Here is a 55,543-nt window from a genome sequence, read left to right as displayed (position 1 = left end):
AGGATGCCGTGCACCAGCGCGTCGCGCGCTTCCACCACCTCGGTTTGCTCGAACAGCTGGCTGCCGTCCTTCTCGCCCACGTTCAGGTAGGCGGCACGCAAGGTGTCCTGCGGCAGCAGGGCCGCGTAGAAGGCCAGTTGGGTGTCCTCCAGCGGCTGCTTGATGCGCTTCTGGGTGGCCAGGGCGTTTTCGGTCTTGTAGTCGATGACCAGGGCCGTGGTGCTGCCATCGGCATGCACCTGGTCGACCCGGTCTATGGTGCCGATCAGGGTCAGCGGGCCCAGCGGCAGCTGGAGCGCGCTCTCCGCCTGCTCGAAGCGCCCGCCCGCGGCCTCGTGCGGCGCCAGCCAGGCCAGGTAGCCGTCGCGTACCCGCGGCCAGGCCGAGGCAAACGGCAGGAACTCGCCGGGCTCCAGATGCATATCGCGCGTGACCTGCTCAGCCGCTACGTTAATCATAGCTACCCGCGCAGATATATTCTGCGCTGGAGCCATATTTAATGCCTCATGGAAGGTTTTCAGCACCGCATGCAGCCAGGTGCCGAAATCGCGCTTGTCGACCTCGCCCGTCAACTCCTGCGACTCCTGCAAGCCCAGCTGGCGCAGGCCGAAAAAGCGGTATGGGCAGCGGCGCAAATCCTCGTAGGCACTGGCCGACAGACGCTGCACCGGCAACGCCGCACCCACCGGCAAGGGCCGCAGACTGGGCTGGGGCGCCAGGCTGCGCGGCACCCGCGGGTCGTCAGCCGGCGCCAGTGCGGACTCCGCCCACAGCGCCTGCACCAAGGGGCTGGCCAGCAGGGTCTCGCCGGAGGCATCGCTTTGCCGCCACAGCACATCGGTGTGCGGGGTTTGCAGCGCATTGGCCCAGGCGGCGCGGCTGGCGGCCTCCAGCACGGCGCGCGAAGGCAGCCCCAAGGCTTCGCGCTGGCTGGCGGTCCAGGCGCCGGGCGGCTCGGGCGACACGGCCAGACGCACCTCGTCGCAGCCGGGCAGCACCAGGGCCGGGAACGGCCGGGCCAGCAACTGGCTCAGCGGCAACACCACCACCTGCTCGTCCTGCGGGTGGTCGGGCACATAGCTGGCGGCCTCCAGGGCATCGCCAACCCAGCCGCTGAACTCGGCCAGGCGCAGGCGGCGCGCAGCTTGCGGCAAGTGGGCGAATTCGGCCTCGGCGCCCTCCTCCAGCCGCAGCGCGGCCAGCAGTTTGGCGCCGGCCGCATCCGCCACCAATACCGGCCATTGGCCGCTGGCTTGCAGCAGCGCACGCACCGCGGCCAGCCACTGCACCAAAGGCCGGGAGGCTTGCAGCGTGGCGCGCAACTGGTTCGCCAGGCGCACCGCATCAGATACCGCGGGCTGCCTGGGCGTAGCCTCGGGGCTCCAGGCCGACCAGCTCTGCACCGCGGCTTTGCGCAGCGCTTTCTCCAGGGCTTGGACCGTGCGCGGACGGAAGGCCGGGGCGTTCTTCAGCCAGTCCAGCACCGCGTCGCTGCTGGCGTCCCAGCGGGCGGCGCGCAGGGTCACCACCATCTGGGCAGCGGCCCGGGTGGTGGACAGCTTCCAGCCGGTTTCATCGCGGATGCGCACGTTCTGCGCGGCCAGCATGGCGCGGATGCGCCGGGTCAGCAGGCGGTCGGTGGCCACCAGGGCGACGGGCGTGCGCCCGGCCTCGATGTGGCGCAGCACGCAGGCGGCGGCGCGCAGGGCTTCGTCTTCGGAATCGCTGGCCGCGTGCAGCGCGGGCATGGCCGGCGCCGGTGGCTCAGGCCGGGTCAGCCGTGCCACCTTGTCGCCCCAGCTGCGGCACAGCGCCTCCACCAGTGGCTCGGTCTGGAAGCCATCGAGCACGATGATGCAGTCCAGCGCCGCGGGCACGGACGGGCTCCACAGCACATCGGTGGCATAGGCCGAGGCCGCAGCCCATTCCAGCGCGATCCGGGCCACCACGCATTCGAGTGCCAGCACCGGCGCCTCCATGCCCAGGGCCACGGCATTGCGGGCCTGCACGGCCCAGTCGGCGCGCTGAGCGGGCGGCACGGCGGCGGCCAGCGGCGCCAGCTGGTGGGCGGCTTCGACCAGCCGGGCCGACAAGGCCTCGCGTTGCGCGCCCAGGCCTGCGCTCTCCAGCAGCACCGGGGCCTGCAGCATGTCCATGGCGGTATCGAAACGCAGGTCGTGTGCGCCCACGGCCACACCGCCCAGGCCATGCGACCAGTTCAGGGTGGATTCGAAACGCGGGGCAAAGCCGTCGGGCGCGGCCTGGGCCCAGAACCGCTGCGCCAGCGGCATCAGCTGGGCATAGGGCAGCAAAACCACGGTGCGCGCCGGGTGGGCCTGGCGCTGCGCCATGGCCGCCCGCATTTGGGCCAGCAGGCCGGTGCCGGGCGCATGCCATAACGGGTCAAAAGAAGATGGCATAAGTGGAGCGGTGGCGCAGGGAGGGAAATGGTTTTTCGCTATGCCTGTGATAGCACGGTACACGGCGACGAGGACTCTTGCTTTCTGTCACAATGCCGCAACTTTAGTCGTATCGGCACTTGTTTAAGGAACCCCCATGGCCAACGAACTCATCAAACACATCTCGGACGCAAGCTTCGACGCGGACGTCTTGAAGTCCAACACTCCGGTACTGGTCGATTACTGGGCCGAATGGTGCGGTCCTTGCAAAATGATTGCCCCGATTCTCGACGAAGTGGCTACCGGTTATGCAGGTAAGCTGCAGATCACCAAGATGAATGTCGATGAGAACCGCGACATCCCCGCCAAGTTCGGCATCCGTGGCATTCCCACCCTGATGATTTTCAAGGGCGGCGAGCTCGCAGCCACCAAGGTTGGCGCCATGAGCAAGGCCCAACTGACCGCTTTTATCGACCAGCAGCTGGCCTGATAGCGCATTCCCTGAAGCCACCCCTGCGGTGGCTTCGTTTTTTCCTGTCATAATTCACCCATTCACCCGACTGCTACCCCGCAAGACGGTTCGAGTTCCCGGTTTGTGAGGCCCTTCTAGCCTCCTCATAACCTCCCCCCCTTTTCCTCAAAGAACTCCTCACAGGAGTCCATCCATGCACTTAAACGAACTCAAGGCACTGCACGTGTCTGAAGTCCTCAAGCAAGCCGAAGAACTTGAAATTGAGAACACTGGCCGTATGCGCAAGCAGGAGCTGATGTTTGCCATCATCAAAAAGCGCGCCCGCACTGGCGAGCAGATCATTGCCGATGGCGTGCTGGAAATCCTGCCGGACGGCTTCGGCTTTCTGCGCAGCCCCGACACCAGCTACACCGCGTCGACCGACGACATCTACATCAGCCCGAGCCAGGTGCGCCGCTTCAATCTGCACACCGGCGACATGATCGAAGGCGAAGTGCGCACGCCCAAGGACGGCGAACGCTACTTCGCGCTGAACAAGCTCGACAAGGTCAACGGCGGCGGCCCCGAAGAGAACAAGCACAAGGTCATGTTCGAAAACTTGACCCCGCTGTTCCCCAAGGAACAGATGAAGCTGGAACGCGACATCAAGGGCGAAGAAAACATCACCGGCCGCATCATCGACATCGTTGCACCCATCGGCAAAGGCCAGCGTGCCCTGCTGGTCGCCCCGCCCAAGAGCGGCAAGACGGTGATGATGCAGCACATGGCGCACGCCATTGCCGCCAACTACCCGAACAGCCACATGATGGTGCTGCTGGTCGACGAGCGGCCGGAAGAAGTGACCGAAATGCAGCGCTCGGTGAAGGGCGAAGTCATCGCCTCCACCTTCGACGAGCCCGCCGCGCGCCACGTACACGTGGCCGAAATGGTGATCGAACGCGCCAAGCGCCTGGTCGAGCTGAAAAAAGACGTGGTGATCCTGCTGGACTCGATCACCCGCCTGGCCCGCGCCTACAACAACGTTGTGCCCAGCTCAGGCAAGGTGCTGACCGGCGGCGTAGATTCCAACGCACTGCAGCGCCCCAAGCGCTTCCTGGGCGCGGCCCGCAATGTCGAAGAAGGTGGCTCGCTGACCATCATTGCCACCGCCCTGGTCGACACCGGCAGCCGCATGGACGAAGTGATCTTTGAAGAATTCAAGGGCACTGGCAACTGCGAAATCCACCTGGACCGCCGTTTGTACGAAAAGCGCGTGTTCCCGTCGATCCAGCTGAACCGCAGTGGCACCCGCCGCGAAGAACTGCTGCTGTCGCCCGAGATCCTGCAAAAGAGCCGCATCCTGCGCCAGTTCATGTACAACATGGACGAGATCGAATCCATGGAACTGATGTTAAAGAACATGAAATCCACGAAGAACAACACCGAGTTCTTCGACATGATGCGTCGTGGCGGATAAAAACTTTCAGTCCCCGGCTTTTCACTGCGCTACGCTACGTTGAATGCGCCACCCCCAAGGGGCGGCTCTACAAAGTGAAAAGCCAAAGGCTTAAATTTTCGGGATATAATCGAAGGCTAATCGCGAAAAGTACCGGGCTTTTGAATTGGGTAAGCACTTTACCCAAGGCACCGGGCGGCTAACGCAATTGAACAAGGAAGAGCTATGAAAGAAGGCATTCACCCCAACTACCGCGAAGTGTGTTTCCTGGACTTGTCCAACAACTTCAAGTTTGTGACCCGTTCTTGCGTTAACGCCAAGGAAATGATCAAGATGGAAGACGGCCGCGAACTGCCGCTGTACAAGCTGGATACCTCCAGCGAATCCCATCCTTTCTACACCGGTACGCAAAAATCCGTGGACAACATGGGTGGCCGCGTGGAACGTTTCCGCAACCGTTTCGGCAAGACCACCGCTGCAGCTACGCCAGCCGCAGAATAAGTTTTCCCGCATCCGCACAGGGGCAGCCCGGTTTATCCGCGCTGCCCTTTTGTTTTATCCGCCGTCTGATGTCTGGGCCCAGCAAGAGGCCGGCAAGGCTTTACCGGCGCGCTGCATAAGTCCTATATCCTCTCGCTGTGAACCACCCCACCCCTGCCATCGTGGCGCAAAGCGCCGTTCGCCGTCTGCCACGGATTGCACTGTGGCTGTTGTGCCTGGCCTATGTGCTGCCGGGCTTCGTCGGCCGCGAGCCCTGGCGCAACCACGACATGACGGCCTTTGGCTACATGGCCGAGCTGGCGCGCGGTGCCAGCGACTGGCTGCAGCCCCAGTTGCTGGGCCGCCCGCCGGAGATTGAAGCCCTGCTGCCCTATTGGCTGGGCGCCTGGGCGATGCAGCTGGCCCCCAGCGGATGGGCGCCCGACTTCGCCGCCCGCCTGCCGTTCATCCTGCTGCTGGCCGCCACCCTGGGTGCCACCTGGTATGCGGTGTACTACCTGGCCCGCAGCCCACGTGCCCAGCCCGTGGCATTCGCCTTTGGTGGCGAGGCCCGGCCCGCAGACTACGCCCGGGCTATGGCCGATGGCGGCCTGCTGGCCATGATCGCCTGCCTGGGCATGGCCCAGCTGTCGCACGAAACCACGCCCGCGCTGGCCCAGCTGGCGTTCACCGCGCTGAGCTTTTTTGCACTGTCGGCCATGCCGTACCGCACCTGGGTGCCGGCGCTCGGTGTCGCTGTGGGCCTGGCAGGCCTGGCGCTCTCGGGCGCGCCCAGCATGGCGGTGCTGCTGGGCCTGGGCGGCGCCGTCGTGTGCTTCCTGGACCGCAGCGAATCCCACGGCGAAACCGAACCCGGCGAACAACGCAATGCGCCACGCAGCCTGCGCTGGTCCGTGGCCGTGCTGGCGATCACCACCGGGGTGGCGCTGCTGGCCTGGTACCTCGACCAATGGCGCTGGCGCATCGAGGCGCCCGAAGCCAGCTGGTCCAATCTGCGCAGCATGGCCAGGCTCTTGCTCTGGTTCACCTGGCCGGCATGGCCGTTGGCACTATGGACGCTGTGGCGTTGGCGCCGCCAGCTGACCAGCGGCAATTTTGGCCGCCATCTGGCCCTGCCGCTGTGGTTTGTGGCGGTGGCCCTGGGGGCGACCCTGACCACCGATGCGGCCGATCGCTCCCTGCTGCTGGCCTTGCCTGCGCTGGCCACCTTGGCGGCGTTTGCCTTGCCCACTTTCAGCCGCACCGTGACGGCGTTGGTGGACTGGTTCACCTTGCTTTTCTTCACCATCTTTGCGCTGATGATCTGGGTGGTGTGGATCGCCGCGCAGACCGGTGTACCGCGGCAACCGGCGGCCAATCTGGCCAAGCTATTGCCCGGCTTCATGCCCAGCTTCACCTGGCTGCCGTTTCTGATTGCCAGCATGGCCACCCTGGTCTGGGTCTGGCTGGTCAAATGGCGGGTTGGGCGGCACCGATCCGCCATCTGGAAGAGCCTGGTACTGCCTGCCGGTGGCACGGCCCTGTGCTGGCTGCTGCTGACCACCCTGGGCCTGCCCGCCATGGACTACGGCCGCAGCTATGTGCCGCTGGTACGCAACATCAACCGGGTGATACACGCGCAAAGCCCGGCACAGGCAACACCAGCCTGCGTGGAATTTGACAACCTGACGCGTGGCCAGGTTGCGGCATTCCAGTTCCACGGCAAGCTGAAGCTCAAACCCGCTGGCAAGACACCCCAGTGCGGCTGGCTGCTGGTCGACACCGCCACCTCGCGCCCGCCCAGCCAAAAGCTTGACATGAAGCCCTGGGTGCTGCGCCTGAACGTGCGACGCCGCGCCGACAATGGCGAAGCCGTGCGCCTGTACCAGCGCGCAAATCCATAAGTTTTAAGGCTCTGGCGCTTATTTCACCTGCGCCAGCAGCTATAAATTAAATAGCAATCAACTATTTGGCGTAAGCCGGCTGGGCTTCCAAACGCAGGCGGTTGGCGGGGAACACGATGGCAAAACGCGAGCCCTGACCCACGGTGCTGTCAATCTGCAGCTCGGCGCCGTGGCGTTGCACTACATGCTTGACGATGGCCAGCCCCAGGCCGGTGCCCCCGGTTTCGCGGGAGCGGCTGGGATCAACCCGGTAGAAGCGCTCCGTCAAGCGTGAAATATGTTCGGCGGCAATGCCGGGGCCGGTATCCTTGACCGAAAACTCGGCCCGCCCATCCGGCAAAGGCTGCCACCGCACCTCGATGCGACCGCCCGCCGGCGTGTAGCGCACCGCATTGCTGACCAGGTTCGACATGGCGCTCAGCAACTCGCTGGAGGCGCCCGCCACCATGCCCTCGGGCATGGGCCCGAAGCGCAGCACATGGGACTTGGCTTGGCCGGCAGTCACCATGCCCGACAAGGCCTCGGCCTCGCGTGCGCACTGCGCCATCAGGTCGTGCAGCACGATCCACGCACTGCTGCTGGGCATGGGGCTGCCCTCGATGCTGGACAGGGTCAGCAAATCGCTTACCAGGGTTTGCATGCGCTCGGCCTGCTGCGCCATAAAGCCCAGGTAGCGCTCACGCTGGCCCTCGTCCAGCGGCAGGCTCTGCATGGTTTCGACAAAGCCCGACATCACCGTCAAGGGCGTGCGGATCTCATGCGACACATTGGCCACGAAGTCGCGGCGCATGGCTTCCGCCTGCTCTACCGCGGTCACGTCACGCGACAGCAGCAGCTTGCGGCCTTCACCGTAGGGATGCAGGTGCACCGACAGCCGCAGTGGACGGCTTGCAGTACCGCCCCGCCCCAGCATCACCGTGCCGCGCGCGGTATCCGGGTCGGCATAGTAGGCGGCGAACGCCGGGTCGCGCACCAGGTTGCCAATCTGCTGCTGCAGATCGCGCTGGGCGTCAAAACCAAAATGCTCGGCTGCAATATCGTTGCACCACTCGATGCGCCCCTGCGCGTCCAGCAGCACCACGCCGTTGGGCGAGGCCTGGATGGCCGCCAAAAACTCCTGCAGCCGGGTTTCTGCGTCCTGCATCTTCTGCTGCGTCTGGCGCAGCCAACGGCGGGTGCGGTCGGTGATTTCACCCCACCAACCCTGCATATGCGGGGCCTGGCTGGCCTCGCCGGTGCGCAGCCAGTGCATCACGCGCAAACCGCGCACGGCGTCGAGCAGCATCCAGGCCGCCCCCGCCAGTACCACACCGGCCAGTGCGCCGGGGTAGCCCAGCCACTCCCAGCCGAGCACGCCCGCGCCCAGCTGTAGGCCCAAAAAGCTTAAAAATCGAAACCACATAGGGGAAGAAAAGAGGATGCGGATGGCGGCAGATGCGCCATCCTGGGAATCAAGCGGCAGAAACCGCGGGCTGTGCCGGCGGCACGGCGGCCACAGGCTGCGCGGTGATGCGATAGCCCGCACCGCGCACGGTCTCCACCATTGCGCCGCCCGCACCCAGGGCTTCGCGCAAGCGCTTCACATGCACATCGACTGTGCGTTCCTCGATAAACACGTGGTCGCCCCAGACCCGGTCCAGCAGCTGGGAACGGGTATGGACCCGCTCTGCATGCTTCATCAGGTAGTGCAACAGCTTGAATTCGGTCGGACCGATCTTCACCGCCTGCTCCTGGAACGTGACCCGGTAGGTCGCGGCGTCCAGCACCAACGCGCCGATACTGACCACACCGTCGTCCTGCTCGGGCGCCCGGCGGCGCAATACCGCGCGGATGCGGGCCAGCATTTCCTTGGTGGAGAAAGGCTTGGAGATGTAGTCGTCGGCACCTGCATCCAGGCCGGCCACGCGGTCGCTTTCGTCACTGCGGGCGGTCAGCAAGATGATGGGAACCGCCTTGGTGCGCGGATGGGCGCGCCATTTCTTGGCCAACGACAGGCCGCTCTCGCCGGGCAGCATCCAGTCCAGCAAGATCACATCGGGCAGCACCGCATCCAGCTCGCACTGGGCAGTCACGCTGTCCATCGCCCAGGTAGGCTGGAAGCCGCTGTGGCGCAGATTCACCGCGATCAGCTCGGCAATCGCGGGCTCGTCTTCGACGATCAAGACCCGGGGCATGGTTTTCATTGCAGTGCCGACTCCACTTGTGCTGCCGTGGCATGGCGCACATCTTCACCTCGGACGATGTAGATGATGAATTCGGCAATGTTCTTGGAATGGTCGCCAATCCGCTCGATCGCCTTGGCAATGAACAGCAGGTCCAGGCTGGCGGAAATGGTGCGGGGGTCTTCCATCATGTAGGTGATGAGCTTGCGCACAAAGCCGTCGAACTCTTTGTCGAGCAAGTCGTCTTCCTTCAGGATGTTGACGGCCGCCGCAACGTCGAGCCGGGCAAATGCGTCCAGCGCCTTGCGCAGCAGGCCCGAAGCCATGTCGGCCGATACCCGCAGGTCCAGCGTCGGCAGGGAGCGTGGCGCGCCGCTGTGGGCGATCGACTTGGCCATGCGGGCGATCTTATTGGCTTCGTCGCCCACGCGCTCCAGATTGGCCGTGGTCTTGGAGATGGCGATCAGCAAACGCAAGTCACGGGCGGTCGGCTGGCGGCGGGCAATGATGCTGGAGAGTTCGCGGTCGATTTCGATCTCCATCGCGTTCACGCGCGACTCGGCTTCGGCAACCTGGTCAGCCACTTCCACGCTGAACTGCGACAAGGAGTAGATGGCCTGGCGAATCTGCGATTCGACCAGACCACCCAGTTCCATCACGCGGCTGGAAACGCCATTGAGTTCGCTGTCGAACTGGCTGGAAAGATGTTTATCAGGCATGGTGTGTTCTCCGGGCAGTTAACCGAAACGACCGGTGATGTAATCCTCGGTCTCTTTGCGCTTGGGCTTGAAGAAAATGTCTTCGGTGGCGCCAAACTCCATCAGGTCGCCCAGATACATATAGGCGGTGTAGTCGCTGCAGCGGGCGGCCTGCTGCATGTTGTGGGTCACGATCACCACGGTGTAGTCGTTCTTCAGCTCGGTAATCAGCTCTTCCACCTTGGACGTGGAAATCGGGTCCAGCGCCGAACAGGGTTCGTCGAGCAACAGCACTTCGGGCTTGATCGCAATGCCGCGGGCAATGCACAAGCGCTGCTGCTGGCCGCCCGACAGGCTGGAGCCGCTCTGGTTCAGCTTGTCCTTCACCTCGCTCCACAGTGCGGCCTTACGCAGTGCCCACTCTACGCGCTCTTCCATGTCGGTGGTGTTCAGGTCTTCAAACAGCTTCACGCCGAAGGTGATGTTGTCGTAGATGGACATGGGGAACGGCGTGGGCTTCTGGAACACCATGCCGACCTTGGCACGCAGCAGGGCCACGTCTTTCTTGCTGGTCAGCAGGTTCTCGCCGTCCAGCAGGATCTCGCCTTCGGCGCGTTGCTCGGGGTAGAGCTCGAACATGCGGTTGAAGATGCGCAGCAGCGTGGACTTGCCGCAGCCCGACGGACCGATGAAGGCAGTGACTTTCTTGTCGGGAATTTCCATGTTGATGCCCTTGAGCGCATGGAACTTGCCGTAGTAGAAGTTCAGGTTCTTAACCGAAATTTTGGAAGTGTTAGCAGTTGCAGTTTGCATGGTTAACCTTTGTTGGAGCCAGCCCAGGCGCGGGCCAGAATATTCAAGCCCAGGACGGCCATGGTGATCAGGAAAACCCCTGCCCATGCCAGCTTTTGCCAGTTTTCATAGGGGCTCATCGCAAATTTGAAGATGGTGACCGGTAGGCTGGCCATGGGCTGGTTCAGGCTGGAGGTCCAGAACTGATTGCTCAGCGCGGTAAACAGCAAGGGAGCGGTTTCACCGGCGATACGGGCTACCGCCAGCATCACACCGGTGACCACGCCAGCCCGTGCGGCCTTGAGCGTGATGCTCAAAATCACCTTCCACTTGGGCGTACCCAGTGCGTAGGCGGCTTCGCGCAAACCAGGGGGAATCAGCTGCAGCATGTTCTCGGTGGTGCGAATCACCACCGGGATCACGATCAAGGCCAAGGCCACGATGCCCGCCCAACCCGAGAACGACTTGAAGCGCGACACCACCACCGCATAGACGAACAATCCGATCACGATGCTGGGTGCCGACAGCAGGATGTCGTTCACGAACCGGGTGGCAGAAGCCAGCCAACCCTTGGAGTCGTACTCGGCCAGGTAAATACCGGCCATGATGCCCACTGGCGCACCCACGACCGTCGCCAATGTCACCATCAGGAACGAACCGTAGATGGCGTTGGCCAGCCCGCCTTCGTCGTTCGGCGGCGGGGTCATCTGGGTCAGGGTGGCAATGCTCAGGCCATCGATCCCCAGGCGCACGGTTTCAAACAGAATCCAGAACAGCCAGAACAGGCCGAAGGCCATGGCCCCCAGGGCCAGTACCAGCGCAATCTGGTTAACGCGCTTACGCTTGGCGTACTTGGCGCTGCGGGTCTGCTCCAACGCCGAGGCCTTCAACAGCATTTCACTCGTGGTCATGTCTTGGCTCCTTCATTTTTCCGCAGCTGCGCCAGCAGGAGCTTGGACAGGGAAAGAATGACGAAAGTAATAAAAAACAGCACCAGGCCCAGGTACATCAAAGCGCCCTGGTGCAGGCCTTCGCCGGCTTCGGCGAACTCGTTGGCCAGCGCCGAGGTAATGCTGTTGGCCGCCTGGAACAGGCTCAGGGAATCCAGCTGGTTGAAATTGCCGATCACGAACGTAACCGCCATGGTTTCGCCGATGGCGCGCCCCAGGCCCAGCATGATGCCGCCAATGACACCCGACTTGGTATAAGGCAAAACCACTTTGGACACGACTTCCCAGGTGGTCGCACCCAGGCCGTAAGCCGATTCCTTCAGCAAGGTGGGCGTAACTTCAAACACATCGCGCATCACCGCGGCGATGAACGGGATGATCATGATCGCCAAAATGATGCCGGCCGACAAAATACCTATACCGACCGGAGCGCCCGAGAACAAGGCGCCTACATAAGGCACATCGCCGAACAAGGCCTGCAGCGGCTGCTGCACATAGGTGGACAACACCGGGCTGAAGACCAGGAGGCCCCACATGCCGTAGACGATGGATGGCACGGCGGCCAGCAGCTCGACCGCGGTACCCAACGGCCGCTTGAGCCAGGCGGGCGACAGCTCGGTAAGAAACAGCGCAATCCCGAAGCTCACCGGCACCGCGATCAGCAAGGCGATGAACGAGGTCATCAAGGTGCCGTAGATCATCACCAGCCCACCGAACTCCTCTTTCACCGGGTCCCAGGTCGTGCTGGTCAGGAAGCCCAGTCCGTACTTGTCAATCGCCGGCCACGCGCTCACTGTCAGCGAGCCCAGGATCGCCACCAGCATCACCAGGGTGAAGATGGCGGAGCCTTTGGCCAGCCAGGCAAAAACGCGGTCGAAGACAGGGCCCGAACGGGCCGCTTTGGGGCGGGGAGGAGTGGTCATCGCGTGTCCGGAAGTCTTGGCAGACGGGTTCAACGGTAGCTCGTTCGCCGGAAGTGTAGATGACACGTTTTGCTCCTTGGTCCGTAACAGGGCTTACTTGATGGCGACAGGCTTGCCAGCACCATCGGTGACCTGGCCCCAGGCTTTCTCGATCGAGGCCACCACAGGTGCAGGCAGAGGCACGTAATCCAGGTCGTCCGCAATCTTGGCGCCGTTCTTGTAAGCCCAGTTGAAGAACTTGAACACTTCGGTCGCATTGGCGGGCTTGTCCTGCTTGGTGTGCATCAGGATGAAGGTCGCGGTAGAGATAGGCCAGGCTTCCTTGCCGGGCTGGTCGGTGATCAGCTGGTAGAAGGACTTGTTCCAGTCGGCACCAGCTGCTGCTGCTGCAAAGGCGGTATCGCTGGGCTGCACAAATACGCCATCGCGGTTCTTCAGCAGCGCATAAGTCATCTTGTTTTGCTTGACGTAGGCGTATTCGACGTAGCCGATCGAATTGGGCAGGCGGTTCACGAATGCCGCCACGCCTTCGTTACCCTTGCCGCCGGCGCCGACAGGCCAGTTGACGGCTGTGCCCTCACCCACTTTTTCCTTCCACTCGGGATGGACGCGGCTCAGATAGTTGGTGAAGTTGAAGGTGGTACCCGAGCCGTCGGCGCGGCGCACGGGGGAGATGGCGGCGTCTGGCAATGGCAGGCCGGGGTTCAGTGCGACCAGGGCCGCGTCGTTCCATTTGGTGATCTTGCCCAGGAAAATGTCGCCCAGTACCTGGCCGGTCAGCTTCAGTTGGCCGGGTGCAACGCCCTTGATATTGACCACGGGCACGGTGCCGCCGATCACAGCGGGGAATTGCATCTGGCCCTTGGATTTCAGCACTTCGTCGGTTTGTGGCATGTCGGAAGCGCCGAAATCCACGGTTTTGGAATCGATCTGCTTGATACCGGCGCCGGAGCCTACGGACTGGTAATTGATCTTGACGCCAGTCGCCTTGTTGTACTCAGCCGCCCACTTGGAGTACACGGGAGCGGGGAAAGTCGCACCAGCACCGGTGATTTCCTGCGCGCCAGCCCAACCGGCAAAAGACAGGGCAGCCGAACCTGCAAGGCTGACCATGGCGATCTTGAAACGTGTTTGCATAACTAAACCCTTTTAAATGAGTAGGAACCAAGCTGACGTTGCACCGAACTGGTACACCGTTGCGATGGCGCTAATTTAAGAAGATTGTGTGACAGCCATGTGACAAAAATAAGCGTAAACCCGGTTCGGCATGGGTGCTATGCTGCGCCCACAAAAATTGCGGCAACACCATGCAAAACGGAACACTTCTCGCCGCCCTGGACCTGGGCTCCAACAGCTTTCGCCTGGAAATTGGTCGCCTGGACCACGGGCAAATCCACCGCACCGAATACCTGAAAGAAACCGTCCGCCAAGGCAACGGCCTGGACGAAAACCGCAACCTCAGCCCGGAAGCCATGCAGCGCGGCTGGGACTGCCTGGCCCGATTCGGCGAGCGGCTGGCCGGTTTCGAACGCCACCAGGTACGTGCAGTCGCCACCCAAACCCTGCGCGAAGCCCGCAACCGCGACGCCTTCCTGGCCAAGGCGCATGAAATTCTGGGCTTCCCCATCGATGTCATCCCCGGCCGCGAAGAGGCCCGGCTGATCTACCAGGGCGTAGCCCGCCTGCTGCCGCAGTCCCAAGAGCGGCGCCTGGTGGTCGATATCGGCGGACGCTCCACCGAAATGATTCTGGGACAAGGCTACGACGCCACCGTCATGGAATCCTTCCGGGTGGGCAGTGTGGCCTGGTCGATGAAGTACTTTCCCCAAGGGCAGTTCACCCGCGATGCGTTCCGCATCGCCGAGATTGCGGCCAAGGCCGTGCTGGACGAAGCCCTGAACGCCTACCGCCGCGACACCTGGGACGTGGCCTACGGCTCCTCCGGCACGGTGGGCGCCGTCGCCGACATCCTGCACGCAGCCGGCTGGCAGCAAAACCTGATCAACCGCGAAGGCCTGGACTGGATCAGCGAACGTCTTTTGAAGGCCCAAACCGTCGACAAACTGCGCTTCGAAGGCATGAAGGATGACCGCAAGCTGGTTATCGGTGGCGGCATAAGCGTACTGCGCGCGGTGTTCGACCTGCTGGGCATCGAGGAAATGCATGCAGCCGACGGTGCGCTGCGCCACGGCGTGCTGTACGACCTGGTGGCCCGCGGCCAGGAAGACACCGACCTGCGCGCGGTCTCGGTGCAACGCATGGCTTCGCGCTTCGATGTGGATACGCTGCAGGCCCAGCGCGTGGCCCACCATGCTTGCGCCCTGTTCAGCCAGCTGCAGTTGCAAAGCGGCATGTCCGTCGCCGAGTCGGCTCGCCTGCAGCGCAAGCTCAATTGGGCCGGTTACCTGCATGAAATCGGCTGCCAGATTTCGCACAGCTACTACCACAAGCACGGCGCCTACATCCTTGACCACGCCGATGCGCCCGGTTTCGCGCTGTCGGAGCTGCACCGCCTGAGCCAGTTGGTACTGGGCCACCGCGGCAAGCTGCGCAAGCTGGAACTCGACTTCGCCGATGGGGTGTTTGTGCAGCAGCTGCTGTGCCTGCGGCTGGCCACCATTTTGAGCCACGCCCGCCGCGATCCCGACACCACGGGACTGCAACTCACCCAGGACCCGGCACAGCCCAGCCAGTTCTTGCTCAGCACCCGTGCAGGCTGGTCGCAAAGCTATCCGCAGTCCGCCCATCTGCTGCGAGAAGAGGTTGTGGCCTGGCAAAAAACCCCCTGGTCCTTGCTGCTTTCCGAGACCTGAACACGGGGCGTAGCCAATTACTTGAAAAAACCTGCACTTTTGTCAAGGAACGCTGAATAATCTACCGATATAGTTTGTAAAGAGCATAGTTGTGCTACCCGTTGAGACAACCAGCAAGGCCACGCATGACAGAACAATCCAGGCCCAACCTCGGTGATGGCTACAAGCAATATTTTGAGATAGCCCCTGCGCTGGACCAGGCGCGCATCAACGACGTATTTTTCATACGCCATGACGTGTATGCGCGCGAGCTGGGTTTTGAGCCTGTACGTGAAGACCAGCGAGAGACCGACAAATACGATTACCGCTCGCTGCACTGCCTGGTCCGCAGTGCCGATGGCACCCGGCTTGCAGGTTGTGCCCGGCTGGTATTGACCGACCCCCAAGAGCCCGAGGCGCCCCTGCCCTTCGAGGTCACCTGCAGGAACACCCTGGACCGCAGCATCATCGACCCGGCCAAACAGCCGCGCGCGCGCATTGCCGAGGTATCCCGGCTGGCCGTGATGTCCGAATTTCGCCGCCGCAAAGGCGAACAGCAGAGTGAAGCCACTATCTCGGACCAGGATTTCGGCGACCGCAACCAACCCCGCTTCCCTTACCTGCCGGTCAGCCTGTATATGGGTGCCGTCATCATGGCCAAACGCCAGGGCATCGAAACGCTGTTCACCCTCACCGAGCCCCGACTCGCCGAGCATTTTGCGAAACTGGGTGTCAATATCATTCCGATTGGCGGCCCGGTAGAGCACCGGGGCCAGCGCCTGCCCTCCATGCTGCGCGTGGACGAGGTATACCAAGGGCTGCGGCTGCTGATCCGGCCGCTATGGCATGTAATCAATGCCCAGATAGACGAGGCCTACGCCAAGGCATCGGTCTAAACAGCCAATTTCGTTATTTCTAAATATGCTTATTCACATATTGGTAGAACAATAAAGTAGTTTGGATTAGGGGGGCCGGCTTTTATAGTCGCGCCCATGCACGATTTAGCGTTTGTTTTTGCCGGTTTCTTTGTCGGTTTTGTTGTAGGTCTGACCGGCGTAGGCGGCGGCTCGCTGATGACCCCGATCCTGATCTTCTTCTTTGGCATGAAGCCCCACCTGGCGATCGGCACCGACCTGCTGTTCGCCTGCTTCACCAAGGCCGGTGGCACCTTGAAAATGGCCCGCTCAGGTATGGTCAGCTGGCGCATCGTCGCCACCCTGTGTGCCGGCAGCATTCCGGCTTCGCTGCTGACCCTGTGGGTACTCCACATCCTGGGCCCGGCTGATGCGCAGGTACAGAAGGCCATGACCACGACCCTGGGCGTAGCTCTGCTGCTCACGGCGCTGGCCACTTTGTACAAAAGCATACGCGGTAAATCTGCCCCACGCAGCATCAGCCACCAGGCCATGGCCCAGGCCGAGCGCCCGCGCCACTGGAGTCTGCCTTTGCTGTTCGGCGCGTTTATCGGTACCCTGGTGACCCTGACCTCGGTCGGCGCCGGTGCGATTGGCGTCACCGTGCTGATGCTGCTGTATCCGCTGCTGCCGCTGCAGCGGATTGTGGCCGCCGACATCGCCTATGCGGTGCCGCTGACCCTGGTTGCCGGCCTGGGCCATGCGGGCCTGGGCTCGGTGGACTGGCCGCTGCTGGCCAAGCTGCTGGCGGGCTCCCTTCCCGGTATCTGGCTGGGTTCCCACCTGATGCTCAAGACCTCGGACCGCGTGATCCGCGGCGTGTTGTCCCTGCTGCTGGCCTATGCCGGCACCAAATTGCTGGCACTTTAAAATTACCTGTTGCCCACGTGCAGCCCTTCCCACGATTGCTTTAAAAATGTACCAATACACCGAATTTGACAAACAGTTTGTGCAACTGCGCGCCGCCCAGTACCGCGACCAGCTGGAACGCTGGCAAAAGGGCACGCTGGCCGAAGACGAATTCCGCCCGCTCCGCCTGCAAAACGGCTGGTATGTACAGCGCTTTGCCCCCATGCTGCGCGTGGCCGTGCCCTATGGCGAGCTGAACAGCGCCCAGCTGCGCGTGCTGGGCACCATCGCCCGCGATTACGATAAAAAAGACGCGCACGACCTGGCCAAGGCCAACCCCGGCCTCAGCGATCTGCACAGCCTGCCCAGCGCCTGCGCCCACTTCACCACCCGCCAGAACGTCCAGTTCAACTGGATTCCGCTGGACAAAAGCGCCGACGTGATGGACCTGCTGGCCAGCGTACATCTGCACGGCATCCAGACCAGCGGCAACTGCATCCGCAACACCACCAGCGACGAGCGCGCCGGCATTGCTGCCGATGAAATCGCCGACCCCCGCCCCCTGGCCGAAATCATCCGCCAGTGGAGCACGCTGCACCATGAGTTCGCCTTCCTGCCACGCAAGTTCAAGATCGCCATCGTCGGCGCCACCGACGACCGCGCCGCCACCGCCTGGCACGACGTAGGCCTGCATGTGCTGAAGAACGAGGCAGGTGAAGTCGGCCTGCGCGTGATGGTTGGCGGCGGCATGGGCCGCACACCGGTCGTCGGCACGGTGATCCGCGACTTCCTGCCCTGGAACCAGATCCTCAACTACCTGGAAGCCGTGGTACGCGTCTACAACCGCTGGGGCCGCCGCGACAATATGTACAAGGCGCGCATCAAGATCCTGGTCAAAGCCGAAGGCCAGCGCTATATCGACGAGGTCGAGGATGAATACCAGCAAATCCTGACCCGTGACGGCGCACCGCACACCATCAGCCAGGCCGAGCTCGACCGGGTTACCGCCAGCTTCGTGCCGCCGGCCAGCCGCGTCGGTGCCTTGCCCGCCCTGGCCAACCCGGTTGCGGCCCCTGTCGACGACAAGGACTACACCCGCTGGCTGAAGCAAAACGTAGCCGCCCACCAAAACCCGCTGCTGCGTGCCGTGACCCTGTCGTTCAAACGCCTGGGCTACTCGCCCGGCGACGCGACAGCAGAGCAGCTGGATGCCGCAGCCGACCTGGCCGACCGCTACAGCGCCGGCGAAACCCGCGTGACCCACGACCAGAACCTGGTGCTGCCCTGGGTCCGCGCCGACGAGCTGCCCGCCCTGTACGCCGAAGCCAAGGCGCTGGGCCTGGCCAAGGCCAACATCCGCCTGCTGACCGACATGATCGTCTGCCCCGGCGGCGACTTCTGCAGCCTGGCCAATGCGCGCTCGCTGCCGATTTCCGAAGCCATCAGCCAGCGCTACCAGGACATGGACGAACTGCACGACCTGGGCGAGATCGACGTACACATGAGCGGCTGCATCAACTCCTGCGGTCACCACCACAGCGCCCACATCGGCATTCTGGGCGTGGACAAGGACGGTCAGGAGTGGTACCAGGTGACGCTGGCCGGCTCGGACGGCTCGAATCTGTCCGGTCCCGCCATCGCCGGCAAAGTCGTCGGCCCGTCCTTCAGCGCCGCCGAAGTGCCTGAAGTGATCGAAGCCGTGTTGGATACCTACCGCAGCACCCGCAACAGCGGCGAGAACTTCATCGACACCTTGCGCCGCGTCGGCCAAGACCCGTTCAAGCTGGCCGCCAACAACGCCCGCATCAGCACCGGCAAAGCACCCCGTGCCACGGCTGAAGCCTGAGAGTAAATACTATGAAAATAATAGCATCCACCGCACATACACCGGGCGCCGAAGGCCAAAACAGCATTATTGCCCTGGCCAATGACGTAGACCCACGCACACTGTCGCTCGCAGGCGTGACCCGCATTGACCTGAACTTCCCCAAGTTCACCGATGGCCGCGCCTACAGCCAGGCCTTTCTGCTGCGCCGCCGCCTCGGCTTTACCGGCGAAATCCGCGCCACCGGCGATGTGCTGATCGACCAACTGGTACAGATGCAGCGCAGCGGCTTTGACGTGGCCGTGCTGCGCGAAGGCGTGGACGCCAGTGCCGCACAGCGCCAGTTTGACCGTTTTGAAGGCTTCTACCAGGGCGACGCCGTCCACGTGGAGCCGCACTTTGCCGAAACCGAGCACTCTGCAGCCTACGGCGCAGAGCTGGCCCGCCAGGACTCGTACTGATCGGAACAAGCACCATGAGCACCCTCAACCTTGCACAGATCAACACGGATCTCGGCCGCAACGCACCCGCACTGGTGGAATGGGCGCTCGGCCTGCACCAGCCCGCCATCGTCACCACCAACTTCCGCCCCTTCGAGGCGGTCATCCTGCACATGGTCACCCGCGTCAATCCCGACCTGCCCGTGGTCTGGATGGACAACGGTTACAACACCGAGGCCACCTACCGCTTTGTCGATGAAGTCACAAAGCAGCTGAAGCTGAACCTGCGCATCTACCTGCCGCTGCGCTCGCGTGCGCACCGCGAAGCTGTGGACGGCGCGACTCCCGCGCTGGACGATCCGCGCCATGCAGCCTTCACCGAAGAAGTGAAGCTGGAGCCTTTTGCCCGCGCACTGCGCGAAACGGCACCCAAGGTCTGGTTCACCGCACTGCGGGCCACCGACACCGCCGTGCGCGCCCAGATGGACCCTGTGAGCATCAACCCCGACGGCCTGATCAAGGTCGCGCCGCTGCTGCACTGGTCGTCCAAAGAGCTCCACGAATACTGTGTGACCCACGGCCTGCCCAACAACTTCGACTACGTGGACCCCACCAAAGGTGAAGACAACCGCGAGTGCGGCTTGCACCTTGCCCACTGAAACCTGACCCCGACATGAATACCCAAGTGACCCCACACCATCTGAGCAATACCCACCTCGACGCACTGGAAGAAGAAACCATCTTCATCCTGCGCGAAGTGGCTGCCGTGTTTGAACGCCCCACCTTGCTGTTTTCGGGCGGCAAAGACTCGCTGGTGCTGCTGAAATGCGCCGAAAAAGCCTTCGGCGCAGGCCGTATCCCGTATCCGCTGCTGATGATCGACACCGGCCACAACTTCCATGAAGTGACCGACTTCCGCGACTTCCGCGCCAAGGAACTGGGCGCCGAGCTGATCGTGCGCAATGTCGAAGACTCGATGAAGCGCGGCACTGTGCGCCTGGCGCATCCCGGCGAGTCGCGCAATGTGCACCAGTCGGTGACCCTGCTGGAAGCCATCGAAGAATTCCGCTTCGACGCGCTGATCGGCGGCGCCCGCCGCGACGAAGAAAAAGCCCGCGCCAAGGAACGCATCTTCAGCCACCGCGACAGCTTCGGCCAATGGCAGCCCAAGGCCCAGCGCCCTGAGCTGTGGACCCTGTTCAACACCCGCCTGCAACCCGGCGAACACTTCCGCGTGTTCCCCATCAGCAACTGGACCGAACTCGACGTCTGGCAATACATCGAGCGCGAGCAAATCGCCCTGCCTTCGCTGTACTACACGCACAAACGCGAAGTGGTGGAACGCAAGGGCCTGCTGGTCCCCGTGACCGACTTGACACCCTTGAAAGCCGGCGAAACTGCCGAGATGCGCGACGTGCGCTTCCGCACCGTGGGCGACATCACCTGCACCTGCCCGGTGGAGAGCTTTGCCGCCACCGCTGGCGACATCGTGATCGAAACCCTGGCCGCCGATGTGAGCGAACGCGGCGCGACCCGCATGGACGACAAAACCTCTGAGGCTTCGATGGAGAAGCGCAAGAAAGACGGATATTTCTGATGAATGCTACTACTTCTATAGCTACTCCCGCAGGTACTACCAGCGCTGCAGCCCTTTCAGCCTTGAAATTCATCACCTGCGGATCGGTCGATGACGGCAAGAGCACCTTGATCGGCCGCCTGCTGGTCGACACCAAGGCCGTGTTGCAAGACCACCTGGCCGGCGTGCAACGCCAGGGTGAAACCGACCTGGCCCTGCTGACCGACGGCCTGAGCGCCGAGCGCGAGCAAGGCATCACCATCGACGTGGCCTACCGCTACTTCAACACCGAAGACCGCAAGTTCATCATCGGCGACGCGCCCGGCCACGAGCAGTACACCCGCAACATGGTGACCGCCGCCAGCAGTGCCGACGCCGCCGTGGTGCTGGTCGATGCCACCAAGCTCGACTGGAAGAACGCTGCGCTGGAGCTGCTGCCGCAAACCCGCCGCCATTCGCTGCTGTGCCACCTGCTGCGCGTGCCCAGCATCGTGTTTGCCATCAACAAGCTGGACGCGGTAGAAGACTCGGCCCTGGCCTTTGCCCACATCAGCGCTGCTTTGAACAGCTTTGCCGCTGCCGCCGAGATCCCGGTCAAGGCCATCGTGCCGATTTCGGCGCTGAAGGGCTGGAACGTGGTCGAAGCCGGCCACAGCGAAAACCCCGATTGGTGCAAGTACACCGGCCCGACCCTGCTACAGATTCTGGAGCAACTGCCGAGCACGCCGGCCGAAGTCGAGCAGCCCTTCGCCTTCCCGGTGCAGTGGGTGGAAAAGTTCTCGTCCAGCAGCGACACCAGCCAGGGCCGCCGCGTGTTCTGGGGCCGTGTGGCCACCGGCAAGGTCGAAGTCGGCCAAGAAATCCGCATCCTGCCCAGCGGCCAGACCGCCACCGTGGCCCAGGTGCTGGACCATGCGCGCAATCCCAAGAACGTGCTGGCCGGCAATAGCGCCGGCATCACGCTGGACCGCGAAGTCGACGTATCGCGCGGCGACTGGCTGCTGGCCCCGGGCAAGTTCGAAGCCAACCGCGAGATCTCGGCCACCATCGCCTGGATGGACGACGAACCCCTGGTTGCCGGCCGCGTCTACTGGGCGCTGCACGGGCATCGCTGGGTCAAGGCCAAGGTCAAGCGCATCGTGCACAAGCTGGACATCAACACCCTGGCCGAGGAAGATGCGAGCGAGCTGCCGCCGAACGCCATCGGCCACATCGAGCTGGCGCTGCAGGAAGGCATCGCCACCCTGCCCTACATCCAATCCCGTTCGCTGGGTGCCTTGGTGCTGGTCGATACGGCCTCACACAAGACCTCGGGCGCCGTGCTGGTCCGCTAATTTAAAATCACGGGTTAACCCCCGCTATTGAAAAAAATACCATGACTCACGTCGTCTCCGAAGCCTGCATCAAGTGCAAATACACCGACTGTGTGGATGTCTGTCCCGTGGACTGCTTCCGCGAAGGCCCCAACATGCTGGTCATCGACCCGGATGAATGCATTGACTGCGCCGTCTGCATCCCCGAGTGCCCGGCCAACGCCATCTACGCCGAAGAAGACATGCCTGCCGACCAGCTGGCCTTCATCCAGCTGAATGTGGAACTGGCCCGCGCCGAAGGCTGGAAGAGCATCACCAAACGCAAACCAGCGCTGGCCGACGCCGACGACTGGAAAGATGTGATGCCCAAGATCCAGCTGCTGGAACGCTAAACCGTGTTGCCCGTACTGGAAACCGGCGCCGTCGTCATCGGCGCAGGCCCGGTCGGGCTGTTCCAGGTCTTCCAGCTGGGCCTGCTGGAAGTCCCTACCCATGTGATTGACGCCCTGCCCCACGCGGGCGGCCAGTGCATGGAGCTCTACCCCGACAAGCCCATCTACGATATTCCCGGCACGCCGGCCACCAGTGGCCGGGCGCTGGCCGCGTCGCTGCTGCAGCAAATACAGCCCTTTGGCGCGCTGTTCCATCTGGGCCAGCTGGTCAGCAGCATCGCCAAACAGGCCGATGGCCGCTTCCTGGTATCCACCGACCGCGGCACCCAGCTGCTGGCGCCCGTGGTGGTGATCGCCGCCGGTGTCGGCGCATTCCAGCCGCGGCGCCTGAAGCTGGACGGCATCGACGCCTTTGAAGGCAGCCAGCTTTATTATCACCAGGCCCCCAAAGAGGTAACAGGCCAGCATCTGCTCGTCATGGGCGGCGACGAAGCCGCCTTGCGCTGCGCACTGGCGCTGGCCGAAACCGATGCCCACAGCGTCACCCTGCTGCACCGCCGCGACGTGCTGCAAGCGCCCACTGCCGACATCGTGGAAATGCAGATGCTGGTCCAGGCCGGCCGCATGCGCTTCATGGTAGGGCAGATCGCCGGTTTTGAGGCCGATGCGGGCCAGCTGCAGGCCCTGCAAATCAGCGATGTGGACGCTGCACTGCACCGCTTGCCAGTCGATGCGATCAGCGTGTTCCAGGGCCTGTCACCCAAGCTCGGCCCGGTCGCAGACTGGGGCCTGGCCATGGAGCGCAAGCAGCTGCAGGTGGATACGGCCAGGTTTGAAACCAGCGAGCCCGGCATCTTCGCCGTGGGCGACATCAACACCTACCCGGGCAAGCAAAAGCTCATCGTCTGCGGCTTCCACGAAGCCACCCTGGCTGCCTACGCCGCAGCGCCACTGGTGTTCCCGGGTAAAAAGATTCCGTTCCAGTACACCACCACCTCGCCACGGCTGCACCAACTGCTGGGTGTGGCGAAGGCCGACGACGCCGCTTAACAAGCGCTGGCGCCGAGCATCAGCCTTCTAAGCTGAGGGTCGGTGGAATACTAAAACCTCGCCCGGTAGTACACCATGGGCTTGCCGCGACTGACGCGGAGCACTACACGCTCGTTGTTGTTCAGCTGCAACCCCAAGGCGCCGCCCAGCTCGAAGCGAATGCCGCGCGAACTGGCGGCGCTGAACTGCATCTCCAGCCGTGTGTCGTAATTGTTCGGGCCGTTGGCGTTGGCCTGCTGGATCAGGGTCATGGCGTCTGGCGTAGGCGACACGCGCTGCCACACGCCAAACTGGAAGCGCCCCTGGCCCACCTCGGCCGAACGCCAGTTCAAGCCCAGGTCCAGCCGCTGCGGTGCCGTGCGCGGCAGTGCGCCGGGCGTGCGGGTGTCCGGCACCGCCCAGCCCAGGCCAATGCCCATGCCGGCCTGGGGCGCCGCGCCCGACCAGCCGGTCAGGCTCAGGCGCGAACTGCCGGCATCGTCCAGCATGGGCGTGGCTCGGGAGGCCAGCTCCAGGCTCAATGACGGGGTATGGGAGGGGGCGGTAGACGGGGCAAAGCTGCGGAGGTCGGCATCTTGCTGGGCTTGGGCACAGGCACACCAAGCGCCCGCCAGCGCGCACAGCCAGCGCAAAGGCATCACAGGGTAGAGAGCAACAGCATGCATGGCAGCCCACCTCGGTGTAATTTCTACCATTGTGCGGCAGTGCGGTGCGCTTGGGGGATTAAAAACTAGCCTGCAAAATGTAAAAAAGCCTGCAAAAAGCAGGCTTGTTCTGGCGCCGAATCGGCTTAAAACTCTTTCACCACCGAATACATCACCCCCGCCGTGCCCAGGAAGTTCATCTGCGCGGCCCAGCCAGAGTCAAACCGCCAGCCCACGGCCGGCACGATGGCGGGCGAAAAACCCTTGTAGTTCAGCGGCACCTTGTTCTCGTACGGCGGCTTGTAGCCATACAGAATGCCCGCCGACACCTTCAGGTAGACCTTGGGCAGGCTTTCGAATACGCCGTAAAAGCTCTGGCCCGCGTACACATAGGTGCTGTCCTGGCCAAACGAATTGCTGAACAAGGCCATACCGTAAAAACTGTTGTCGCTGGCCTCGCGCTCCAGCCCCACCAGATGCACCGGCCGGTGCTCGGGGTTGTAGCTGTAATGGGAGGTGTGCGGGCTCAGCTCGATGCGCCACCGGTAACTGGGTGCCAGCGGCGCATCGGTGGGCGTCGCCGACTGGGCCGAGGCAGCGCACACAAAGCCCAGCAAGGCACACGCCGCCAACCGCTGGGGCAATACAAAAACATCCATGGAATACCCCACAAAAATGGCTTGGAAAAATAAAGGCCGACCCGCTCGCAAAGAAGCGTGGACCTTTGACCTGGCTGGCGAGGATTGTATTGCTATTTTTTTAATAGCTTGTCGCGCAGGTAGGACGTGCGCTACAGGCATTATTTGTTTATTTTTGTAAACCAGGCCCTGCACGGGCGCTAGGCTAGAATCCGCCCACTCCGCCGCAGCCTGATGGCGAACGCGGAGTTCCGCTAGGGGTGTTGCCGCTGTAGAGGCTGCGACTGAGAAAGTCCCTTTGAACCTGATTGAGGTAATCCTCGCGCAGGGAAGCATGTTCTTCAACCGGAGCCCGACCATGGGCGCACACCCGGTACGGTTCAGGCCCACCTGCCAGCACATTGCATGGAGCAACACGCATGGCAACACACACATCGATTTCACACAACGAGGCCTTGGCGCCGATTCCCGACGCCAGCCGGGTCTTTGGCTGGTCGGCGCATGCCGCGCTCTGGTTCAGCCTGGGCGTGGGCCTGCTGGTGATGCAGATCGGCGCCTACCTGGTGCCGGCGGTCGGTACCCAGGACGCGCTGATCGCCATCGTGCTGGGCTCGGTCGTCGGCGCCGGCCTGCTGGCCTGGGTGGCGCGCATTGCCTGCGACAGCGGCCTGTCCAGCGCCGGCCTGATGCATGCGACCTATGGCAGCGGCTTTGCCCGGCTGCCGGTGCTGCTGAACATCGTGCAGCTGGTCGGCTGGACCACCTTCGAGCTGGTGGTGATGCGCGACGGCACGGCGGCCATCGCCAAGACTAACTTCGGCGTCGACCTGTCCTCGCCCACTGGCGTGCTCATCACCACCCTGCTGTGGGGCGGGGTGCTGACGGCGCTGATGGCCGGCTCCATGCTGACCCTGGTGCGCAAGTTCATCAGCCGCTACGGCCTGCCGCTGGTGCTGCTGTCCCTGGTCTGGCTGAGCTGGCAGTTTGCCCAGAAGCTGCTGGCCGCCGACGCGCCGGCCTTCTGGAACCGGCCGGGCGACGGCAGCATGGGCCTGCTGTCGGCCATGGACCTGGTGATCGCCATGCCGGTGTCGTGGCTGCCGCTGGTGGCCGACTACGCGCGCCACGGCCGCAATGGCCGCAGCGCGATGAGCGGCACCTGGCTGGGCTATGCACTGGCCAACATCTGGTGCTACGCGCTGGGCGTGATGGTGGCCAGCGTGGCCGCGCCAGGCACCGACCTGGTGACCGCGCTGCTGCTGGCCCAGGGCGGCCTGCTGGCGCTGGGCCTGATCCTGGTGGACGAAATCGACAACGCCTATGGCGACGTGTATTCGGGCTCGGTGTCGGCGCACAGCCTGGCACCCTGGTGGAGCATCCGCCGCTGGGGCCTGCTGCTGGCCGTGGCGTGTACGGCGCTGGCGTTGGTGCTGCCGATCCACAGCCTGGAGCCGTTTTTGCTGATGCTGAGCTCGGTGTTCGTGCCGCTGTACGGCGTGATTCTGGGGCGCCTGGCCCAGGGCACGGTCAGCGGATCGCAGCGCCTGGTCGAGCCCAGCGCCGCCGCCCTGTGGCTGGCAGGTGTGGCCGTCTACCACCTGCTGGGCCAGTACGCACCGCAGTTCGGCGCTGCCCTGCCCACCCTGGCGCTGACCTTCATCGCCGCCTGGCTGAGCCGCCCGCTGCGCAGCGGCTACGCACTACAAAAATAAGAGCTGCTGGCGCAGGCTCCACCAGCGCCAGAGCCCTGTTTCTTATAAATTCACCAGCTGCATGGGCAGGGGCGCAAAGCCGTGGTTCAGCGGCCCCTGGCCCTGGCCGGTGCGCACCCCAGCGCCGGCGCTGATCGCGCCCAGGATGTAGCTCCGGGCCGATTCCACGGCCGCCGGCAAGGCCTGGCCTTGCGCCAGATACACGGCGATGGCCGACGACAAGGTGCAGCCCGTGCCATGCCCGTTGGGGGTGGCGATGCGCGGCGACTGCCAGCGCTGCCGGCTGCCATCGGCCTGGCCCAATAGATCCACCACATCGGCACCCGGCAGATGCCCGCCCTTGACCAGCACCGCCGGGGCGCCCAGCGCCAACAGATCGGCCAGCGCCGACTCCAGCGCCGCCACCTGGTCCACGCTGCGGCCCAGCAGCAGGCTGGCTTCGTCCAGATTCGGCGTCACCACCGTGGCGCGGGGGAACAGCTGCTGCACCAGCACCTGCACAGTCTCGTGCGCCATCAGCCGGTCGCCGCTGGTGGCCACCATCACCGGGTCGAGCACCACTTTTTTGAGCTGGTAGTGGTCTATGGCCCAGGCCACCACTTCCACCATCTCGGGCGAATGCAGCATGCCGATCTTCACCGCGTCGGCGCCAATGTCGTCCAGCACCGCCTCCAGCTGCGACTTCAAAAATGCCGGCGGCACCGGGTGGATGGCGCGCACGCCGCGGGTGTTCTGCGCGGTCAGCGCGGCCAGCGCCGTCATGCCGTAGCAGCCGAGCGCGCCAAAGGTCTTGAGGTCGGCCTGGATGCCCGCGCCGCCGCCGCTGTCGGACCCGGCAATCGACAACAGGCGCAGGTAGCGGGAGAAAGGTGCAGAAATAGTCATGCCGAAATTATCGGCGCATGGATGTGATGTAATTCAGGCCACGGATGAAACAGGGGTGTCTGGTCGATGCGACCGGACTGAGAAAAACCCTCATACCCGATCCAGGTAATACTGGCGTGGGGAGTTTCCAAGCAACGACCTCGCCTCGTTTCGTCCTGTTTTTCACATGGATGCGAACTTGGCAAAACCCCTCTCCACCACCATCCTCGGCGCAGGCCTGATGGGCCGCTTGCTGGCCCTGGCCTTGGCGCGGGCCGGCCATGCGGTGCAGGTCTTCGAGGCCGGCGGGCCCGATGCCGAAGGGGCTGCAGCCCGGGTCGCCGCCGCCATGCTGGCGCCGCTGGCCGAATCCGCCATCACCGAGCCGCAAGTGGTGCAAATGGGCCAGTACAGCCTGCAGCGCTGGCCGCAGCTGATTGCACAGCTGGATGCGCCGGTGTTCTTCCAGCAAAACGGCACCTTGATTCTGTGGCACCGGCAGGACGCCGCCGAGGCCACGCGCTTCGGCCACCAGCTGAGCGCCACGCGCCAGCAGTTGCCCAGCCTGCCGGCCCCGCAGGCGCTGGACGCCGCGGGCATCGCCGCGCTGGAGCCAGCCATCGCCAACCGGTTTGCCCAGGGCCTGTACTTACCCGGTGAAGGCCAGTTGGACAATCGCCAGCTACTGGCGGCCCTGCTGCTGCAGTTGCAAAAACACCAGGTCGGTCTGCACTGGCACAGCCCGCGGCAGCCGGAAGATTGCCAGGCCGACTGGGTGATCGACTGCCGCGGCCTGGGTGCGCAAGCCCAATGGCCGAGCCTGCGTGCGGTGCGCGGCGAGGTGCTGCGCCTGCACGCCCCGGATGTGGCGCTGCAGCGGCCGGTACGGCTGGTGCATCCGCGCTATCCGCTGTACATCGCCCCCAAACCCGGCAACCTGTTTGTGGTGGGCGCTACCGAAATCGAATCCGACGATATGTCGCCCATGAGCGTGCGCTCCAGCCTGGAGCTGCTGAGCGCCGCTTACAGCGTGCACCCAGGCTTTGGCGAGGCGCGGATTCTCGAATCCGCCACCCAGTGCCGCCCCACCCTGCCAAACAACCTGCCGGCCATCCGCCGCCCCAGCCCGCGCGTGCTGCAGATCAACGGCCTGTACCGGCACGGCTTTCTGATCGCCCCGGCGATGCTGGATGCGGTACTGGAACTCATGGAGAAAGAGCACTCAGCGCTGGCCACGCAATGGGAGCTTGCTATAGAAACTGTATGAACGTCTTGATCAACAACCGTCCCCAGACCTTGCCCGCCGGCGCCACCCTGGCCGACGCGCTGGCGCTACTGCAGGCCCAACCGCCGTTTGCCGCCGCCATCAACAAGGCCTTTGTGCCGCGTGCGCAGTACCCGCACACGCTGCTGCACGAGGCCGACAGCATAGAAATCATCCATCCCGTCACCGGAGGTTGAACACCATGTCCCACGACCCTTTGATCCTCTACGGCGAAAGCTTTGCCAGCCGCCTGCTGCTGGGCACCTCACGCTACCCCTCGCCCAGCACCATGGCCAGCGCCATCGCACGCGCCCAGCCGGCCATGCTGACGGCCTCGCTGCGCCGGCAGAACCTGGGCGCGGCGCCCGCCGGCCCGAATGCCTTCTGGGACCTGCTGCGCCAGACCGGTGTGCCGGTGCTGCCCAATACCGCCGGCTGCCACGGCCTGCAGGAAGCCATCACCACCGCCCAGATGGCGCGCGAAGTGTTCGACACGCCCTGGATCAAGCTGGAGCTGATCGGCGACGACTACACCTTGCAGCCCGACACCCTGAACCTGGTGGAAGCCGCCAGCCGGCTCATCAAGGACGGCTTCAAGGTGTTGCCCTACTGCACCGAAGACCTGGTGCTGTGCCAGCGCCTGGTCGACGTGGGCTGTCAGGCCGTGATGCCCTGGGCCGCGCCCATCGGTACCGGCAAGGGACCTATCAACCCCTATGCGATGCAGGTGCTGCGCGAACGCCTGAGCGTGCCGCTGCTGGTCGATGCGGGACTGGGCCGCCCCTCGCACGCCTGCCAGGTGATGGAATGGGGCTACGACGCCGTGCTGCTGAACACCGCCGTGGCGCTGGCGCAAGACCCGGTGGTGATGGCCGGCGCATTTGCCGATGCCGTCCAGGCCGGGCGCAGCGCCTTTCTGGCCGGCGCCATGCTGGAACAGCAGGCCGCCCAACCCAGCACCCCGGTGCTCGGCACGCCGTTCTGGCACCACGCACAGGAGTGAACGCCATGCCCCACAACATCCTGACCCGCTATGCCGACATGGCGCTGCCGCCCACGGACTACGCCCTCCACTTCAGCGCCTGCCTGCAGCTGGGCTTCATCGCCACCGACGCCGCCACCATCGCCCAAGCCTGGCAAGCCCAGGCCGCGCGCAGCGGCAACGGCAGCGACTGGCCGGACGCACCCGAAGACTTTGGCCTGGCGCCCTGGCCGCGGGCCAAGGCCTTCCCCGCCTGCCCCCGGCAGCTGGGCTTGTACGCCGTGCTGCCCGACGCCGCCTGGGTCGGCCGCATGGCGCGCGCCGGTGTGCCCACAGTGCAGCTGCGCTTCAAGTCCGCCGATGCGGCCGCAGTTGAGCGCGAAGTCCGCGCCGCCGTCGCCGCGGTGCAGGGCACGCCCGCCCTGCTGTTCATCAACGACCACTGGCAGGCCGCCATCGACGCCGGCGCCTATGGCGTACACCTGGGCCAAGAAGACCTGGACCTACTGAGCGCCAACGACCTGGATGCGATCCGCACCGCCGGCCTGCGCCTGGGCGTCAGCACCCACGGCTATGCCGAGATGCTGCGCGCCGACAAGGTCAGCCCCAGCTATATCGCGCTGGGCGCGGTGTTCCCCACCACCCTGAAGAAAATGGCCACCGCCCCGCAAGGCACGGCCCGGCTGGCCGCCTATGCGCGGCTGCTGCGCGACTATCCGCTGGTGGCCATAGGCGGCATCGACACCGAGCGGCTGCCGGCGGTGCTGGCCAGCGGCGTCGGCTCGGTGGCCGTGGTGCGCGCACTGACCGCCGCGCACGACCCCGAGCACGCCGCAGCTGAACTGCGCGGGATAATCCACGGCCACCTGGGACTGGAATGAACTTTTTGGCACGGATGCCGAAACCTCTAAAACCCACGCTATAATTTGAGGCTGCAATATTCCTCAATAGCTCAGTTGGTAGAGCGCCGGACTGTTAATCCGTAGGTCCCTGGTTCGAGCCCAGGTTGAGGAGCCAAAATTAGCAAAAGGGCTTACGCCAATCCGTAGGCCCTTTTTATTTCAGCCCATTCAGCCATGAATGGCTGATGTGTACCGATATTCCTCAATAGCTCAGTTGGTAGAGCGCCGGACTGTTAATCCGTAGGTCCCTGGTTCGAGCCCAGGTTGAGGAGCCAGCACCTAAAAGGCCCCGCAGCTTCACCAAGCTGCGGGGCCTTTTTATTTGCCTATGCCCTTCTAAGCTCTGCGGCGGTAGCTTGCCAGCGCGGCAGCCAGCGCAATGGCGACCAGTATGGCTGCCACGGCGAACGTGGTCCGCAAGCCGGCGGCCAACGCCTCGGGGCGCGCCGTGGCGATGTCGGCGCTCGATGCAGCGAACGCAAACACCGCACCCATTGCCGAGGCGCCGGTGACCAGGCCCAGATTGCGCGCCAGGCTGAGCAGACCGGAAACCACGCCCCGCTGGTTCGGCGGCACATCCGCCATCACAGCCGTGTTGTTGGCGGCCTGGAACAGTTGGTAGCCCGGCGTCAGCACGGCGATGGCGGCGATGTAGCCCGCAATGCCGAATACCGCCGGGAGTACCGCCAGTGCCACCGCCCCCAGCACCATGGCGACCAGCCCCGCAACCACCATGCGTGGCGCACCCCAGCGGTCGACCAAACGACCGGCCAGCACACCGCAGAAGACGGAAATCAGCGGGCCGATAGACATCACGGCCCCCACCGTCGCCGCATCCAGCCCCAGCCCCCGCGCCAGGTAAAACGGCCCGACCACCAGGGTCGCCATCATCACCGTAGCGACCAGCACATTCATGGCCAGGCTGGCGCTCAGCACCGGGTTGCGGAACGCGGCCAGGCGGACCAAGGGCGATGCCACCTGGGCCTGGCTGAACACGAAGAGGCCGGCGCCGCACACCGCTGCCAGCAGCAGAACCATGTTGAGCCGACCTAAGCTGCCCCACCCCATGGTCATGGCCAGCGCATAGGCCGCGAGAGTCAGTGCCAGCAGCAGCGTGCCGACATGGTCGAAACCTGGCCGATCCGTTTTCGCTCCTTGGCGGTCCATGGGCAGATAACGGCGCGCGAGGAAGAAAGCCAGAAGCCCCAGCGGCAGGTTGACCAGGAAGATCGCCTGCCAGCCGAGCCCGGCAATCAGCACGCCGCCCAGCGATGGGCCAAGCGCCGTGCCCACCGCCGACATGGTGCCAAGCAAACCCATGGCGCTGCCGGTCTTTTCCTTGGGCACCGTCTCGCCGACGAAGGCCATGGTCAAGGCCATCATGGTGGCCGCACCCAGTCCCTGGGCTGCACGCGCGGCCACCAGCAGCCAGAGCGTGGGGGCGATGCCGCACAGCACCGAGGCCGCCGTGAACAGCAGGATGCCGGCCAGCAGCAGCCGGCGGCGGCCGGTGATGTCACCGAGCCGGCCCACACTGACGATCAAGCTGGTGATGGCCAGCAGATACGCCAGCACCACCCACTGGACTTGCTGGAAGGAGGCGTTGAAGGCCTGCGCCAGGCTGGGCAGGCCCACATTGGCGATGCTGGTGCCCAGCGCGGACAGCAACATGGACAGCGACAGGCTGGCCAGTACCCACCGTACCGGGGGCGATAGCGGCGCAGCTCCTGCGCTTCCTGCGGCTACCGCTGCTTGTTCTGTAATGCTTGTTTTCAACCTGAACTCCTGCTCTGCCCACTCCCAAAATGGAGCTGCCTGCAGCGTAGTTCTTTCATTGGTATGGCGGAAGGCGCAGCATTTGCACTTTATTCATGCACCAAACGCCCTACCTGCGACCAACTGCGCTATGGTCTGCGCATGGCTATCCCCGACCTCAACCTGCTCGTTACCCTGGATGTGCTGCTCGCCGAAGGCAGCGTGGCGCGCGCGGCCCAGCGCCTGCGGCTCAGCCCGTCGGCCATGAGCCGGGCCCTGGCGCGCTTGCGCGAGACGACGGGCGACCCGCTGCTGGTCCGGGCCGGGCGCGGCCTGGTGCCCACGCCCCGGGCGCTGGAGCTGCGCGAGCGGGTCAGCCAACTGGTGCAGGACGGCGAAGCGGTGCTGCGCCCTGCCGAGAAGATCGACCTGCAGCAACTGGTACGCACGTTCACGCTGCGCAGCAGCGAAGGCTTTGTGGAGAATTTCGGCCCCGGCCTGATTGCGCGCGTGGCCGAGGAAGCCCCCGGCGTGCGGCTGCGCTTCGTGCAAAAGCCCAACAAGGACAGCGCGCCATTGCGCGACGGGGCTATCGACCTGGAAACCGGTGTGGTGGGCAGCAGCATGGGGCCGGAGGTGCGTGCTCAGGCCCTGTTCCGCGACCGTTTCATCGGTGTGGTGCACGCGGGACATCCTCTGTGCCAGGGCGCGATCACACCCGCCCGCTATGCCGCGGCCAGGCATATCTACGTCTCACGCCGAGGCCTGGACAAGGGCCCGATTGACGAAGCCTTGAACGCGCTGGGACTGGAGCGGCAAATCGCCACCATCGTCGACGGTTTTTCGACCGCCGTGGCGCTGGCCCGGGCCAGCGACCTGGTGGCCAGCGTGCCCGAGCGGCACACCGGCATGCTGCGCGCCGGCATGCACAGCTTCGCGCTGCCGGTGGCCACGCCCGAATTCACGGTGTCCTTGCTCTGGCACCCGCGGATGCAGGCCGATCCTGCGCACCGCTGGCTGCGCGGCTGTGTGCGCGAGGTTTGCGCGGTGGACCGCTAAGCGCCGGACTTGCTGGTATCTTCCCGCCATGCCCATCCATTCCTACGAACCCCGCAACGGCCACGGCCTGCCGCACGACCCTTTCAACGCCATCGTCGGGCCACGGCCCATAGGCTGGATCGCCTCGCGCAGCGCCGCCGGGGCGCTGAATCTGGCGCCCTACAGCTTTTTCAACGCCTTCAACTACACGCCGCCCATCATCGGCTTTGCCAGCGTGGGCTACAAGGATTCGCTGCGCAACATCGAGCAGACCGGCGAGTTTGTGTGGAACCTGGCCACTCGCACCCTGGCCGAAGCAATGAACCAAACCTGCGCACCTGTGCCGCCCGAAGTGAGCGAGTTCGAACTGGCCGGGCTCACACCGGCCGATTCGCAACTAGTCGCCGTGCCGCGGGTGAAGGAAAGCCCGGTGGCGTTTGAATGCCGCAGCACACAGATCATCCAGCTGCAAGGTGCGAATGGCGACAAAGTGCCGACTTGGCTGGTGCTGGGCGAGGTGGTGGCCGTGCATATCGACAGCGCGCTGCTACGCAACGGCGTCTACGACACGGCAGCGGCCGGGCCGATCCTGCGCGGTGGCGGGCCGGCCGATTACTTCAGCATCGGCCCCGAGCAACTGTTCCAGATGCGCCGGCCGGTTTAAGCCAAATCGGCCTCTAGCGCATATAGAACCTGCGCAAGGCGCTTCTAAAAATATAGCATTAGCCCGCCGGCACCGCAGGGGCTATCTGGCGATACACCTCCTGGGCCACGCGCGTTAGCGTCGCTTTGTCCACGCTGCCCGAGAGCGCGTAGCCAAAGCTGTGATCCACCCAGTAGAAGACGTTGACCTTGCCGTCCTGGCCGAAGTGGAAGGCGGTTTCGGCCTGCGGGCTCAGCTTGGGCGCCTCGTGGGTTACGTACAGGGTGAGCCGCTGGCCGCTGGCGTCCTGGTACATGAACTGCGCGACCGGCCCGCTGTCGCCGGGCAGCAAGCGGCCACCCATCAGCGCATAGCCCATGGGCTGCAGGCTGGGCACCTTGACGGCCGCCCCCAGGCGCTTGGACAGCCAGGCCACCAAATGCTGCTCCTGGTCTGCATTCACTTCCACCGGATGCCGCACCTCGGGGCTGTACACCACATGGGCCACGGCGGCGCGCTGGGCGAAGCCGGCCAGCGCGCCCTGCGCAGCCGGTGCCAGGGCCAGGCGCAGGGCCTCGCCATCCACACTGCCGCGCACAAACCAGGCGGATGCCGCACTCACCAGTGCAATCGCAATGCCGGCTGCCAGACGCTGCGCATACCAGGGCTGGCGCGGCAATGCGGCTTGCACCAGGCGTGGCGGCAAGGTCTCCAGCAGCACCGGAGCGTACAGGGCGCGCAGGCCCCGGGTCTGCGCGCGGTAGACCGCGAGGCGCTGGGCCTCGTCGGGACGCTGGGCCAGATAGGCCTCCATCTCGGCCTGGCGCTCGGGCTCCAGCTGGCCGTCAATATAGGCGTGCAGATCGGCTTCGCTGATGGCAGATGGGGCGGATGGGGCGTGGCTCATTTGACAACTTTCAGGTGCACCGGCTCGGCGCGGCCTTCCATGAGTGCGCGCAAGCGCTCGCGGCCACGCGACAGGCGCGACATCACCGTGCCCATGGGGATGCCCAGCGTGGCGGCGATGTCGGCATAGGCCATGTCCTCCAGCGCGACCAGCAGCAGGACCTCCTTTTGCTCGGCCGGCAGCAAGGCGATGGCGGCCTGCAGGTCCAGCACCGCCAGGCGGTCTCCGTGGGTGGATGCGACCGGCACCTCGGCCGTGCTATCGTCCATGGCCACCGTGGCCAGCCGCGGACGGCGCACGCCGTCGGCATGCAGGTTGTGCATGATGCCGAACAGCCAGGAGCGCATATCGGCCACGCCGCGCCACAGGCTGGACTTGGCCCAGGCGCGCTCCAGCGTGTCCTGCACCAGATCGTCGGCATCTTCGCGGTTACGCACCAGCGCCCGCGCATAGCGGCGCAGGCGCGGCACGGCGCTGAGCAGCTGCAGGTCGTCGTGGTGCATGGAGCTAGGCAGACTGCAGCGCTTATTCCTTGATGACGTGCCAGACGTCCTTGAAGTTGTCGCCGGTGCGGTCGCTGGCGGTTTTGTCCGACTGGAAGAAGTACAGCGGCTTGCCCTTGTAAGCCCATTGCTTGCTGCCATCGTCGCGGGTGACGATGGTGTAGCCGCCCATGGGCTGGTCGCTGGCGGTGGCCATCAGCGGCGGCCAGGCTGTGGCGCAGGGGCCGTTGCAGGTGCTTTTGCCGCTATTGGCCACATCCTTGTCGAAGGTATAGAGCGTCATATTGTTGGCAGCAACCAGCACACCGCCGGCCATCTTGGCCGGGGCATCGGCAGCGCTGGCCGCCAGCGATGCGAAGCCCAGCACGAGGGCGATGGCAGAACTGGCAATAAAGGATTTTTTGAACATGGTGCAGATTCCTTGAAGTGGGATGGGAGGAACGTAGTGCATTCAGCAGCCTACACCGGGGTAGACGCACAAACCCTCTGGTTTATTCCAGGCTCCGCAAAAATAGTTCAACCCAGCCATGCTGGCACTATCCGGTTGATCAACGCGCCGCCCAGCAGCAACCAGGCAAACAAACCGCCGGCCAGCAGCAAGGGCTTGATGCCGGCCTTGCGAATCGCTGCCAACGGGGTTGCCAGCCCCAGCGCCGCCATCGCCATGGCCAGCAGCACGTTGTCGACCGCATTGGCCACCGCCAGCACCGGAGTCGGCAGCAGCTGCAGCGAATTGAACAGCACGACCCCGATGAAGCCAAACGCAAACCATGGCACAGCCAAGCGACCCTGCGATGCCGTCTTCGGCGTGTGGCGGGCCCGCCAGGCAGACAAGGCCAGCAACACCGGCGCCAGCATCATCACCCGCACCATCTTGGCAATCACCGCAGCATCGGCGGCTTCCGCGCCAATGGAACGCCCGGCGGCCACCACCTGGGCCACCTCGTGGATGGTGGAGCCCGCATAGACGCCAAAACCGTGGGCACCACCCGGGACCAGTTGCCAGTGCAAGTTCAACTGGAACAGCAGCGGGTAGACAAAAATCGCCAAGGTGCCGAACACCACCACCGTGGCCACCGCGACCGTGACCTGCTCAGCCCGGGCCCGTAGCACCGGCTCGGCTGCCATCACAGCGGCGGCGCCGCAGATCGAACTGCCGATGCCGATCAGCATGGCCGTATTGCGGTCCAGCCCCAGCCAGCGGATACCGGCATAGCAGGCCAGCGCAAAGGTCGAGCCCAGCACCAGTGCATCGACCAGCACCCCGGCCAGGCCAACGCTGGCGATGTCCTGGGTGGTCAAGCGCAGGCCATACAGCACCACGCCCAGGCGCAACAGGTTCTGCTTGGCACATTGCACGCCCGGGCCGCTGGCCAGTGCCATGCGCGGATACACCGTGTTGCCCACCAGCATGCCCAGCACGATGGCCAGGGTCAGCGCGCTCACGCCATGGGCCTGCAGCCCGTTCAGCTGCCCGAGCACCATGGCGCAGCCGGCCAGCAGCGCGCTCAGCGCCAGCCCGGGCCCATAACGCCCTACCGGCTCCCAGCGGCCAGGCCAGGCGGTGTGCAAGGGGGCGGAAAGAGCGGTAGCCATGGCAGGTTGCGGGTCCATTCAAACAATGGACCGGACTTTAGGGCGCGGCAATCAAGCCGTCCAACAGCTTGTTTCTGTAATATCTACCCAATCAATCGATATACACTGAAAGATGAAGCCATGGATGTGCTGCGCCTGAGCCTGCGCCAATTGCAGATATTTGTAGCCGTCGCCCAGAGCGGCAGCACCACGGCGGCCAGCGCGGCAATTGCGCTGTCGCAGTCGGCCACCAGTTCGGCGATCAACGAGTTGGAGCGCCTACTGTCGCTGCAGCTGTTTGACCGCGCGGGCAAGCGCCTGCTGCTGAACGACAACGGCCGTGCCCTGCTGCCACGCGCACTGGCCATGCTGGACGGCGCCGCCGGCATCGAGCAGATGGCGCGCGACGGCAGCGGCCAGGCGCAGTCGCTGCGCATAGGCGCGAGCACCACCATAGGCAACTATGTGCTGCCGCAGTTGCTGGGCGGCTTTATGGCCTGGCGCCAGTCCGAGCAGGCGCCGGCCTGGCAGTCCAAGGTGATGATAGGCAACACGGCGGCGATTGCCCGGGCGGTTGCCGATTTCGAGCTGGACATTGGCCTGATAGAAGGCGCCTGCCACGAGTCCACTTTGCAGGTCACGCCCTGGCTGCAAGACAGCCTGGTACTGGTGGCAGCGCCAGCACACCCGCTGGCACAAGGCCAGAGTGTGCCCACCGCAGCGCTGCGCGAAGCCGTCTGGCTGCTGCGCGAAACCGGCTCGGGCACCCGCGAAACCACCGACCAGGCGCTGCTACCGCACCTGCATTCGTACCGGCGCAGCATCGAACTGGGCAGCTCCGAGGCCATCCAGCATGCGGCCGCCCAGGGCCTGGGCATCGCCTGCCTGTCGCGCTGGGTCGTGGCCGACCTGCTGGCGGCAGGCCGGCTGCGCTGCATCGCCAGTGCGCTGCCAGCCATCCAGCGGGATTGCCACCTCATCGTGCAGCGCGACAAGCAGATGACGCCGGCCTTGCTGGCGTTTCTGGACTGCGTTACCGCCCACCCGGCCGGCACAACAGCCCCTGGCGCAACTGCGCTATATCAAAGTCCCTAAAGTGCAGTCCAGACACAGGACAACCCGTATGCACAGCACCGTTTTCACATTGGCCATGCTGCTGGCGGCGGCCAGCGCCCCGGCCAGCGCACAAACCGCCACTCCGCCCAGCTGCCCGGCGATCCTGCAGCACCAGTTTCCCCGTCTGCAGGACGCCGCGCCCCAAAACCTGTGCCAGTACGCCGGCAAGGTGGTGCTGGTGGTTAACACCGCCAGCTATTGCGGCTTTGCAGGCCAGTTTGAAGGATTGGAGGCGCTGTATGCGAAGCAGCAGGCCAAGGGGCTGGTGGTGCTGGGTTTTCCGTCGAATGACTTTGGCCAGCAGGAGCCGGGCACCTCCAAGGAAATCGCCGACTTCTGCTTCAACACCTACGGCGTGAAGTTTCCGATGATGGGCAAGACGGTGGTCTCCGGGCCGGGCAAAAACCCGCTGTACGCAGCGCTGGTCAAGGCCACCGGACAAGAGCCGCGCTGGAACTTCTACAAATACCTGATAGACCGCAATGGCCGGGTGGTGGAGAGCTTTTCTTCGCTGACCACACCCGACAGCAGCAGCCTGACCAGCGCTATCGACAAGGCGCTGGCACAAAAGCCCTGAGCGCCGATATCACAACACCTTCTGGATCAGCGCGCCCTTGAACAACACCGGCCCCGTAGGCCCACCGGCACTGGGCACGCCACCCTTGGGCTCCAGACTGATGGCCAGGGCGGGCACTTCGCGTACATCGCTCTCGCCCGCCGTCAGGCGCAGCAATTTGTCCGACCCCAGCACCCCCAGCGAACGCGGGCCACCAGAGGGTAGCAAGGCCCATAGCTGCAAGGATTTGTCGCTGGCTTCCTGGTAGCCGCCCACGCGCTGCAGCAGCAGCGTTTGGTTCTTCGCGTCGAAGGTCACCAACATGGAAGGATCTGCCTTGCCATCCGCAAGCACCGCCACGTACTCGATCTGCGGCGTGGCCTGCAGCTGGGTGCGCAGGCTGGCGATCTGGCTACCCAGTTGGTCGCGCTGGTTCACGCCCAGAACCACCGCAAAAACCGCCACCGCTGCGCCCACCGCCGTGGCTGAGCGCCATAGCGCCAGGCTGCGCAGCCAGGCGACCGGGCCGGCCACGGCCGGCTGTCGCGCGTTCTGCATGGTTTGCTGTTCCTGGTCCGCACGCACCAGGTTGTCGATGCGCGTCCACACCGCAGGCGCAGGTGCTGCCTGGGCTTGTAGTTCGGCCACGCTGCCCAGGCGGGCTTGCCAAATCAGGGCTGCGGCGCGTACCGGCGCTTGTTCACGTGCCAGGGCTTCAAAGCGCCGGCGGGCGCCGCCGCGCAGGGTGCCCAAGGCATAGCTGGCGGCCAGTTTGTCGAGCAATTCAGGGTGTTGGTTCAATTGCATGGCCGGGTCCTCAGGCGAAGCGTGCCATGCAGACACGCAGCTGTTCCAGCCCGCGCCGGATCCAGGTCTTGACCGTACCCAGCGGCAGCTTGAGCTGCTCGGCCAGTTCGCCATGGCTCAGGTCGCGCAGATAGGCCAGGCTGACCACTTCACGCTGGCGGTTCTCCAGCCGGGTCAGGCACTGGTGCAAGGCCCAGGCTTGCTGGCTGGCCTGGGTGGTGTCCATGGGATTCGGGGCATCGCCCTCCAGCGTCTCGGCCATCACCTCGTCTAGCTCCTGGGTCACCCCGCTACGGTCGGCCGTGCGGCGGCGCAAAAAATCCAGCCCGCGGCTGCGCACGATCAAACCCATCCAGGCCATGGGCGGGCTCAGCGAGGCCCGGTAGTCGGCAGCGGCCCGCCAGATGGTCATATAGGCCTCTTGCAGCACATCTTCGGCCCATTCGCGGTTAACCACCACCCGCACGGCCAGTCCATACAGTTTGGACGAGGTCAGGCCGTACAGCTCCTTGAAGGCGGACGCATCGCGGGCGGCGACACGGTCTAGCAAGTCCATAAGTTCGGCGTCCGGGTTGAGGGAGGATGCGGGATGGGGCGGGCTCATGTTGCGGATTGTCAGACATATCGTGACCGCTAATTCTGTGAGGGGAATACGGAACGCAATCGGTTTTGGATTCAAGAAACAAAAAAACCTCTCACGTCATAGGCTTTCACCAACGCGGCCCGCAAGTTCGAAGACGTTGTGGCCTATCTGGCCACGGTGGCCAGGCCGGGCAATAAAGGTCAAGCAAAATACGGCATCTCTAATCCGTATTTGCCCATGCCCCAAGCCCACGAAATTTCCCCCGGCCTCGTCATCCAAGGCTTCACCCCACCGCTGCGCCTCACCGACTTCAAGCTGATCGCTTTCGACATGGATTCGACCCTGATCAACATCGAATGCGTGGACGAAATCGCCGATGCCGCCGGCCGCAAAGTCGAGGTCGCGGCCATCACCGAAGCCGCGATGCGCGGCGAAATCAGCGACTACAAGGAAAGCCTGCGCCAACGCGTGGCGCTGCTCAAAGGCGTGAGCGTGGCCAGCATGGAGCAGGTGTACGCCCAGCGCCTGCAACTCAACCCCGGTGCAGCCACCCTGGTGGCTGCCTGCAAGGCCGCTGGCATGCGGGTGCTGCTGGTCAGCGGCGGCTTCACTTTTTTTACCGACCGAATTCGTGATTTATTGCACATAGATGCGACACGTTCCAATCTGCTGGAAGCCGTGGACGGCGTGCTTACAGGCCGCATGCTGGACCAGCCCTGGGGCGATATCTGCGATGGTGACGAGAAACGCAAGATGCTGCTGGAAACCTGCAACCAGATGGGTATTGGCGCGCACCAGGCGATTGCCATGGGTGACGGGGCCAACGACTTGCCGATGATGGGCGCGGCCGGGCTATCGGTGGCCTACCATGCAAAGCCGGCTGTACGGGCGCAAGCCATGGTCGCCATCAACAGTGGTGGACTCGATCGCTTGCTGGAGCTGTTGCACTAAACCAACCACTTCACGCGCATGCTGCGACGCTTGGCTCTATGATCATCGCAACGCACCCCCGAACTTTTACCAGACCACTGACTCGCACCCCATAAGACCACTGCACAACCCAAGGAGAATGCCATGACCATTTTCGCCCGCTACCAAGGCCGCTTTGCCGCTGCACAGGAAGAGGAAATGTCGGTTCAAGACTACTTGGAGTTGTGCAAGCGCGATGCGTCTGCGTATGCCAGCGTCGCAGAGCGCATGCTGCTGGCCATCGGTGAACCCGAACTGGTAGATACCCGCACCGACCCCCGGCTGTCGCGTATTTTTGCCAACAAGGTTTTGAAGGTTTACCCCAGCTTCAAAGACCTGTACGGCATGGAAGAAGTGATCGAGCACATCGTCGCCTACTTCCGCCATGCGGCACAGGGACTGGAAGAAAAAAAGCAGATCCTATATCTGCTGGGCCCGGTAGGCGGCGGCAAATCCTCGCTGGCTGAAAAGCTCAAAACCTTGATCGAGAAAGTGCCTTTCTACGCCATCAAGGGATCGCCGGTGCACGAGTCGCCGCTGGGCCTGTTCAACCCGGCCGAAGATGCAGACTTGCTGGAGTCCGACTACAAGATTCCACGCCGCTACCTGGGCACCATCATGAGCCCTTGGGCGGTGAAACGGCTGCAGGAGTTTGGTGGCGATATCACCCAGTTCCGGGTGGTCAAGCTACGCCCCTCGGTGCTGTCGCAGATTGCCGTGTCCAAGACCGAACCCGGGGACGAGAACAACCAGGACATTTCGGCCCTGGTGGGCAAAATCGACATCCGCAAACTGGAGACGTATTCACAGGACGACCCCGATGCCTACTCGTACTCGGGCGGGCTGTGCCTGTCGAACCGGGGCATTCTGGAGTTTGTGGAAATGTTCAAGGCACCGATCAAGGTCTTGCACCCCCTGCTGACCGCCACCCAGGAAGGCAACTACAAGGGCACCGAAGGCTTTGGCGCGATTCCTTTCGACGGCCTGATCCTGGCCCACTCGAACGAGGCCGAATGGCAGGCGTTCAAGAACAACCGCAACAACGAGGCGTTCCTGGACCGCATCTACATCGTCAAGGTGCCGTACTCGCTGCGCGTGTCCGATGAGATCCACATCTACGAAAAGCTGGTGGACAACTCCTCGCTGGCCAAGGCGCCCTGCGCGCCCGACACCTTGCGCATGCTCGCGCAGTTCTCGGTGCTGTCGCGCCTGAAAGAGCCCGAGAACTCCAGCAGCTTCTCGAAGATGCGGGTCTACGACGGCGAGAACCTCAAGGACACCGACCCCAAGGCCAAGAGCTACCAGGAGTACCGCGACTTTGCCGGCGTGGACGAAGGCATGACCGGCCTGTCCACCCGCTTCGCCTTTAAGATCCTGTCGCGGGTGTTCAACTTCGACCACCGCGAAGTCGCGGCCAACCCTGTGCACCTGATGTATGTGCTCGAGCAACAGATCGAGCAAGAGCAGTACCCGCCCGAGGTGGAAGAAAAATACCTGCGCTACATCAAGGAATACCTGTCGCCGCGCTACGCCGAATTCATCGGCAAGGAGATCCAGACCTCGTACCTGGAGAGCTACTCTGAGTACGGCCAGAACATCTTTGACCGCTACGTGGTGTACGCCGATTTCTGGATCCAGGACCAGGAATACCGCGACCCGAACACCGGCGAAATGCTGGACCGCAGCGCGTTGAACGACGAGCTGGAAAAGATCGAAAAGCCCGCTGGCATCTCCAATCCCAAGGACTTCCGCAACGAAGTGGTCAACTTTGTGCTGCGCGCCCGCGCCCGCCAGGACGGCCACAACCCGCTGTGGACCTCGTACGAAAAACTGCGTGCAGTGATCGAGAAGAAGATGTTCTCCAACACCGAAGAACTGCTGCCGGTCATCTCGTTCAACACCAAGGGCAGTGGCGAAGAACAGAAGAAGCACCAGGACTTCGTCAACCGCATGATCACCAAGGGCTACACCGAGAAGCAGGTGCGGCTGCTGTGCGAATGGTATCTGCGGGTGCGCAAGTCGTCCTAAAAGGTTTGTGTAGAAGGCCCCTTCACCCGTTTCACTTTTTTGAACGGAGTCTCCATGACTGTGCGCATCGTAGACCGCCGATTTGACAGCAAGCACAAAAGCTCGGTCAACCGCAGTCGTTTCATCCAGCGCTTCAAGGGGCAGATCCGCAAAGCCGTGTCTGACGCGGTCAACAAGCGCGGCCTGCGCGACCTGGACAACGGCGAAAAGATCGGCATCCCGGGCAAGGACATCGGCGAGCCGCAGTTCGAGCACGGCCAAGGCGGCATCTGGGAAACCGTGCGCCCCGGCAACGACCGCTTCTTGCGCGGCGACCAGGTGGAGCGCCCGCCCAGCGGCGGTGGCAAAGGCTCGGGCAAAGGCCAGGCCAGCCAGGATGGCGAAGGCCTGGACGAGTTCGTCTTCACCCTGACCCGCGACGAGTTTCTGGACATCTTCTTCGACGAACTGGCCCTGCCCAATCTGATCAAGCAGCAACTGGCCCGCATCGACCAGTACCGGCGCATCCGCTCCGGCTTTGTGCAGACCGGCGTGCCCACCAACATCAACCTGGCGCGCACCATGCGCGGCGCGGCGCAACGGCGCATTGCCGTGGGTGGGCCCTATGCATCCCAGTTGCGGGCGCTAGAGGCCCAACTGACCGAGCTGCGCACCACCCGCCCTGATGACGACCCCGAGGTCGAACAACTGCGCCGCGACATCGCCCGCCTGCACGCCAAGATTGAAGCCGTGCCCTTCGTCGATACCTTTGACCTGCGCTACAACAACCGTATCCGCGTGCCCCAGCCGTCCACCCAGGCGGTGATGTTCTGCCTGCTCGACGTGTCGGGCTCGATGGACGAAGGCCGCAAAAACGTGGCCAAGCGTTTCTTCATGCTGCTGTACCTGTTTCTGACGCGCAACTACGAACGCATCGATGTGGTGTTCATCCGCCACCACACCATCGCCACGGAAGTCGACGAAGAAGACTTCTTCACCTCGCGCGAATCGGGCGGCACCGTGGTGTCCAGTGCCCTGAAGCTGATGCACGAAATCATCTCTGCCCGCTACCCCAGCAACGCCTGGAACATCTACGGCGCGCAGGCTTCGGACGGCGACAACTGGCACGACGATTCGCCGCGCTGTAAGGCCTTGCTGGAAGAGTCGCTGCTGCCGCTGTGCCAGTTCTTCGCCTATATCGAAATCACCGACGGCCCGCCGCAAAACCTGTGGGAAGAATACGAACGCCTGCAGGGCAGCAGCCCGCGCGGCAACTTTGCCATGCAGCGCATCGGCACCGTGGCCGACATTTATCCGGTGTTCCGCGAACTCTTCAAACGGCGGGCCTGAACCCTATGACCAAGCCCAAATCCAAACTGCTCCCCACCGGCTCCGAATGGACGTTTGAAGCCATACAGGAGTACGACCAGGCGATCGGCGCAGTGGCCCGCCGCTACAAGCTCGACGGCTACCCGCACCTGCTGGAAGTCATCAGCGCCGAGCAGATGATGGACGCCTATGCCTCCATCGGCATGCCGGTCTACTACCACCACTGGTCGTTCGGCAAGCATTTTCTGGCCACCGAAAACCGCTACAAGCGCGGCCAGATGGGCCTGGCCTACGAGATCGTCATCAACTCCGACCCCTGCATCGCCTACCTGATGGACGAGAACACCTTGCCCATGCAGGCGCTGGTGATTGCCCACGCGGCCTACGGCCACAACTCGTTCTTCAAGGGCAACCACCTGTTCAAGCAATGGACCAGCGCCGACGCCATCGTCGACTACCTGGTGTTCGCCCGCAACTACATCGCCCAGTGCGAAGAGCGCCACGGGGTAGAAGCCGTGGAGCAATTGCTCGATGCCTGCCATGCGCTCAGCAACCTGGGGGTGGACCGCTACAAGCGCTCGCCCCGCCTATCGCTGGAGAAAGAAACCTCGCGCCTCAAGGAGCGCGCCGACTACCTGCAGGCCCAGGTCAACGACCTGTGGCGCACCCTGCCGCCGCGTGCAGAAGCCGAAGAGAACAAAGAAGAACGCCGCTTCCCGCTGGAACCCGAAGAAAACCTGCTGTACTTCGTGGAAAAGAACGCCCCGCTGCTCGAACCCTGGCAACGCGAGGTGGTGCGCATCGTGCGCAAGATCGGCCAGTATTTCTACCCGCAACGCCAGACCCAGGTGATGAACGAAGGCTGGGCCACCTACTGGCACTACACCCTGCTCAACACCTTGTACGACGAAGGCCGGCTCGGCGACGGCTTCATGCTGGAGTTTTTGCAGTCGCACACCAATGTGGTCTACCAGCCGCCGTACAACAGCCCGTATTTCTCGGGCATCAACCCCTACGCGCTGGGTTTTGCCATGTGGCGCGACATCCGCCGCATCTGCGAAGAACCTACCGACGAAGACCGTGCCTGGTTCCCCGACATTGCGGGCTCGTACTGGCGCGACACCTTTGACTTTGCGATGCAGAACTTCAAGGACGAAAGTTTTGTCGCCCAGTACCTGTCGCCCAAGCTGATGCGCGAGTTCCGATTCTTCTCGGTGCTGGACGACGATGCGCGCAAAACCCTGGACATTGCCAGCATCCACGACGACAGCGGCTTTCGCGCATTGCGCCAGCAATTGTCCGAACAGTACGACCTGGGGCATCGCGAGCCCAACATCCAGGTCTGGAACGTCGACCTGCGCGGCGACCGTTCGCTCACACTGCGCCATTTCGCCCACCAGCGCCGGCCGCTGGGCGAGTCCAGCACCACGGTGCTCAAACACATGGCCACGCTATGGGGCTTCAATGTGCGCCTGGAGCGGCAAAACGCCGACGGCAGCGTCTCTCTGGTGGCCGAACACCAGAGCGAGAAGCGCCGGCGCGGCAACGGCAAAACCCTGCCCTAGGCAAGTCTCCCGCGCTTGCTTTCAATTTCATAGCTGCTTGCGCAATATCTGTCAGCGCTAGAGGCTTAATTTCCATCAGTTTTCGATATACCTCTGCCATGCGAAGGGCCTAACAAACCATCCCAATACCATCCAACCAGATGGTGCATACTGCAGACATGAAAGTCAAAACCGCTGCAGAACCGGCCAAGTCCAAGGCTTTGGACTCGGAAAAAATCACCATCAACCTGGGCTTTGTCGACCTCGGTCATATCGACCTGCTGGTCGCCGAGGGCTTTTACGCGAACCGCACCGACTTCATCCGCACGGCCATCCGCAACCAGCTGACCACCCATGCCGATGCGGTCAAGCAGGTCGTAGCCCGCAAGATGCTGGTGCTGGGCCTGCAGCATTTCAGCCAGAGCGATCTGCTGGCGGTGCAAGCCGCCAACCAGAAGCTGCAGGTGCGCGTGCTCGGACTGGCCAGCATTGGCCACGACGTCACGCCCGAACTGGCCCTGGCCACCATCGATTCGATCGAAGTACTGGGTGCGCTGCACGCCAGCCCCGAGGTCAAGGCCGCGCTCGCTGGGCGCCAGCTGTGAACCCCGACTTCCCTCTTACCCCACAAAATATCCCCCGAAAGTCCGTATGAGTGCCCTGTTCAAAAAATTTCTGCAAGAAGCCACGCGCCTGACCCAGGCCGGCCATCTGCAAGACGCCACGCGGGCCATCCAGCAGGCGCTGGGCCGCATCGCCCCCGCGGCCCGTGCCCCTTACACCGCCCCTCCTACCGCGCCATCTGCCGCTCCGTCTACGGCACCAGCCACGCCCTGGACCATCGATGGCTGCGTGACCGAAATGGACACAGTGGCCGACGTCAGCGACACCAGCCCGCCCATCCACAGGCCGGTGGCCGAGCCCGTGCATCCCCTGCACGTACCCGACCAGCCTGCGTCCAACGACGGCCCCGGCGAATTCAGCGCCGCCGAATTCACCCACGCCGGCACCACCCGCGCCTACAAGCTCTACACCCCGCCACATGCTATCCAGCAACCTGCACGGCCCTTGCCGCTGGTGCTGATGCTGCATGGCTGCACCCAGAATCCGGACGACTTCGCCACCGGTACCGGCATGAACGCGCTGGCGCAGGAGCACGGTTTCCTGGTGCTGTATCCCGCACAAATCCAGGCCGCCAATAGCCACCGCTGTTGGAACTGGTTCAAACCCGAGGACCAGCGGCGCGGCAGCGGTGAACCGGCCTGGCTGGCAGCCCTGGTGCAGCAGGTGGCACAGCAACGCGCCGTCGACCCACGCCAGATCTATGTTGCCGGGCTGTCCGCCGGCGGCGCCATGGCCAGCATCCTCGGCCACACCCACCCCGACCTGTTCGCCGCCGTGGGTGTGCATTCCGGCCTGGCCTGTGGCGTGGCCAACAACGTGATCAGCGCGCTGTCGGTGATGAAAAACGGCCGCAGCCCCGCCGGCGCCGCCTCCAGCCTGCCGACCATCGTGTTCCATGGCGATGCCGATGCCACCGTGCACCCCAGCAACGGCGAAACCGTGCTGCAAACCGCCATCGGCCAGGACGCCACCACCTCCCAAGCAAACCGGGGTACCGCCGCCGGCGGTCAAAGCTATACCCGCACCACCTACCAAACAGCCGATGGCAACAACCTGGCCGAGTACTGGCAGCTGCACGGTGCCGGCCACGCCTGGTCGGGCGGCAACCGCGCCGGCACCTACACCGACCCGCTGGGCCCCGATGCCTCGGCCGAGATGTGGCGCTTCTTCCAGGCGCATCCGCGCAAAACCCTGCACTGACTGTTGTAGGCAGGGGCGGCGGTACACTGCCGGCCCCAGCCCCCGTCCCCCTGCTTGCATGTCTGAATTTTTAACCGCCGCGTTCTACCAGTTCGTCGCCCTGCCCGACTACGCCGCCCTGCAGCAGCCGCTGCTGGCCTGCTGCGAGGCGCAGGGCGTCAAAGGCATGGTGCTGCTGGCCACCGAGGGGATCAACGGCACCATCGCCGGCCCGCCGGCCGGTGTGCACGCCGTGCTGGCCTGGCTGCGCAGCGACCCACGGTTGGCGCAGCTGCAGCACAAGGAAGCCACTGCCAGCCACGACCCGTTCTACCGCATGAAAGTGCGGCTGAAGCGCGAGATCGTCACCCTGGGCGTGCCCGGCGTGGACCCGACCCAGCTGGCCGGCCAGTATGTGAAGCCCGCAGACTGGAATGCACTGATCAGCGACCCGGATGTGGTGCTGGTCGACACCCGCAACGATTACGAGGTCGCCATCGGCAGCTTCCAGGGCGCGATCAACCCACATACCCGCAGCTTTGCCGAACTGCCGCAGTGGGTAGAACAGGCCCGCGCCGAAGGCCAGCCGCTGGCGGCCAAACCCAAGGTGGCGATGTTCTGCACTGGCGGCATCCGCTGCGAAAAATCCACGGCTTATCTGCGCTCCCAGGGCTTCGACGAGGTCTACCACCTCGAAGGCGGCATCCTCAAATACCTGGAAACCGTACCCGAGGCCGACAGCCTGTGGAACGGCCAGTGCTTTGTGTTCGACGAACGCGTCTCCGTCGGCCACGGCCTGGTGCCGGGCGGGCTGGAGCTGTGCCGCTCCTGCCGCCGGCCGCTGACCGACGCCGATCTGGCCTCGCCGCACTTTGTGCGCGGCGTCAGCTGCGCGCACTGCCATGACCAGACCAGCGAGGCACAAAAAGCCGGCTACCTGGAACGCGAAAAGCAGATGGCCCTGGCCGAACAGCGCCAGCAACCGCATGTCGGCGCCAAGCTGCCCGCGCCGAAAAAATAATGCCGCCCATCCTCTACTCGTTTCGCCGCTGCCCGTATGCGATGCGGGCCCGGCTGGCGCTATGGGCCAGCGGGCAGACGGTAGAGCTGCGCGAAGTGGTATTGCGTAGCAAACCGCCCGAGTTGGTCGCCGCATCCGCCAAAGCCACGGTGCCGGTGCTGGTCCTGCCCGAAGGCCGGGTGCTGGAGCAGAGCCTGGACATCATGCGCTGGGCGCTGGAGCGCAGCGACCCGCTGGACTGGCTCAGCCCCACGCAGGGCACGCTGGACCAGATGCTGGCGCTGGTGGGCCAAATCGACGGCGATTTCAAGTTCCACCTGGACCGCTACAAATACCCTGGGCGCTATGAAACTGATAGCTCCTCGCGCAATACCGATGAGCACCGCAGTGCTGCAGGGCTTGTAACCGCGGAACTGAACGCCCGACTCACCGGCCACGCGTATCTGTTCGGCCCACAGGCCAGCCTGGCCGACATGGCCATCGCCCCCTTCGTGCGCCAGTTCGCCCATGTGGACCCGGCCTGGTTCGCTGCCCAGCCCTGGCCACAGCTGCAGGCCTGGCTGGCCGCCTGGGAAGCCTCCGACATCCTGGCCCAGGTGATGCAGAAATACCCGGCCTGGCAATCGGGCACGGCCGGCGAGCCCTTCGGCTCACATCGGTAGCTGGGTGGTCGACAGCACCTGCTTGAGCACCATGAACGAGCGGATCTGCCGCACCCCCGGCAGGTACAGCAGCTGCTCGGCGTGCAGGCGGTTGAAACTCTCGTTGTCCTTGGTGCGGATCAGCATGAAGTAGTCGAACTCTCCCGTCACCACATGGCATTCCATGCAGCCCGAGACCTTTTGCGCGGCCTGCTCGAAGTCGGCAAACGACTGCGGCGTCGACCGGTCCAGCACCACGCCAATCATCACCAGCGTACCCAGCTCCAGCGCCACCGGGTCCAGCAAGGCGACGATGCCGCGCACCAGGCCCAGCTGCTTGAGCCGTTCGGTGCGCCGCAGACAGGCGGCCGCGCTCAGGTTCACCTTGCGCGACAAGGCGATATTCGACACCGAGGCATCGCGCTGCAAGGCCCGCAGGATGGCGCGGTCGATGCGGTCCAGCTCGGGTGCGGCGGCTTCGCTCTTGGCTTGCATTTTTAGTGTGTAAATCTATATAAATACAAAATTAAACCACCATGAATCCTATTTCGGTAGATTTTTAACTTACCAATTTCTATCCATTCGCAAGCACATTGCGCAGCTTATTTTCTACCATGGCTCCATCCGCAATCCCGTCTTGGAGCCTTGAATGAACCTGCAAAAGTTTCCCCGCCACAGCCTGACCTTCGGCCCCTCGCCCATCACGCCGCTACCCCGCCTGAGCGCCCACCTGGGCGGCAAGGTCGACCTGTATGCCAAGCGCGAAGACTGCAACAGCGGCCTCGCCTTTGGCGGCAACAAGACCCGCAAGCTCGAATACCTGATCCCCGAAGCCATCGCCGGCGGCTACGACACCCTGGTGTCCATCGGCGGCATCCAGTCCAACCAGACCCGCCAGGTGGCCGCAGTCGCCGCGCATCTGGGCATGAAATGCGTGTTAGTGCAGGAGAACTGGGTCAACTACTCGGACGCGGTGTACGACCGGGTTGGCAACATCGAGATGTCGCGCATCCTGGGCGCCGATGTGCGGCTGGATGCGGCCGGCTTCGACATCGGCATCCGTCCGAGCTGGGAGCAGGCGATGGAAGATGTGCGCCAGGCCGGCGGTAAGCCCTTCCCCATTCCGGCCGGCTGCTCCGAGCATCCGCTGGGCGGCCTGGGCTTTGTCGGCTTTGCCGAAGAGGTGCGCCAGCAGGAGGCCGAACTCGGCTTCCAGTTCGACTACATCGTAGTCTGCTCGGTCACCGGCAGCACCCAGGCCGGCATGGTGGTGGGATTTGCGGCCGACGGCCGGGCCGACAAGGTGATCGGCATCGATGCCTCCGCCAAGCCCGCGCAAACCAAGGCGCAGATTTTGCGCATCGCCCAGAACACCGCCCAGTTGGTAGACCTGGGCCGCGACATTACCGACAAAGACGTGGTGCTCGACACCCGCTACGGCGGCCCCGAATACGGCCTGCCCAGCGAAGGCACGCTGGAGGCCATCCGCCTGTGCGCGCGCCAGGAGGGCATGCTGACCGACCCGGTGTACGAGGGCAAATCCATGCACGGCATGATAGACATGGTGCGCCGCGGTGAGTTCGCGCCCGGCTCCAAGGTTCTGTACGCCCACCTGGGCGGCGTGCCGGCGCTGAACGCCTACAGCTTCCTGTTCCGCAACGGCTGAACTACAGCGCCTTCAGCCCCAGCAACAGCAGGCCGGTGGCCACCAGCAGGCCACCTTGCATGCGCATCGCCACCGGCATGGACACCAATCGGGTTTCCACATGCCGGTACAGCCACTGCCCGGCGCGCAAGGACAGGCCGAACGCCACGACCATGCCCGCGGCATTCACCCAGGGCTGGCTCGGCCAGAGCTGGCTGAACAGCGCGTTGACCAGCAGACAGACCGGAAAGTGCGCCAGGAACACCGAGTACGACATCTGGCCCAGGCGCTGCACCTTCGGCAGCGGCGACCACAGCCGGGCGCCACCACTGGCCTGCAGCACGCCCAGCACCAGCGCGGTCACCAGGGCCACCGCAATCCGCTCGCGGAAATCCAGCGCCAGCGCCGTCAGGCCCAGCAGCGCCACAGCCGTCAGCCAACGGTACGGGCTGGCACTGCGGCCGGCCCAGAAGGCCAGCATGCCCAGGCCGTAGGAGCCGGCAAAGTACAGGCCTACGGTATCCAGCTCGGGCAACAGGTTGAAGTACAGCAGCGAGGCGCCGGTACCCAGCAACACCAGCGCCGGCGCCTGCCAGGCGGCAGCCCAGCGCTCCGGCAGGGCTCGCGCCAAGCTGAACACGGCCACGGCCAGCACGAACAGCTGGAAGTCGATGGCCACGTACCAGACTCCGGCCGACAAGGCCTCGAAGCCCAGCACATCCTGCAGCAGGAACACATGGGCCAGAAACTGCGGCAGAGTCGGTGCGGACGGAATCGACGGATGCTCCATGCCGTAGCGCGCCAGCTCGGCCGCCAGCAGGCCGAACAGCAAGGCTGCCAGGTACGGCGTGGACAGGCGCACAAAGCGGCGCAGCACCTGCTGCAGCGGAGACTCAAAACGCGCCACGCCCTGCGGCGCCAGGGTGCTGGCGGCCAGATAGCCGCCCAGCACCAGGAACACCTGCACGGCCATGCGGCCGTATTCGAACATCCAGTCCATCAGACCGGGCGCCAACGGATAGGCCACGTCGGACATCGGGCCGTAGAACACCAGGTGGTGGCCCACGATCAGCGCACAGGCCAAGCCTTTGAAAACATCTAACAGGGGAATGCGGGACGCACTGGAACGCGTAGTAGAGGAAGAAGGCATCGGCAAAAAAAACTACCGCCCACCGGAGTCACTGCAACGGCGGGCGGATATAGCAAAAGCGCCAACCCAAGTGGGCTGGCGCAGAGAAAAAATTTACACAGACAGACGGGCTTTGGCCTCGGCGTATTCGCGTGCGAGCTGGGCCACATAGGCGGCCACAGGCTGGATTCTACGGACTGCGCCGATGCCCTGGCCACAACCCCAGATATCCTTCCAGGCTTTGGCGGCGGTATCGCCACCAAAATTCATCTTGGTCGGGTCGCTTTCGGGCAAGTTGTCCGGGTCCAGGCCGGCCGCACGGATGGACGGCGCGAGGTAGTTGCCGTGCACACCGGTGAACAGATTGCTCAGCACGATGTCGTCCGAATCGCCGTCGACCACTGCCTGCTTGTAGGCCAGGGCCGCGCGCGCTTCTTCGGTGGCGATGAAGGCCGAGCCGATGTAGGCAAAGTCGGCCCCCATGGCCTGGGCCGCCAGCACTGCGCCGCCGGTGGAGATCGCGCCGCTCAGGGCCAGCGGGCCGTCGAACCATTCGCGGATTTCCTGCACCAGGGCGAACGGGCTCTTGATGCCCGCATGGCCGCCGGCGCCGGTGGCCACGGCGATCAGGCCGTCGGCGCCCTTCTCTATCGCCTTGTGGGCAAACTTGTTGTTGATGATGTCGTGCAACACCACGCCGCCGTAGCTGTGCGCTGCGGCGTTGATGTCTTCGCGCGCGCCCAGCGAGGTAATGACGATGGGCACCTTGAACTTCACGCAGGCCTGCATGTCGTGCTCGAGGCGGTCGTTCGACTTGTGCACAATCTGGTTGATGGCAAACGGCGCGGCCGGCTTGTCGGGGTGCGCGAGGTTGTAGGCCGCCAGGGTTTCGGTGATCTCGGCCAGCCAGTCGTCCAGCTGGGCCGCCGGGCGGGCGTTCAGCGAAGGCATCGAGCCGACCACGCCGGCGATGCACTGGGCAATCACCAGCTGCGGCGTGCTGACGATGAACATCGGCGACGCGATGATGGGTAGCGGCAGTGCACTCAGCGCGGGTGGCAGTTTAGACATGCAGTCTCCAAATCAAGATATTTATAAGAAATCGGGCTCTAGCGCAGGTATTACCTGCGCAACCAGCTACACAATAGATAGCAAATCAGAATGCATCCACGCTCAAAGCGGTTACGCTGTCCGCGCCTTCCAGGATGCTGTCGCGCAGGCTTTGCGCGGTAATGAGCACGTGGTCGGCATAGAAGCGCGCGGTGGTGATCTTGGCCTGCATAAAGGCCACGTCGATGCCCTTGGCCAGCAGTTCCTCGGCCACCAGCAGCGAGCGCGCCAGCTGCCAGCCGGCGACCAGCTTGCCGGCCAACATCAAATAGGGCACGCTGCCGGCGAACACCGCGTTCGGCTGGGTCTTGGTGCTGCTGACCACAAAAGTCACCACGTCCAGGAAGGCGGTACGCGCGGCCTTCAGCCGCTTGGCCACGGCCAGTGCGTCGGCGCTGCCGCTCTGGGCCAAGGCGGTCTCGGTGACCACGATCTGGCGCGCAATCGACTTGGCGGTGGCGCCGCCATCGCGCAGAGTTTTGCGCCCCACCAGGTCGTTCGCCTGGATCGCCGTCGTGCCTTCGTAGATAGCCAGTATCTTGGCGTCGCGCAGGTATTGCGCAGCCCCGGTTTCCTCGATGAAGCCCATGCCGCCATGCACTTGCACGCCCAGCGAAGCCACGTCCAGGCTCATCTCTGTGCTATAGCCCTTGACCAACGGCACCAGGAATTCGTGGAAAGCCTGGCTTTGCTGGCGCGTCTCGGCATCGGTGTGGCGGTGCGCCACGTCGTAGGCCGCCGCCGCCACGCTGGACATGGCGCGGCAGCCCTGGGTGTGGGCGCGCATGGTCATCAGCATGCGCTGCACATCCGGGTGGTGGATGATGGCCACGCTGGCCTTGGCCGAGCCATCGACCGGGCGGCTTTGGACACGGTCCTTGGCGAACTGCACGGCCTTCTGGTAGGCCCGCTCGGCCACGGCAATGCCCTGCATACCCACCGCGTAGCGGGCGGCATTCATCATGATGAACATGTATTCCAGGCCGCGGTTTTCCTCGCCGACCAGGTAACCCACGGCACCGCCGTGGTCGCCATACTGCAGCACGGCGGTGGGGCTGGCCTTGATGCCCAGCTTGTGTTCGATGCTGACGCAATGCACGTCGTTGCGCGCCCCCAGCGAGCCATCGGCATTCACCAGGAACTTGGGCACCACGAACAGGCTGATGCCCTTCACGCCCTCGGGCGCGCCGGTCACGCGGGCCAGCACCAGGTGGACGATGTTCTCGGCCATGTCGTGCTCACCCCAGGTGATGAAAATCTTGGTGCCAAACACCTTGTAGCTGCCATCGCCCTGCGGTTCAGCGCGGCTGCGCACCATGGCCAGGTCGCTGCCGGCCTGCGGCTCGGTCAGGTTCATGGTGCCGGTCCATTTGCCGCTGACCAGGTTCTCCAGGTAGGTGGCCTTGAGTGCGTCCGAGCCGGCGGTCAGCAGCGCTTCGATCGCGCCGTCGCTGAGCAGCGGGCACAGCGCGAAGCTCAGGTTCGCGCTATTGCACATTTCCACGCAGGCCGCGCCAATCGTCTTGGGCAAGCCCTGGCCACCGTATTCGGTCGGGTGCTGCAGGCCCTGCCAGCCGCCTTCGGCAAATTGCTTGAAGGCATCCTTGAAACCCGGCGTAGCGGTGACCACGCCGTTTTTCCAGCTCGACGGGTTTTTGTCCCCTTCCCAGTTCAGTGGCGACAACACGCCCTCGTTGAACTTGGCGGCCTCTTCCAGCACCGCCTGGGCCGTGTCCAGCCCCGCGTCTTCAAAGCCTGGCAGCGCAGCGATCTGGTCGATGCCGGCCAGGTGCTGGATGTTGAACAGCATGTCTTTTTGCGGGGCGGTGTAGCTCATGGTTTGTCTCCAAAATCAAAAAAAGGTACAAAAAAAGGCACCTCGCAGGATGCCTTCTCTTGCTGTTGTACGCCTTACAGCGCTGCGACCAGCTCAGGCACGGCCACAAACAGGTCCGCCTCCAGCCCGTAATCCGCCACGCTGAAGATCGGTGCCTCGCCGTCCTTGTTGATGGCCACGATCACCTTGCTGTCCTTCATGCCGGCCAGGTGCTGGATCGCACCCGAGATGCCGGCAGCGATGTACAGCTGGGGTGCGACGATCTTGCCGGTCTGGCCCACTTGCCAGTCGTTCGGGGCATAGCCCGCATCGACGGCGGCGCGGCTGGCACCCAGAGCGGCCCCCAGTTTGTCGGCCAGCGGAATCATCACTTCGTTGAACTTCTCGGCGCTGCCCAGGGCCCGGCCACCGCTGACGATGATCTTGGCAGCGGTGAGCTCAGGCCGGTCGTTCTTGGCGATTTCGCTGCCCAGGAAGCTCGACTTGCCGGCATCGGCGGCCGCGCCCAGCACGTCCACCGTGGCCGAGCCACCGGTGGCGGCAGCCGGGTCGAAGCCGGTGGTGCGCACGGTCAGGACCTTGGTCGCGTCCAGGCTTTGCACGGTGGCGATGGCGTTGCCGGCGTAGATCGGGCGCTCGAAGGTGTCGGCGCT

55 protein-coding genes, 2 tRNA genes and 2 riboswitches (2 of these 59 cut by a window edge) are annotated in these 55,543 nt (G+C 64.1%); of the genes, 34 read left to right on the top strand and 23 right to left on the bottom strand.

The window, feature by feature from the left end; all coding sequences use genetic code 11:
- Positions 1-2,420 carry the 5' portion of a PD-(D/E)XK nuclease family protein gene (locus J2X19_RS13995; RefSeq protein WP_310373997.1) on the bottom strand. Its footprint begins 115 nt before the window's first position, so only the first 2,420 of its 2,535 coding nucleotides appear in the window; the start codon lies at positions 2,418-2,420; its stop codon lies off the left edge, out of view.
- Between the two features lie 136 nt (positions 2,421-2,556).
- Here J2X19_RS13995 and trxA point away from each other — a divergent pair, with 136 nt between their 5' ends.
- The 4 genes from trxA to J2X19_RS13975 all read left to right on the top strand — a co-directional run bounded on the left by trxA (position 2,557) and on the right by J2X19_RS13975 (position 6,690).
- Complete coding sequence (gene trxA, locus J2X19_RS13990) at positions 2,557-2,889, top strand: thioredoxin TrxA (RefSeq protein WP_092755182.1); 333 nt, start codon at positions 2,557-2,559, stop codon at positions 2,887-2,889.
- 175 nt (positions 2,890-3,064) lie between these two features.
- The gene (rho, locus tag J2X19_RS13985; RefSeq protein ID WP_092755185.1) at positions 3,065-4,327 is read left to right on the top strand and encodes a transcription termination factor Rho; all 1,263 of its coding nucleotides are present in this window, start codon (positions 3,065-3,067) and stop codon (positions 4,325-4,327) included.
- A 204-nt stretch (positions 4,328-4,531) separates the two neighbouring features.
- Positions 4,532-4,807 carry a type B 50S ribosomal protein L31 gene (locus J2X19_RS13980; protein ID WP_116606396.1) on the top strand — a complete coding sequence of 92 codons (276 nt, stop codon included), beginning with the start codon at positions 4,532-4,534 and terminating at the stop codon, positions 4,805-4,807.
- Between the two features lie 137 nt (positions 4,808-4,944).
- A complete protein-coding gene (locus tag J2X19_RS13975) occupies positions 4,945-6,690 on the top strand; it encodes a hypothetical protein (protein WP_310373994.1) in 1,746 nt (581 codons plus the stop codon).
- A gap of 61 nt (positions 6,691-6,751) precedes the next feature.
- On the opposite strand, the gene phoR is transcribed toward J2X19_RS13975, so the two are convergent.
- From phoR to pstS, 7 genes are read right to left on the bottom strand one after another with little or no spacing between them, the layout of a single operon-like run.
- Positions 6,752-8,092, bottom strand: a complete 1,341-nt coding sequence (gene phoR, locus J2X19_RS13970) for a phosphate regulon sensor histidine kinase PhoR (protein ID WP_310373992.1) — start codon at positions 8,090-8,092, stop codon at positions 6,752-6,754.
- Positions 8,093-8,141: 49 nt separating this feature from the next.
- Positions 8,142-8,873, bottom strand: coding sequence for a phosphate regulon transcriptional regulator PhoB (gene phoB / locus J2X19_RS13965; RefSeq protein ID WP_092755197.1), 732 nt, complete (start codon positions 8,871-8,873; stop codon positions 8,142-8,144).
- On the bottom strand, positions 8,870-9,571 hold the full coding sequence (gene phoU, locus J2X19_RS13960) for a phosphate signaling complex protein PhoU (RefSeq protein ID WP_092755199.1): 702 nt from the start codon (positions 9,569-9,571) through the stop codon (positions 8,870-8,872). The genes phoB and phoU overlap by 4 nt, the downstream gene beginning before the upstream one ends.
- An 18-nt stretch (positions 9,572-9,589) precedes the next feature.
- On the bottom strand, positions 9,590-10,363 hold the full coding sequence (gene pstB / locus J2X19_RS13955; RefSeq protein WP_310373990.1) for a phosphate ABC transporter ATP-binding protein PstB: 774 nt from the start codon (positions 10,361-10,363) through the stop codon (positions 9,590-9,592).
- Between the two features lie 2 nt (positions 10,364-10,365).
- Complete coding sequence (pstA, locus tag J2X19_RS13950) at positions 10,366-11,253, bottom strand: phosphate ABC transporter permease PstA (RefSeq protein ID WP_092755205.1); 888 nt, start codon at positions 11,251-11,253, stop codon at positions 10,366-10,368.
- Entirely contained in the window at positions 11,250-12,281 is a 1,032-nt protein-coding gene (gene pstC, locus J2X19_RS13945; RefSeq protein ID WP_405048651.1) for a phosphate ABC transporter permease subunit PstC, read from the bottom strand. The genes pstA and pstC overlap by 4 nt, the downstream gene beginning before the upstream one ends.
- A gap of 27 nt (positions 12,282-12,308) precedes the next feature.
- Positions 12,309-13,352 (bottom strand): phosphate ABC transporter substrate-binding protein PstS, encoded by a 1,044-nt coding sequence (gene pstS, locus J2X19_RS13940; RefSeq protein WP_116606391.1) that lies wholly within the window; start codon positions 13,350-13,352, stop codon positions 12,309-12,311.
- A gap of 170 nt (positions 13,353-13,522) precedes the next feature.
- Between pstS and ppx the strand changes: the two genes are divergently transcribed.
- From ppx to J2X19_RS13890, 10 genes are all read left to right on the top strand, one after another.
- Positions 13,523-15,028 (top strand): exopolyphosphatase, encoded by a 1,506-nt coding sequence (gene ppx, locus J2X19_RS13935; protein WP_116606390.1) that lies wholly within the window; start codon positions 13,523-13,525, stop codon positions 15,026-15,028.
- 125 nt (positions 15,029-15,153) lie between these two features.
- On the top strand, positions 15,154-15,903 hold the full coding sequence (locus tag J2X19_RS13930; RefSeq protein WP_116606389.1) for a PEP-CTERM/exosortase system-associated acyltransferase: 750 nt from the start codon (positions 15,154-15,156) through the stop codon (positions 15,901-15,903).
- Between the two features lie 96 nt (positions 15,904-15,999).
- Positions 16,000-16,791, top strand: coding sequence for a sulfite exporter TauE/SafE family protein (locus J2X19_RS13925; protein WP_310373982.1), 792 nt, complete (start codon positions 16,000-16,002; stop codon positions 16,789-16,791).
- A 46-nt stretch (positions 16,792-16,837) separates the two neighbouring features.
- The gene (locus tag J2X19_RS13920) at positions 16,838-18,616 is read left to right on the top strand and encodes a nitrite/sulfite reductase (protein ID WP_310373981.1); all 1,779 of its coding nucleotides are present in this window, start codon (positions 16,838-16,840) and stop codon (positions 18,614-18,616) included.
- A gap of 11 nt (positions 18,617-18,627) precedes the next feature.
- The gene (locus tag J2X19_RS13915; protein ID WP_116606386.1) at positions 18,628-19,056 is read left to right on the top strand and encodes a DUF934 domain-containing protein; all 429 of its coding nucleotides are present in this window, start codon (positions 18,628-18,630) and stop codon (positions 19,054-19,056) included.
- Positions 19,057-19,070: 14 nt separating this feature from the next.
- Positions 19,071-19,694 carry a phosphoadenosine phosphosulfate reductase domain-containing protein gene (locus J2X19_RS13910; RefSeq protein WP_310373977.1) on the top strand — a complete coding sequence of 208 codons (624 nt, stop codon included), beginning with the start codon at positions 19,071-19,073 and terminating at the stop codon, positions 19,692-19,694.
- Positions 19,695-19,708: 14 nt separating this feature from the next.
- The gene (gene cysD, locus J2X19_RS13905; protein ID WP_310373975.1) at positions 19,709-20,632 is read left to right on the top strand and encodes a sulfate adenylyltransferase subunit CysD; all 924 of its coding nucleotides are present in this window, start codon (positions 19,709-19,711) and stop codon (positions 20,630-20,632) included.
- On the top strand, positions 20,632-21,945 hold the full coding sequence (locus J2X19_RS13900; RefSeq protein WP_116606383.1) for a sulfate adenylyltransferase subunit 1: 1,314 nt from the start codon (positions 20,632-20,634) through the stop codon (positions 21,943-21,945). The genes cysD and J2X19_RS13900 overlap by 1 nt, the downstream gene beginning before the upstream one ends.
- Positions 21,946-21,986: 41 nt before the next feature.
- Positions 21,987-22,316, top strand: coding sequence for a ferredoxin FdxA (gene fdxA, locus J2X19_RS13895; protein ID WP_092755238.1), 330 nt, complete (start codon positions 21,987-21,989; stop codon positions 22,314-22,316).
- A gap of 3 nt (positions 22,317-22,319) precedes the next feature.
- Complete coding sequence (locus J2X19_RS13890; protein ID WP_310373971.1) at positions 22,320-23,366, top strand: NAD(P)/FAD-dependent oxidoreductase; 1,047 nt, start codon at positions 22,320-22,322, stop codon at positions 23,364-23,366.
- Positions 23,367-23,416: 50 nt separating this feature from the next.
- On the opposite strand, the gene J2X19_RS13885 is transcribed toward J2X19_RS13890, so the two are convergent.
- Both J2X19_RS13885 and J2X19_RS13880 read right to left on the bottom strand, forming a co-directional pair.
- Positions 23,417-24,031 (bottom strand): hypothetical protein, encoded by a 615-nt coding sequence (locus tag J2X19_RS13885; protein ID WP_310373969.1) that lies wholly within the window; start codon positions 24,029-24,031, stop codon positions 23,417-23,419.
- A 125-nt stretch (positions 24,032-24,156) separates the two neighbouring features.
- Positions 24,157-24,669 (bottom strand): hypothetical protein, encoded by a 513-nt coding sequence (locus J2X19_RS13880; protein WP_310373967.1) that lies wholly within the window; start codon positions 24,667-24,669, stop codon positions 24,157-24,159.
- A 225-nt stretch (positions 24,670-24,894) separates the two neighbouring features.
- Positions 24,895-24,996: riboswitch (TPP riboswitch) on the top strand.
- 71 nt (positions 24,997-25,067) lie between these two features.
- Between J2X19_RS13880 and J2X19_RS13875 the strand changes: the two genes are divergently transcribed.
- Positions 25,068-26,360 (top strand): purine-cytosine permease family protein, encoded by a 1,293-nt coding sequence (locus tag J2X19_RS13875; protein WP_310373965.1) that lies wholly within the window; start codon positions 25,068-25,070, stop codon positions 26,358-26,360.
- Positions 26,361-26,402: 42 nt separating this feature from the next.
- Here the strand turns inward: J2X19_RS13875 and thiD are convergent, their stop codons facing one another.
- The gene (gene thiD / locus J2X19_RS13870; protein ID WP_310373963.1) at positions 26,403-27,245 is read right to left on the bottom strand and encodes a bifunctional hydroxymethylpyrimidine kinase/phosphomethylpyrimidine kinase; all 843 of its coding nucleotides are present in this window, start codon (positions 27,243-27,245) and stop codon (positions 26,403-26,405) included.
- Between the two features lie 41 nt (positions 27,246-27,286).
- A riboswitch (TPP riboswitch) is annotated at positions 27,287-27,385 on the top strand.
- A gap of 26 nt (positions 27,386-27,411) precedes the next feature.
- Here thiD and thiO point away from each other — a divergent pair.
- The 6 genes from thiO (at position 27,412) to J2X19_RS13840 (ending at position 30,647) form a co-directional block, all read left to right on the top strand.
- Positions 27,412-28,491 carry a glycine oxidase ThiO gene (thiO, locus tag J2X19_RS13865; protein ID WP_405048650.1) on the top strand — a complete coding sequence of 360 codons (1,080 nt, stop codon included), beginning with the start codon at positions 27,412-27,414 and terminating at the stop codon, positions 28,489-28,491.
- Positions 28,488-28,685, top strand: coding sequence for a sulfur carrier protein ThiS (gene thiS / locus J2X19_RS13860; protein WP_116606376.1), 198 nt, complete (start codon positions 28,488-28,490; stop codon positions 28,683-28,685). Before thiO ends, thiS begins: the two co-directional genes overlap by 4 nt.
- 5 nt (positions 28,686-28,690) lie before the next feature.
- Positions 28,691-29,491, top strand: a complete 801-nt coding sequence (locus J2X19_RS13855; protein WP_310373958.1) for a thiazole synthase — start codon at positions 28,691-28,693, stop codon at positions 29,489-29,491.
- Positions 29,492-29,529: 38 nt separating this feature from the next.
- A complete protein-coding gene (gene thiE, locus J2X19_RS13850) occupies positions 29,530-30,351 on the top strand; it encodes a thiamine phosphate synthase (RefSeq protein WP_310374540.1) in 822 nt (273 codons plus the stop codon).
- Between the two features lie 60 nt (positions 30,352-30,411).
- Positions 30,412-30,487 (top strand) — tRNA-Asn (locus tag J2X19_RS13845).
- A gap of 84 nt (positions 30,488-30,571) precedes the next feature.
- A tRNA-Asn gene (locus J2X19_RS13840) sits at positions 30,572-30,647 on the top strand.
- A 61-nt stretch (positions 30,648-30,708) separates the two neighbouring features.
- Here the strand turns inward: J2X19_RS13840 and J2X19_RS13835 are convergent.
- Positions 30,709-32,148, bottom strand: a complete 1,440-nt coding sequence (locus J2X19_RS13835) for an MFS transporter (protein ID WP_405048649.1) — start codon at positions 32,146-32,148, stop codon at positions 30,709-30,711.
- 141 nt (positions 32,149-32,289) lie between these two features.
- On the opposite strand from J2X19_RS13835, the gene J2X19_RS13830 reads away from it, so the two are divergent.
- The gene (locus J2X19_RS13830) at positions 32,290-33,186 is read left to right on the top strand and encodes a LysR family transcriptional regulator (RefSeq protein ID WP_310373956.1); all 897 of its coding nucleotides are present in this window, start codon (positions 32,290-32,292) and stop codon (positions 33,184-33,186) included.
- A 28-nt stretch (positions 33,187-33,214) separates the two neighbouring features.
- A complete protein-coding gene (locus J2X19_RS13825; RefSeq protein WP_116606372.1) occupies positions 33,215-33,829 on the top strand; it encodes a flavin reductase family protein in 615 nt (204 codons plus the stop codon).
- Between the two features lie 58 nt (positions 33,830-33,887).
- On the opposite strand, the gene J2X19_RS13820 is transcribed toward J2X19_RS13825, so the two are convergent.
- The 4 genes from J2X19_RS13820 to J2X19_RS13805 all read right to left on the bottom strand — a co-directional run bounded on the left by J2X19_RS13820 (position 33,888) and on the right by J2X19_RS13805 (position 36,814).
- Positions 33,888-34,715, bottom strand: a complete 828-nt coding sequence (locus J2X19_RS13820) for an anti-sigma factor family protein (protein WP_310373952.1) — start codon at positions 34,713-34,715, stop codon at positions 33,888-33,890.
- The gene (locus J2X19_RS13815) at positions 34,712-35,218 is read right to left on the bottom strand and encodes an RNA polymerase sigma factor (protein WP_310373950.1); all 507 of its coding nucleotides are present in this window, start codon (positions 35,216-35,218) and stop codon (positions 34,712-34,714) included. The genes J2X19_RS13820 and J2X19_RS13815 overlap by 4 nt, the downstream gene beginning before the upstream one ends.
- 22 nt (positions 35,219-35,240) lie before the next feature.
- Complete coding sequence (locus J2X19_RS13810; protein WP_116606369.1) at positions 35,241-35,627, bottom strand: COG4315 family predicted lipoprotein; 387 nt, start codon at positions 35,625-35,627, stop codon at positions 35,241-35,243.
- 107 nt (positions 35,628-35,734) lie between these two features.
- Positions 35,735-36,814, bottom strand: a complete 1,080-nt coding sequence (locus tag J2X19_RS13805; RefSeq protein WP_310373947.1) for a YeiH family protein — start codon at positions 36,812-36,814, stop codon at positions 35,735-35,737.
- Positions 36,815-36,934: 120 nt separating this feature from the next.
- Here J2X19_RS13805 and J2X19_RS13800 point away from each other — a divergent pair, with 120 nt between their 5' ends.
- Positions 36,935-37,888, top strand: a complete 954-nt coding sequence (locus tag J2X19_RS13800) for a LysR family transcriptional regulator (protein WP_310373945.1) — start codon at positions 36,935-36,937, stop codon at positions 37,886-37,888.
- A 28-nt stretch (positions 37,889-37,916) separates the two neighbouring features.
- Positions 37,917-38,486 (top strand): glutathione peroxidase, encoded by a 570-nt coding sequence (locus tag J2X19_RS13795; protein WP_310373943.1) that lies wholly within the window; start codon positions 37,917-37,919, stop codon positions 38,484-38,486.
- Between the two features lie 9 nt (positions 38,487-38,495).
- On the opposite strand, the gene J2X19_RS13790 is transcribed toward J2X19_RS13795, so the two are convergent.
- Together J2X19_RS13790 and J2X19_RS13785 are read right to left on the bottom strand one after the other, a co-directional pair.
- Positions 38,496-39,272, bottom strand: coding sequence for an anti-sigma factor (locus J2X19_RS13790; protein ID WP_310373942.1), 777 nt, complete (start codon positions 39,270-39,272; stop codon positions 38,496-38,498).
- Between the two features lie 10 nt (positions 39,273-39,282).
- Complete coding sequence (locus J2X19_RS13785) at positions 39,283-39,876, bottom strand: sigma-70 family RNA polymerase sigma factor (protein ID WP_310373940.1); 594 nt, start codon at positions 39,874-39,876, stop codon at positions 39,283-39,285.
- 216 nt (positions 39,877-40,092) lie between these two features.
- On the opposite strand from J2X19_RS13785, the gene serB reads away from it, so the two are divergent.
- The 8 genes from serB to J2X19_RS13745 all read left to right on the top strand — a co-directional run bounded on the left by serB (position 40,093) and on the right by J2X19_RS13745 (position 49,190).
- Positions 40,093-40,806 carry a phosphoserine phosphatase SerB gene (serB, locus tag J2X19_RS13780; protein ID WP_310373938.1) on the top strand — a complete coding sequence of 238 codons (714 nt, stop codon included), beginning with the start codon at positions 40,093-40,095 and terminating at the stop codon, positions 40,804-40,806.
- A gap of 123 nt (positions 40,807-40,929) precedes the next feature.
- Positions 40,930-42,852: a PrkA family serine protein kinase gene (locus J2X19_RS13775; protein ID WP_116606363.1), complete on the top strand. Its 1,923-nt coding sequence runs from the start codon at positions 40,930-40,932 to the stop codon at positions 42,850-42,852.
- Between the two features lie 54 nt (positions 42,853-42,906).
- The gene (locus J2X19_RS13770) at positions 42,907-44,181 is read left to right on the top strand and encodes a YeaH/YhbH family protein (RefSeq protein WP_310373936.1); all 1,275 of its coding nucleotides are present in this window, start codon (positions 42,907-42,909) and stop codon (positions 44,179-44,181) included.
- A gap of 5 nt (positions 44,182-44,186) precedes the next feature.
- Complete coding sequence (locus J2X19_RS13765) at positions 44,187-45,725, top strand: SpoVR family protein (protein WP_116606361.1); 1,539 nt, start codon at positions 44,187-44,189, stop codon at positions 45,723-45,725.
- 158 nt (positions 45,726-45,883) lie between these two features.
- On the top strand, positions 45,884-46,309 hold the full coding sequence (locus J2X19_RS13760; RefSeq protein ID WP_116606565.1) for a CopG family transcriptional regulator: 426 nt from the start codon (positions 45,884-45,886) through the stop codon (positions 46,307-46,309).
- A gap of 46 nt (positions 46,310-46,355) precedes the next feature.
- Positions 46,356-47,528 (top strand): extracellular catalytic domain type 1 short-chain-length polyhydroxyalkanoate depolymerase, encoded by a 1,173-nt coding sequence (locus J2X19_RS13755; protein ID WP_310373933.1) that lies wholly within the window; start codon positions 46,356-46,358, stop codon positions 47,526-47,528.
- Between the two features lie 58 nt (positions 47,529-47,586).
- Entirely contained in the window at positions 47,587-48,528 is a 942-nt protein-coding gene (gene trhO / locus J2X19_RS13750; protein ID WP_310373931.1) for an oxygen-dependent tRNA uridine(34) hydroxylase TrhO, read from the top strand.
- Positions 48,528-49,190 (top strand): glutathione S-transferase, encoded by a 663-nt coding sequence (locus tag J2X19_RS13745; protein ID WP_310373929.1) that lies wholly within the window; start codon positions 48,528-48,530, stop codon positions 49,188-49,190. Before trhO ends, J2X19_RS13745 begins: the two co-directional genes overlap by 1 nt.
- Here J2X19_RS13745 and J2X19_RS13740 read toward each other — a convergent pair.
- Positions 49,179-49,664, bottom strand: coding sequence for an Lrp/AsnC family transcriptional regulator (locus J2X19_RS13740; RefSeq protein ID WP_207776312.1), 486 nt, complete (start codon positions 49,662-49,664; stop codon positions 49,179-49,181). The two genes, J2X19_RS13745 and J2X19_RS13740, sit on opposite strands and share 12 nt — an antisense overlap.
- Positions 49,665-49,818: 154 nt before the next feature.
- Between J2X19_RS13740 and J2X19_RS13735 the strand changes: the two genes are divergently transcribed.
- Positions 49,819-50,835, top strand: coding sequence for a 1-aminocyclopropane-1-carboxylate deaminase (locus J2X19_RS13735; protein WP_310373922.1), 1,017 nt, complete (start codon positions 49,819-49,821; stop codon positions 50,833-50,835).
- Position 50,836: 1 nt separating this feature from the next.
- Here J2X19_RS13735 and J2X19_RS13730 read toward each other — a convergent pair whose 3' ends face one another.
- From J2X19_RS13730 to J2X19_RS13715, 4 genes are all read right to left on the bottom strand, one after another.
- The gene (locus J2X19_RS13730) at positions 50,837-51,964 is read right to left on the bottom strand and encodes an acyltransferase family protein (protein WP_310373919.1); all 1,128 of its coding nucleotides are present in this window, start codon (positions 51,962-51,964) and stop codon (positions 50,837-50,839) included.
- 93 nt (positions 51,965-52,057) lie between these two features.
- Positions 52,058-53,014, bottom strand: a complete 957-nt coding sequence (locus tag J2X19_RS13725; protein WP_310373917.1) for an NAD(P)H-dependent flavin oxidoreductase — start codon at positions 53,012-53,014, stop codon at positions 52,058-52,060.
- Between the two features lie 85 nt (positions 53,015-53,099).
- Positions 53,100-54,890 carry an acyl-CoA dehydrogenase gene (locus J2X19_RS13720; protein WP_310373915.1) on the bottom strand — a complete coding sequence of 597 codons (1,791 nt, stop codon included), beginning with the start codon at positions 54,888-54,890 and terminating at the stop codon, positions 53,100-53,102.
- Between the two features lie 74 nt (positions 54,891-54,964).
- Positions 54,965-55,543, bottom strand: the 3' portion of a protein-coding gene (locus J2X19_RS13715; protein WP_310373913.1) for an electron transfer flavoprotein subunit alpha/FixB family protein. Its footprint extends 354 nt past the window's final position; 579 of the gene's 933 nt are visible here — the last part of the coding sequence; the start codon falls outside the window, past its right edge; it ends in the stop codon at positions 54,965-54,967.

The organism is Rhodoferax ferrireducens (genome assembly GCF_031458075.1).
In the GTDB taxonomy this organism is placed as follows: domain Bacteria; phylum Pseudomonadota; class Gammaproteobacteria; order Burkholderiales; family Burkholderiaceae_C; genus Rhodoferax_B; species Rhodoferax_B ferrireducens_A.
Note: the sequence above shows the minus strand (reverse complement) of the source record. Positions and strands in the feature narration are given on the sequence as shown.

Excerpts from the sequence above, each read along its gene's own strand:
- J2X19_RS13725 (WP_310373917.1), bottom strand. The coding sequence starts at position 53,014 with ATGTCTAAACTGCCACCCGCGCTGAGTGCACTGCCGCTACCCATCATC.
- J2X19_RS13805 (WP_310373947.1), bottom strand. The coding sequence starts at position 36,814 with ATGGCTACCGCTCTTTCCGCCCCCTTGCACACCGCCTGGCCTGGCCGC.
- fdxA (WP_092755238.1), top strand. The coding sequence starts at position 21,987 with ATGACTCACGTCGTCTCCGAAGCCTGCATCAAGTGCAAATACACCGAC.
- pstA (WP_092755205.1), bottom strand. The coding sequence starts at position 11,253 with ATGACCACGAGTGAAATGCTGTTGAAGGCCTCGGCGTTGGAGCAGACC.
- J2X19_RS13740 (WP_207776312.1), bottom strand. The coding sequence starts at position 49,664 with ATGCAAGCCAAGAGCGAAGCCGCCGCACCCGAGCTGGACCGCATCGAC.
- ppx (WP_116606390.1), top strand. The coding sequence starts at position 13,523 with ATGCAAAACGGAACACTTCTCGCCGCCCTGGACCTGGGCTCCAACAGC.
- J2X19_RS13735 (WP_310373922.1), top strand. The coding sequence starts at position 49,819 with ATGAACCTGCAAAAGTTTCCCCGCCACAGCCTGACCTTCGGCCCCTCG.
- J2X19_RS13795 (WP_310373943.1), top strand. The coding sequence starts at position 37,917 with ATGCACAGCACCGTTTTCACATTGGCCATGCTGCTGGCGGCGGCCAGC.
- J2X19_RS13930 (WP_116606389.1), top strand. The coding sequence starts at position 15,154 with ATGACAGAACAATCCAGGCCCAACCTCGGTGATGGCTACAAGCAATAT.
- J2X19_RS13825 (WP_116606372.1), top strand. The coding sequence starts at position 33,215 with ATGCCCATCCATTCCTACGAACCCCGCAACGGCCACGGCCTGCCGCAC.
- J2X19_RS13765 (WP_116606361.1), top strand. The coding sequence starts at position 44,187 with ATGACCAAGCCCAAATCCAAACTGCTCCCCACCGGCTCCGAATGGACG.
- J2X19_RS13770 (WP_310373936.1), top strand. The coding sequence starts at position 42,907 with ATGACTGTGCGCATCGTAGACCGCCGATTTGACAGCAAGCACAAAAGC.
- J2X19_RS13980 (WP_116606396.1), top strand. The coding sequence starts at position 4,532 with ATGAAAGAAGGCATTCACCCCAACTACCGCGAAGTGTGTTTCCTGGAC.
- pstS (WP_116606391.1), bottom strand. The coding sequence starts at position 13,352 with ATGCAAACACGTTTCAAGATCGCCATGGTCAGCCTTGCAGGTTCGGCT.
- rho (WP_092755185.1), top strand. The coding sequence starts at position 3,065 with ATGCACTTAAACGAACTCAAGGCACTGCACGTGTCTGAAGTCCTCAAG.
- J2X19_RS13760 (WP_116606565.1), top strand. The coding sequence starts at position 45,884 with ATGAAAGTCAAAACCGCTGCAGAACCGGCCAAGTCCAAGGCTTTGGAC.
- J2X19_RS13920 (WP_310373981.1), top strand. The coding sequence starts at position 16,838 with ATGTACCAATACACCGAATTTGACAAACAGTTTGTGCAACTGCGCGCC.
- cysD (WP_310373975.1), top strand. The coding sequence starts at position 19,709 with ATGAATACCCAAGTGACCCCACACCATCTGAGCAATACCCACCTCGAC.
- serB (WP_310373938.1), top strand. The coding sequence starts at position 40,093 with ATGCCCCAAGCCCACGAAATTTCCCCCGGCCTCGTCATCCAAGGCTTC.
- thiO (WP_405048650.1), top strand. The coding sequence starts at position 27,412 with ATGGATGCGAACTTGGCAAAACCCCTCTCCACCACCATCCTCGGCGCA.
- J2X19_RS13885 (WP_310373969.1), bottom strand. The coding sequence starts at position 24,031 with ATGCATGCTGTTGCTCTCTACCCTGTGATGCCTTTGCGCTGGCTGTGC.
- J2X19_RS13915 (WP_116606386.1), top strand. The coding sequence starts at position 18,628 with ATGAAAATAATAGCATCCACCGCACATACACCGGGCGCCGAAGGCCAA.
- trxA (WP_092755182.1), top strand. The coding sequence starts at position 2,557 with ATGGCCAACGAACTCATCAAACACATCTCGGACGCAAGCTTCGACGCG.
- phoB (WP_092755197.1), bottom strand. The coding sequence starts at position 8,873 with ATGAAAACCATGCCCCGGGTCTTGATCGTCGAAGACGAGCCCGCGATT.
- J2X19_RS13785 (WP_310373940.1), bottom strand. The coding sequence starts at position 39,876 with ATGAGCCCGCCCCATCCCGCATCCTCCCTCAACCCGGACGCCGAACTT.
- J2X19_RS13810 (WP_116606369.1), bottom strand. The coding sequence starts at position 35,627 with ATGTTCAAAAAATCCTTTATTGCCAGTTCTGCCATCGCCCTCGTGCTG.
- J2X19_RS13900 (WP_116606383.1), top strand. The coding sequence starts at position 20,632 with ATGAATGCTACTACTTCTATAGCTACTCCCGCAGGTACTACCAGCGCT.
- pstB (WP_310373990.1), bottom strand. The coding sequence starts at position 10,363 with ATGCAAACTGCAACTGCTAACACTTCCAAAATTTCGGTTAAGAACCTG.
- J2X19_RS13880 (WP_310373967.1), bottom strand. The coding sequence starts at position 24,669 with ATGGATGTTTTTGTATTGCCCCAGCGGTTGGCGGCGTGTGCCTTGCTG.
- J2X19_RS13815 (WP_310373950.1), bottom strand. The coding sequence starts at position 35,218 with ATGCACCACGACGACCTGCAGCTGCTCAGCGCCGTGCCGCGCCTGCGC.
- J2X19_RS13745 (WP_310373929.1), top strand. The coding sequence starts at position 48,528 with ATGCCGCCCATCCTCTACTCGTTTCGCCGCTGCCCGTATGCGATGCGG.
- thiE (WP_310374540.1), top strand. The coding sequence starts at position 29,530 with ATGGCGCTGCCGCCCACGGACTACGCCCTCCACTTCAGCGCCTGCCTG.
- J2X19_RS13775 (WP_116606363.1), top strand. The coding sequence starts at position 40,930 with ATGACCATTTTCGCCCGCTACCAAGGCCGCTTTGCCGCTGCACAGGAA.
- J2X19_RS13800 (WP_310373945.1), top strand. The coding sequence starts at position 36,935 with ATGGATGTGCTGCGCCTGAGCCTGCGCCAATTGCAGATATTTGTAGCC.
- J2X19_RS13910 (WP_310373977.1), top strand. The coding sequence starts at position 19,071 with ATGAGCACCCTCAACCTTGCACAGATCAACACGGATCTCGGCCGCAAC.
- thiD (WP_310373963.1), bottom strand. The coding sequence starts at position 27,245 with ATGACTATTTCTGCACCTTTCTCCCGCTACCTGCGCCTGTTGTCGATT.
- J2X19_RS13730 (WP_310373919.1), bottom strand. The coding sequence starts at position 51,964 with ATGCCTTCTTCCTCTACTACGCGTTCCAGTGCGTCCCGCATTCCCCTG.
- J2X19_RS13820 (WP_310373952.1), bottom strand. The coding sequence starts at position 34,715 with ATGAGCCACGCCCCATCCGCCCCATCTGCCATCAGCGAAGCCGATCTG.
- J2X19_RS13720 (WP_310373915.1), bottom strand. The coding sequence starts at position 54,890 with ATGAGCTACACCGCCCCGCAAAAAGACATGCTGTTCAACATCCAGCAC.
- J2X19_RS13755 (WP_310373933.1), top strand. The coding sequence starts at position 46,356 with ATGAGTGCCCTGTTCAAAAAATTTCTGCAAGAAGCCACGCGCCTGACC.
- phoU (WP_092755199.1), bottom strand. The coding sequence starts at position 9,571 with ATGCCTGATAAACATCTTTCCAGCCAGTTCGACAGCGAACTCAATGGC.
- phoR (WP_310373992.1), bottom strand. The coding sequence starts at position 8,092 with ATGTGGTTTCGATTTTTAAGCTTTTTGGGCCTACAGCTGGGCGCGGGC.
- J2X19_RS13790 (WP_310373942.1), bottom strand. The coding sequence starts at position 39,272 with ATGCAATTGAACCAACACCCTGAATTGCTCGACAAACTGGCCGCCAGC.
- J2X19_RS13925 (WP_310373982.1), top strand. The coding sequence starts at position 16,000 with ATGCACGATTTAGCGTTTGTTTTTGCCGGTTTCTTTGTCGGTTTTGTT.
- thiS (WP_116606376.1), top strand. The coding sequence starts at position 28,488 with ATGAACGTCTTGATCAACAACCGTCCCCAGACCTTGCCCGCCGGCGCC.
- trhO (WP_310373931.1), top strand. The coding sequence starts at position 47,587 with ATGTCTGAATTTTTAACCGCCGCGTTCTACCAGTTCGTCGCCCTGCCC.
- J2X19_RS13830 (WP_310373956.1), top strand. The coding sequence starts at position 32,290 with ATGGCTATCCCCGACCTCAACCTGCTCGTTACCCTGGATGTGCTGCTC.
- J2X19_RS13855 (WP_310373958.1), top strand. The coding sequence starts at position 28,691 with ATGTCCCACGACCCTTTGATCCTCTACGGCGAAAGCTTTGCCAGCCGC.
- J2X19_RS13875 (WP_310373965.1), top strand. The coding sequence starts at position 25,068 with ATGGCAACACACACATCGATTTCACACAACGAGGCCTTGGCGCCGATT.